Source organism: Streptomyces sp. FIT100, from assembly GCF_024584805.1.
Classification (GTDB): Bacteria; Actinomycetota; Actinomycetes; order Streptomycetales; family Streptomycetaceae; genus Streptomyces.
In genome coordinates, this window is record NZ_CP075715.1 from 7,901,557 (window position 1) to 7,959,227 (window position 57,671).

A 57,671-nucleotide genomic window follows, 5' to 3' on the forward strand; every position below is an offset into this window, starting at 1 on the left:
GACGGCGGGCACGTAGCGGTAAGGCAACGGTGAGCATGGCCGTATCCGTTCTGCTGCGAAGAGGGGGGCGGCGCTGCAGGGCCGGCGCTGCGGAGCCGGCGTGAGCGAGCGGAGCACTGATGCTCTTGAGGAGCTCCTGAAAGCGGTCGACGACCGGTGCGTCTGCCGGCCGGGGGGAGCCGCTGTCGGGACGGGGCCGGAGTGTGTCCACCGGGGGCAGCTCCCGGCCGGCTGCGTGACCGCCGGCTGCGTGACCGCCGACGACGTGACCGCCGACGACGTGTCGGCCGGCCGAGTCGGGCGCAGGACGGCATGCGCCGGCGGTTGCCGGGCGCGGTCCGCAGACGAGGCGCCGGCGCCTGTGCCTGTGCCGTCTGTAGGGGCCCTCGTTCGAACCCAAGGGGGGGCTCGCTGGGGGTCAGGCTGCGGCCTGGTGGGTGGTGCAGGGGGTGGGGCGGTGGGTGCGGGGGCGGTGGGTGCGTGTGGGGCGCCGGTTCTTGCTGAGTTGGTGGCGGGCGAAGTGGGTTGCGGTGGGGGTGGGGGTGGGGGTGGTGGGGGCTGCGGTGGAGCCGGGTACGGGCGCGGGCGCGGGTGCCGGTGCAGGGGCGGGTGTGGGGGTGGTGGCGGAGTCGGGGGTGGTGGCGCTGAAGAGTTCTTCGGTGAGGACGCCGAGTGCGGTGGCGATGCGCCAGGCGGTTTCCGGGCGGGCTCCGCGGCGTCCGTGTGCGAGGAGGGAGATGAAGGCTTGGGATACGTGGGCGATGTCGGCGAGTTTGCGTTGGGAGAGGGACTGGAGACTGAGGAGTTCGGTGAAGCGTCGGCTGTCACGGATGCGCATTGAGCTTCCTCCCTGATCGGGTGGGCCCGGAATGGGGATGCGGGTCCAACATCGGTTCGGGAGAAGCGGAACACAGTAATCGTGGGGGTTTCAAATGGTGCCGACTGGTGTCTTTGCTGCGGTTATGGCAAGTGGTGTGGTGCGGGTGTGCAGGGGTTCGCTGGTTCCTGGGTGATTACCGAATAACGCGTGGCCAGCGGGGGTTGGTGTTATCGCTGGGCAGTGGGCTGTTAGAGCGCACCCCGACCAGCCACCCAGAACACAAAGTTATCGAGACCTCCCGTACCAGTAATAGAGCCGTGACAGGCGACTCCAGCACGCCCGCGAGACAGGGCAGCACATGCGGCGCGAGCCCTTCGCGCCACCAAGAACTCATGGCCTGACGACAGGAGTTGGCGAGCGCGCGGAGTGTTGTCGGGCGGAGCCGGCCGACAGCAGCCACGGCGCAGCAAAGGACGTGAGAACGGAGCGGACTGGAGGCTTTCGCGGCGCGCCGGCACGGAAACGAAACAGGCGAGTGCCCGCTCACCCTGACCAGTCCACCCCCGCTGCGGGGTGGACTTTGTGCTCCACTCAGCTGAGAGGGACTTGTCACCCCCGCTGAACACGAACAGGTTGGTTCTGCGGAAAGCGCGCTTGACCCCTCCGCCCTTTTCGCAGGGGCCTGCACAGCACCAGGCAGAAGCCCCCGTCTCGCACCGGCAGACCAGATGTCATGCCGGTCCATCACCCCACCCGCCAGGTTCCCTGAAATACCGGAAGGAACAGGTCTGTGATCTCTCGTAAGGTCTTGTTAGCGGCCGGAGCTTCTGCCGCCGCACTCGCGCTGTCGCTTGCGGCCGCTTTTCCGGCCACCGCCGGCGGCGGCGGTCTGCAGGACACCGTCCGCGGCCAGGTCGTCTCCGCCTCGCCGCTCAACATCCGCACCGTCCCCTCCACCGACTCACAGCCCCAAGGCGCATCGCTGCGGCCCGGCGCGAGCGTCATCATCGACTGCAAGGTCCGCGCTCAGGTCATCGGCGGAAACCAGATCTGGTACCGGCTGCGCCTCCAGAAGGGGGGGTGGGCGGCCGCCCGCTACATCCGCAACTCCGCTCCGGTTCCCTTCTGCTGGACGCCGCCCGCCACCACGCTGAGGCTGGTGCCCAGCGTCGGCTGAGCCACCGGTGCTTGGTGCGCGTCCCGTCATTGAGGTGCGCACCAAGCACCGACAGACGCCGGTCCGCAGCGAGCCAGGGCACATGCCATGCCGGCGACGCTGACGCCGGCGGTGATCCAGGCCCCGAAGGGCTGCTGCGGGCCCTTCGGGCACCACTCGCTGACGAGCCCGGATTTCACCGGCGTACCGCTCAACGGCGTTGATGTGCGATGCGGGTTGTCGGTCACTTCCCGCCCGCGGTTCGTGGCCTCGGGCCGGGTGTCGGCACAGGGCCGCTTGCCGGCAGTCATCATCAGAGCCGGCGACAAGTTGCAGGTGACTCTCGATCCCCTTGACCCCACCCAAGGTGCAACTCGTCGTTTCTGTTCTCGTTTCCCCACGGCCGCCGGCCGGATCGAGCAGCACCCTGATCGTGGCGAATGCCGCGGCTTACCTGGAAGGGGGGATGAGTACCCGGTTGCGGCGGGGCAGGCAGCGATCCTGGAATACCAAGTCCTGGCTACCCCCAGCCCATTTCCCAATGGGACAGGGAAGCTGAAGCTCGAACTAGGCCCGTCAAACAAGACCGAGAAGACGAACAACGAGAAGAAGACCCTCCTTGAGGAATCGGCGAGAAAGGGCTGCTTCCCGGAACGAGGCGCATGCCCATGTCGAGAGGGAAGGGTGCCCTACGGGTTGATGCCCGACCGCAACCTGGCGGTCAGGCTCGCCGGTCCTGTGCGCTCAGCTTCGTCGCCCAGGGCCGGTTCGGCGAGGCTCTGTTGCCGTAGCGAGTGTTGATGGGGAGGGGCGACGCTGCGCTGGAGCGGAGAAGAGGACGAGCTTCGGGGCTGCGGCGTGTTCTGCGCCCCGGACGCGTGAGCGTGCCGTCCTGCCGTAGCCGACGACGGTGTTTGCGCTGTTCCGTTTCTCCACGGCCCAGGGGCCTCGGCGGATGTCTCGCCGCAGGCCGGGACCGGCAAAGGGGGGTCACCGGCGAAGACGGTGCGTACCGCCCGGGCCCGGTTCTTCGAGGGCCTGGTCGGTGGAGTGCTGGGGGCCGCCGCGAGTGGATCCGCTGCACGTTCTGCTCCGCCTCGGCCGTGCCCACCCGCAAGGTGGTGGAGTACGTGACCATCGGGTCGTACGGCCGGGCGGTCAGTTCCCGGTGGATCGGGCGTGTCAGTGAGACTCCGAGGCCCGGCCGACCGGGCGGGGCGGGGCCGGCGTTCGGCCGGTACAGACGGATGCTGGCGATGTTCTTCAGCCGGGGCAGTGACCCCGAAGTTGCCCGATGGGCCAGTCGATCACGGCGCCGTTCCCCCCACTCCGCACCTGGCGTGATGGTGGTCCTTCCCGGCGTGGTCGGTCACCGACAGGACAAGCCTCCCGGCCAGGAGCCGGGCGTCGGGAACACCCTGAACGGCAGCGGGTCGCCAACTCCTTTGGAAAGATGCCTGGTTCACGGCATCGCCGACCGGGGCGTGCTGGACGCAGAGCTGTGGTCCGCTGGCAGCTGCCGGGGAACCCGTACGTGCCGCCCGCATGCCGTGGATGACGGTGGCCTTCATCAGGTCACCGCCCGTACCCCCCTCGGGTCCGCGGCGACCAGCGGTTCCGGATGCCGCTGCCCGGGCCCCGCGGAGACGGAGCCGGAGCCGGAGCCGATCGGCCCCTGAGGCCGCCGGCGCGGCGGAGGCGGCATGGGCTTGCCTTGGTCCCGAGCGCCTCCGGCCGACGTCGCCCACGAGTCGGTACACGATCGCCGGCCGGCAGCACACTCCACCGCCGGCCGGTTTCGACGGGATCACGCCCGAGCTCTGTGGCCTTCGCTGCGGTCTACCTGCTCATGCACCTCACTCACGTCGACCGCTGACGGCGTGGGCGGGCCATGGCTGACCACCTTCAGCGAGAACGCGATGGCCGTGGCCGAAGCCGCGAAGACGCTTCGAGCGGCGAACGCGGGGATGGCATCGCAGCGCAGGCAGTAGCCGCTGGGTGTGGGCGTCAGGCCGCGGCCTGGTGGGTGGTGCAGGGGGTGGAGTGGTGTGTGCGATGGCGGTGGGTGCGTGTGGTTCGGCGGTTCTTGCTGAGTTGGTGGCGGGCGAAGTGGATTGCGGTGGGCGTGGGCGTGGGTGTGGGGGTTGGTGTGGGTGCGGGAGTTGGTGTGGGTGTGGTGGCAGGAGTGGTGGCGAAGAGTTCTTCGGTGAGGACGCCGAGTGCGGTGGCGATGCGCCAGGCGGTTTCCGGGCGGGCTCCGCGGCGCCCGTGTGCGAGGAGGGAGATGAAGGCCTGGGATACGTGGGCGATGTCGGCGAGTTTGCGTTGGGAGAGGGACTGGAGACTGAGGAGTTCGGTGAAGCGTCGGCTGTCACGGATGTGCATGGCCTTCCTCCCTGGGGTCGGGCCGGCCCGGTGGGGGTTGCGGGTCCAAGATCGGTTCGGGAGAAGCGGAACACAGTAATCGTGGGGGTTTCAAATGGTGCCGGCTGGTGTCTTTGCTGCGGTTATGGCAGGTGGTGTGGTGTGGGGGTGTGGGAGTGCGCTGGTTCCGGGGTGATTACCGAGTGAGGTGTGACCGGCGGGGGTTGGTGTTATTGCTGGGCAGTGGGCTGTTAGAGCGCACCTCGACCAGCCGCCGGGAAGGCAGAGTTATCGCAGGTACCCGCACGTGTAATGGAGCCGGCCAAACCTCCATGAGGAATGAACTGGCATACGTGCATTGACAGCTGACACACACCAGGGTTGACAGTCCGGGCATCCCTGCCGGAGCCGGCCCCGCCTTGTCGCCTGCGGTACGGCTCCGCCCGCTGCGGTGGCCGGCAGTCTCTGCCCGCCACGCGCGGGCCGGTCCCGGCGCGCCTTTGCCCGGCCGGTGACCGCCGGCCCCTGCCCGGGACTGGACCTGGCTGATGCGCGACGAGCACGTGGGCGGTGCGAAGCGGCCGGCCGGGTACGGCTAGGGCGTGTTGCGAAAGTCCCGTCTGCGCGGCGGCGTCTGGCACGCACGCTCGCGGCGTTGTCGGTCGTCGGCGCAGCCCGCTGCGCTCTCCTTCCTCCGCCTTGCGATCGCACGCACCAGACGCCGCCGCGCCCGCCCTACGGGCGGACGACGCTACTTTCGCAACACGCCCTAGCCCTTGCGCTCCGGCCCCGCCTCGGGGGCGTCGTCCCGCTGCTGCCCTGTGTTGATGGCGCCGAGGTAGGTGGCGAGCGCGCCCATGGCCGCGCCCGACAGTGCTGAGAGCACGCCGGCGAACTGCTGCGACACCGGGTGCGGGGAGAGAGCGACAGCGATCAGGGAGACGCAGAGCGCTATGGACACGCCGACAGCGATCACCAGCGCGATCACTCCGGGCCAGGACCACTTCGGCCCGTTCTCGGTGGACATCTCCTCACACACTCCTTTGTGCGGCACGTTCACGTGCCGGCGCCCAGCGGCTGACGCCGGCGCACACGGCCTGGTGATCGATCTTCTTACGGGGTGTCAGCAGGATCCGGCCCGCGTGCGCCGGGTCGGCCGGTGGTGTCTGCGGCGTCTGCGGCTGTGCGGGAACGCCGCTGCCGGGCGGAAGAGTGCGGAGCGGCGGGCCCCGCGCCGATGCGCGAGACCGGCGGGGGAGCTGTGCCTCCGCCGGCGCCTGTGACCTGGTGCGCGGAAGGCAACTCTCGCCAGAAAATGTGGCATAAGCCTATCGGACCGTCAAGAAGTGTTTATCGGCTGATATCGGGTCTTGACCGCTTGATGGGTGTGTGTCACTTTTCATAGAGAGAGTGGATTCTTGTGCCTGCTGGACCGGGGGTCTGCCGGATCGGGGGCCGTGCCGGTGGGTGTGGTGTGTCCGTGGCGGCAGGGTGTGCGGGGGAGCGTTCGTCGGAGTGGGTTGCGCCGGGCGGTGGTTGGCCGGTCGCGGCTTGTAGTTCGCCCATGACGTACGGCGGCCGACCGCAGGTGGTGTGAGCGCCGGAGGGGTTGCTGCGGGCAGGAGGCAGGGCATCGCCCTGTCTCCTGCCCGGGGCGGTGCCTGGGGGCGCGTCCTGTCCTGGCAAGCCCTGGCCTTCCGCTCCGGCCCCGCTCCGGCCCCGCTCCGGGACTGCGGCGGGACTGCGCCGGGCCGTGCCGGACCGTGCCGGGACCGGAGTCATCGCCTCCAGCAAGAGCAGACCGAGGGCACGCGCGGCACGCCGGTGGAGCCGGCACAGCGGATCCGGCGCCGGCCTCACACCCGCAGACAACCGCCTGCCGGCCGTTCACCGGCCGTTGCTCACGGGATCCGCCCGGTCAACGGCCCGGCCTGTCTGACTGCCCAGCGGTGGATTCCCAGGTCGGGCGGTACGTGTCGTGGCCGTAGCCGCGGTCCGCGGGCAGGGTGTCGGGCCTGCTTCCAGGCGTCTGGCCAGGCCGGGAACCCAGGAGGGCTTGGCGAGTGCAGGTATCGGCTTGAGTGGTGCAGCTAACGGTTGCCGCCGGTCGGCGACACACCGCGTGCGGCCGGTCCGGCCCTGCTCAACGCCTGCCGGTCCGGGTGCCCGCAGTCGTACCGCGGCCGTCCCGTGCCTGTCCCGCAGCCGTCCCGTGCCTGTCCCGCGGCCGTCCCGTGCCTGTCCCGCGGCCGGCTCCGGCCCTGGCTGGGGCAGTAACGAGCTTGTCGGTGAGTGCAGTTCGTCCGGGGCGATCCATGGAGAGGGCTCCCTCGTCCCCATGAGCGGCCCGAGGGGCGTCCAGGCCGGCGGTCACGCCGGTAACGGTTTCTGTCAGGACCTCTGGCAAGGGAAGGGTCTGCACCGTGAGGTGAACGGGCCGTTCCCGCAACCTAGTGGAGCAGTCATGACTCGCGAATCGGTATCACTTGCGCAAGTGCGGCCCGGTCAGGTCAACAACAGTGTCCGTGTACTGCAGCGTGCTTTGGCGAAAGAGGTGGCATCGGTGTTCCCCGAGGCGATGCTGACGTCGCCGGAGTTCGGAACGTATGGGCCGGTGACGAAGGAAGCCGTGGCCCAGGTGCAGCGCAACCTGGGGTATCACGGCGGCGATGCGGACGGTGTCATCGGTGCTGCGACGCTGCGCTACCTGGCAGGCAAGTACGGCTTCGACGCCGTCGCGGAGAGCGAACATCACACGGTGGCGCCCACTCCCGGCAGACTGTCGCTCTCCCAGGTGCTCTACCACGACCCTCACGACAAGTCAGGGGAAGCGGCGATGCGGGCCTACGCCCAGCGGGCCTGCGAGTTGACCGGGATGGATCCCCGCTTCGGAGTGCCGGCCCTGGTCACGATCGCCAAGCGGGAGTCCTCGTACAACGATCCGCGCTGGCGGGTGAACACCACCGATGTGAACGCTCACGGGCCCCGGGTGGCCGACGGGCACCCGCAGAACTGCTCGCGCGGTGTCACCCAGTGCATTCCGTCCACGTTCGCCGCCTATCACCAGGCGGGCACCGCGCTCACGCCGTACGACGTGGTGGCGTGCATGTGCGCGACGATCAATTACGTCCGCGCCCGCTACGGCGTCGACCACTCCGGGTCGAACTTCGCCGCCCGTGTCCAGCAGGCCGATCCGCACCGCTCACCTCGCGGCTACTGAAACGGGCCCTGACCCGGTACTGCCCCCGGTGCCCCCGGGTCCGCTCGCCCGGCTCTGTTGCGGGCGAGCGGACGGTGAAGGCCCCTTCCGCGGTCCCCCTTCCGCGGGAGGGGTCCTCACTGTCATTCACCCGGGCATGCCCGCGGGGCGGGAACGGCACATGCTCGCGGGGCGGGAACGGCACATGCTCGCGGGGCGGGAACGGCATACAGCCGGAAACCGGCGCCGGTCGGGCGGCGTTCCGGGACAGCCCCCGCCCCGCCAAGCCCCGCACCGCCGCACCGTGGCCGCGCGAAGGGCCGCGGCCCGGGACGGCGCATGTACGCAGCACGCAGCAGCACAAGAAGAAGGAGGAAGTCATGGGCACAGCATGGATACCCGGGGCCGAGCGTCTGGGGAACGGCACGATCGGCGGCCCGATGGACCACCCCGACCGTCCGGCACGTGTGGTGTGGCACACCACGGAGAGCGGAGCCGGGCCTTCGGCATTCCACACCGTCGGGAACTACCTGATCTCCGTCCACAGCGAGCCGCAGATCCTCTACGACCCGACAACGGACCGCATCGGCCAGTACGGACCTCTGACGCAGAGCGCCCGGGCGCTGAAGAACTGCGGCACGGTGCGCAACAACCGGGTCGGGGCGGCGTGTATCCAGATCGAGGTTCTCGCACACGCCTCCCAGCCGTTCACCGCCTACTGGCGGCCGGGCCCCAACTTCCGTGCGCTCATGGCCGCCATCCGTTCCTTCGGCATCCCCGACGCCTTCCCGATGGGAACCCCGGCACGGTCGGTGGCCGGATGCCGGCGTGAAGCGTCCGTGTGGCTGACGCGGGGCGGGCACTACGGCCACTGCAACGTTCCCGGAAACGACCACTGGGACCCGGGCGGCATCGACACCGGCAAGCTGTTCGCCGCCGCCCCCGGCACGCCCCCGCCAGGGCACACCTCCACCACCGGCGGACTCGCACCGGGCACAGCGGGCTGCATACCCTTCCCCGGAACCGCGTTCTTCCAGGCCGGTGCCCACTCCCCGATAGTGACGGCCATGGGCCGAAAGCTCGTTGCCGAAGGATGCTCCGCCTACACCGACGGCCCCGGGCCGCAATGGGGCGAGGGGGACCGGCGAAGCTACGCGCTCTGGCAGCGCAAGCGGGGCTACAGCGGATCCGACGCCGACGGTATCCCGGGGCGGACGACCTGGGAGGCCCTCAAAGTCCCCAAGGACTGGGCGTGATACCGGCGCCGGCGCACCGCGCCCCGGGGGCTATGACACGCCCGGTTGGGGGATAACCGGTGCGCAGAGCCGGCTGTTGCCGGCTCCCTCCGTCGGCCCAGGGTGTCGCCATAACAGCTTCAGAGCTCTGCGCGCGGCCGGGCCAAAGCGGCGCCGGGTGGGGGGATGCCGCGGTGGTGCCGGAGCGGGAGAACGCCATAACCGTCAACGCCCGGCAACTTGCCGATCTGTTGCGGTGGTCACGATAACCGTGATGATCTTCCGATAAGCGCATAGCAGCGTCTCAGTCGAGGGGAGAGCCATGCAGCTCCGCGACACAGAGCGTTTCACCGAATTGCTGTATCTCAAAGGCCTGTCCCAGCGGAAACTGGCCGAACAGGCCCATGTTTCCCAGGCATTCATATCGATGCTGGCCCGCGGTCGGCGCGGGGCCCGGCCGGAGACCGCGTGGCGTATAGCCTCCGCGCTGGGCGTGTGCAGCCATGAGCTGTTCACCGTCGAGCCCGCCCGGCTGACGCGCCTGGCACGCACGGCCACCGACACGGCCGCTCTGTGCAAGGCAGCGCCATCGCCGCCATCGTCGCCATCGTCGCCATCGCCGCCATCGCCGCCATCGTCACCGCCGTCGTCGTCGCCGCTGTCGCCGCCATCGCCGCCATCGTCACCGCCGTCGCCGCCGTCGCCGTCGCCGTCGCCGCCATCGTCGTCACCGCCGTTGCCGTCGTCGCCGTTGCGGCCCACAGCCGCCTGAAGGACCGCTTCGCTCACGCACCCTTGGTGCCCCACCCCCGCACCCCCCTTTTTCCCGGGGGTCGGCGCCGGGCCGGCACAGCCCCCGTGAGGCGGAGCACCTGCCCGGTCCTCGCCACACCCACCGCCGCAGTTCCCTGCCCGGGGTGCGAAACCCCAAGCCCCGCCGGCTTCCGGGGCAAGCCGGGCCGCGTCCGCTGCGGCAACGCCCCGAACGAAAGGACATCCGCGCCCATGCCCGGCCATCCCCGCGCCATCACCGCCCGCGACAGACGCGGCAGCTTCGGCCCCACCGGCTCCCACCCCTGCGGTGCCCTGCGCCAGACGCTGCGCGCAGCCCTGCGCGCCGGGGACGACGCGCTCCGTGCCGGCCGCGAGCCGCGGCCCTCCGCCCGCGTCCGCCTCGGGCTCGCCCCAGGGCGGCGTGGTGCGGCGGCCGGCCCCACCGAAGAGACCTGGAGACGCCTGTGGAACTGAGCCTGACGCCCGCCACCGGCCACAGCAGACCCCGTCAGCTTTCCTTGTGGGACCGCCACTGGCGGCAGCACGGGGCCTGCGCCGGCAGCGACACGAACCTGTTCTTCGCCGACAACCGCTCCTGCGGGCAGGAGGAAGCCCTGGAAATCTGCGCATCCTGCCCGGTCCGGACCGAATGCCTCGCCTACGCCCTGGACGAGCGCTTCCCGTACGGCATCTTCGGCGGCACCACCCCGGCCTGGCGCCGGGACCTGCTGCACCGCCGGCCCCACGTCACCTCCTGGCGCGGCCTGCTGTTGCGAGCACGAGCCGAGCACATGAACCGGCCGCACCGCACCACCACCCCCGTCACCCGGACCCACCGGACCCAGTCGGCAGCACACGGCACCCACAACTGACCGCCCCAGCCCGCCCCACGCCCCCCACCCCCTTCCGTACAGGCATGCCCCTGGCACCGCCGCCGGCCGCCGGCACCCCGCCGGCGGCCCCAGCCCAGAGCGAGTGGCGAAATCCGGTAAACGCAGCGGACTTAAAATCCGCCACCCCCCAGGGTTTGTGGGTTCGAATCCCACCTCGCTCACCGGCCCTCCAGATCCGCCTCACCGCATCCCGGACCTTCGGCTCCGGCTCCGCGGCACACGGCGCGCCCATCCACCGTGCCCTCAGCCCCATACGGTCAAAGCCACGACCAGGAACACGCGTGAACGCCTACCTCAACCTCGCCGTCAAACAAGCCGCACGGTCCCGGTGCCGTTACCGCGTCGGCGCTGTCCTGGCCAAAGGAGGCCGCATCCTCGCCCACTCCTCCAACCGCTACCGCAACGCCCCCAGCACCGACTTCCACCACGCGACCTTCCACGCCGAGGAAGTACTCCTGCGCCGTACGCGCTCGGCCCGCGGCGCCGTGGTCTACGTGGCCCGTGTCCGCAGGAACGGCGCCCCGGCGCTCGCCCGCCCCTGCCCGCGCTGCCAGCGGGCCCTGGCCGCCGACGGCGTCGTCCGCGCCCTCTACACCACGCCCACGGGGCCGGGCAGCCTGCGCCTTGGCTGACGGAACGTGACCTCCCGTGGCCGGCCGGGAATCCCGGAGCACCCTTCCCGGACCGCAGGCACGGGGCCCGCAGGCACGGGGCCCGCAGGCAGAGGGCCCGCAGGCACGGGGCCCGCAGGCAGAGGGCCCGCAGGCACGGGGCGCCGAGCCCTGACACCACACCACCCCCGGGGACAGCGGCCCCCATTGCCAGAGGCGTTAGCTCAGCCGGTCAGAGCAGGGGACTCATAATCCTCCGGTCGCGGGTTCGAGTCCCGCACGCCTCACCGCGCGCCCCACCCCACCCCACCGCGCCCCGCCTCGCTGCACCGCACCGCGCCTCACCGCGCCCCCAGTTTCACTGGGCCCGCACGCGCTGGGCGGCCCAGTCTCGCCCCACGCCCGGCCGACAGCCGAAACGCGAGAGGAACACCTTCATGCCCGCACCGCCCCCGAGAACCGCCGCACCCCGCATGACCCACCGCCGCAGCGGCCGCAGCGGACTCCACCTCCCCGTCCTCTCCCTCAGCCTGGCAGGCCGCAACAAGCCGCTGTCCGCACCCAGCGCACTGATCCACCACGCGGTCAACGAGGGCATCACCCACTTCGACTTCACGCTACGCCGCGGTCAGATATCCGCGACGGCCGACGGCACCACCGGCCACGCCCTGGCAACGGTGCGTGCGCGGCGCAGCGACGTGACCGTCTCCACCCGTATCGGCCTGGGAACCGGCCCCGGCCCCCTGGCCGGATTCGGCTCCCGCGGGCATCTGCTCTCCCAGCTCAACACCCTGCTCCGGTACACCGGACTCGACCACGTCGACATCCTCTACGCGCACCGCTACGACCACACCTGCCCGCTCGAGGAGACCATGGGCGCCCTGGCGAGCGCGGTCCATCAGGGAAAGGCCCTCTATGTGGGCCTGTCGGGGTTCGGGCCGTCTGTGCTGGCGCGAGCGGCCGTACTCCTGAACCGGCTGGGCACCCCCGCCGTGCTCTACCAGGCCTCGTACTCCCTGCTCGACCGGTGGCTCGAAAACCAGGTGCTGGATGTTCTCGAACTCCACGGCATCGGCTGCGTCGCCGGCTCCCCGCTGGCGGGCGCCGCCCTGACCGGCCGCGGACACGCGCTGGCCGCTCCTCCCGGGGTGCTGTCCGCTCTCGCGCGCATCGCCGCCGAACGCGGCCAGAACCTGGCCCAGCTCGCCCTCAGCTGGAGCCTGCACAACCCGCGCATCACCTCCGCCCTCCTGTCCACCTCCCAGTTCGACCACCTCGCACAGGCCCGGGAGGCCGCCGGCCGCCTGGACTTCACCGCCGACGAACTCGCCGGTATCAACGCCTGCTGCCCGCCGGCCTGAGCCGCCGCAGCAAAGGGGCCGACGCTAGGGCGTGTTGCGAAAGTCCCGTCTGCGCGGCGGCGTCTGGCACGCACGCTCGCGGCGTTGTCGGTCGTCGGCGCAGCCCGCTGCGCTCTCCTTCCTCCGCCTTGCGATCGCACGCACCAGACACCGCCGCGCCCGCCCTACGGGCGGACGACGCTACTTTCGCAACACGCCCTAGCCCCCTCGGCACGCCAGCCCCCTCTCGGCACCCCGGCACCCCGGCACCTCGTGGCCCCGTGGCCCGCGTGGTCCGCCGTTTCACCGGCCGTGCGTGCCGTATCCGCCCGTTCACGCTCCGCCCCAGCGGCCGCCAGGAGCAACTCATGCAACCTACGTGCCTCATATGCGCCACCGACACCACGCAACCGGAAGAACCATGCCCGGTATGTCAGGTCTGTTCCTACAGGCTGCGCTGGGCCCTGGACAAACTGCCCCACCTCTACGTCCAGTTGCATACCGAACTGCCCCACGGCACACCCCGCCGGAGAATCGAGTCGGCCACCCGCCACACCCCATGGCGCAGCCGGGACATTCCCGTCCCTTTGCGGATCTCCCTGCTCGCCCACGCCGACCACTGCGTCGCGGCGGTCCGCTGCTGGTCGGCCCATGCTCTGCCCGGCGCACTGCCCCCCGAGCCCGTGCGCCCCGGCCGCCTGCTCCAGCAGCTGTGCCTGGCACTGTCCGACGACCTGCCGGCGGCCGTGCGAACCGCCGCCGACGCCACCCGCGCCCGCAAGGTCTGGCGGGCCTACACCCACGCCTGCCAGCTCCTGGACCGCGAGGAACCGCCCCGGCGACTGCCCGAGCCGTGCCCCGTATGCGACCTGAAAGCCCTCATGCGTCGAGCCGACGGCGACATCTTCTGCCGCTCCTGCAACAGCTACTGGCCCGCCACCGGATGAACCCGGACCCGCCCCCGCCTCAGCGTCAAGGACACACCATGCCCCCACAGTTCTCCCGGCGCGGCACCCAGGCCGATCCCGCGCTCGCGGACCCCTCCCGCAGGCTGCTGACCACCGCCGAGGCCGCCGAGGTCGCCCAAGTGAGCCCCGCATGCATCCGCCAATGGGTCCGCCGGGGCTACCTGCGGCCCGTAGCCCGCTACGGCAAACGCAACCTCTACCGGGAGGACCATGTGCTGCGCGCGGAACGGGACCGCCGCAACCCCGGCGCCCCATCACCCGGCACCGGCACCCCGCAACCCCGCAACCCCGGCGCCCCGTCACCCGGCACCGGCACTTCGTCATCCGGCACCGGCGCCGCGCGACACGCGACGAGCCCCGATTGGCCCACGGCCGAGCGATAACCTCACGGACACCCAGGCGAGTTCACACAGCCGTCGGCCCGCACGAGGGCCGCGCATTCCCCGGCGTCCTTGTTCCTGTTATCCCTGGTCCGCATCGATTACCGGCCCCGCCGCCGGTGCTCGGGCTGCCTTGCGACGCCACCACCGCTGTGTTCAGATCACCCGCAGTGACGAGCCGTCACCACTGCCGGAGCAGCAGTTTGCGGCCGTCACAGGGAACCGGCTCCGTTCGCCGCCGGCGTGCCCGCCCACACCCCGCCCACACCCGATCACCCCCTTTCCCCTGCGCCTGCGCCTACGCCCACGCGCACGCGCAGCGGACAGGGCCATGGGCGCCCCCGACGGGCACCGCGCAGAAAGACCGAAGAGAAAGGCAGCGATGACCACCCTCGACAGGACGGAGCAGATCGCCATGCGGGGTCTGCTCACCACCATCAGCGACACCCTGGGCACCCCCCTGGCACCCGAATGGGAGCACGCCTACCAGACCGTTCCCAGGCACCGGTTCCTGCCCACCCGGCTGTGGACCGGGAACGCCCTGGCCGAGTGCGCGCGCAGCACCGACCCGGAGACCTGGCTGCGCCACGCCTATACGGACATCCCTCTCGTCACCCGGCTCAACGACGGCTATGACGGGGCCGTCGGTGATCTGCGGCCTTCCTGTTCCGTCCCCGAACCCTCCCTCGTCTTCCGGATGCTGGACATGCTGGATGTGCGAGACGGCCACGACGTCCTGCACATCGGGACCGGGACCGGATGGATCACCGGCCTTCTCGCCCACCGCCTGGGCGGGGATCACGTCACCACGGTGGAAGCGGACCCGGCGCTGCACGTCCAGGCCGGTATCAAGCTCAAGGCGGCCCGGCTGGAGCCCGTCCTGATCGAGGGGGACGGGGCGGCCGGGCACGCGGCCGGGGCGCCCTACGACCGTGTCCTGGCCGAGTGTTCCGTCCGCGCGGTGCCGCGCGCGTGGCTGGAGCAGACCAGGCCCGGGGGAGTGATCCTCACCCCGTGGTCCTCACCCTGGTACGGCTTCGGCCTGCTGCGGCTGACCGCGCACAGCGACGGCAGCGCCTCCGGGCCCTTCTCACCCCATGGCGCCTGCACGCTCATGAGCGGCCAGCAGGGCACGGAACTGAGTATCCACCGGGACGTGGTGCGCCCCGAGCAGCTGGCGCACCTCTCCGAGACCAAGTTGTCCCCGTGGGCGGTCACGGGCGATGACCGCGCCGCGAAGTTCGCGATGGGTCTGCTGCTGAGGGACCTCTGGTGGGCCTGGCACTCGAACTCGACCATGGACGGGGTCGCGTTCCAGCTGTGGATCGCGACCACTGACGCCGCCTCCTGGGCGGCCATCGACGTGGCGGAGCGGGCCGCTGACCGCTTCACCGTGCGCCAGCACGGGCCGCGGCGGCTGGTGAACGAGCTGGAAGGCGCCTACGCGTGGTGGCAGGGTGTCGGCAGCCCTGGGCCCGAACAGTTCGGCATGACGGTCACCGCCGACGGCCGTCACATCCCCTGGCTCGACTCCCCGGACAACATCCTCCCCGCCCGCCGCTGACACGCCGCGGTCCCGGCCGTCCGCATCCCCTTCCGGACGGCCGGGACCCGCGGTCGCCGCTGCGCCCTGCGCGACAGCGCAGGCCCCCCCTTCACGCGGAAGCAGGTATTCATCGCCGGCGGAGCCGGCCCAGCCGCGGCTCAGCGCCTCGCGCGCCCCGTGCGGCGCCCGGGCGGGATCAGCGCCGGCAGTACGTCCCGCCGCTGCCAGATGCCGGCGACGGCCTTGGTTCCTTCGGACAGGCCGCCGCCGGACAGGCCGCCGCGGCCGCGGTCCCGCAGAACGGCCCGGACAGGAGCCGCACGGTCAACTCGGTACGCAGGGCGTTGCGTTGCCCGTGCGGCTGACGCCAGCCCTCCCCGTGCCCCGGTCACCTCGCAGCCGCGGTCCGCCAAGGTCCCGGGCGCAGGACAGGTGACAGCCCCCGCGAGGCCGGCGCCGAAGACCAGGACGAGGACGAAGACCAGGACGAGGGCCCAGGACCAGGACCAAGACCAGGACCAGGGCCAAGACCAAGACCAGGACTGGGGGCGGAGCAAGGGGCCGGCCGGGAGTTCGTGCTTCACGCGTCGCCGTCCAGGAGCAGGCAGTGCTCGGGCCGCCAGCCCAGCTCGACGCTCTCCCCGCCGCTCCAGCGTTTCTCGCGGCGGGACCGGTCGGCGTTCTGCTCCAGCACCGACAGCTCCACTCCCGGCGCCACTTCGACCAGGTAGGTGGTGCTCGCCCCGCCGTAGACGCTCTCCCGCACGGTGCCGCGTACGCGCACCATGCCCGGCTCGAAGTCGCCGAGCCGGATCTTCTCCGGGCGCACGGACGCGCTCACCCGCGCCCCTTCGCCAAGGCCCGGCCGTCCGGGCACGGGAAAGGACAGGCCGCCGGGCAGGGTGAGCCTGCCACCGGCGTAGCGGCCCGCCATCACATTGGAGACGCCGATGAAGCCGGCCACGAACGCGTCGGCGGGCCGTTCGTAGATGTCCTCGGGCGTGCCGGTCTGCGCGAGTGTCCCCGCCCGCAGCACCGCGAGCCGGTCGGACAGAGCCAGCGCCTCGTCCTGGTCGTGGGTGACGAAGACGAACGTGCAGCCGACCTCCCGCTGGATCTCTTTGAGCTCCAGGCGCATCCGTTGGCGCAGTTGCAGGTCCAGCGCCGAGAGCGGCTCGTCCAGCAGCAGCACCGAGGGCCGGTTGACCAGGGCCCGAGCCAGCGCCACCCGCTGCTTCTGACCGCCGGAGAGGGTATGCGGCCGGGCCCTGGCCTCGCCCAGGAGCCCGACCAGTTCCAGCATCCGCCCGACCCGCTGGATGATCTCCTTGCGCGGGGCACCACGCCGCTTCAGGCCGAAGGCGACGTTGCCGAAGACGTCGAGGTGCTCGAAGAGGGCGTAGGACTGGAAGACGGTGTTGACGTCGCGCCGGTGCGGCGGCAGGAAGGTGACGTCGTTCGCGCCGATGCGGATGCGTCCGCTGGTCGGGGCGTCGAATCCGGCGATCATCCGCAGCGTGGAGGTCTTCCCGCAGCCGGACGGCCCCAGCAGCGAGAAGAACTCGCCGTCGCCGACGGTGAGATCGAGCCGCCGCACGGCGGTGCGCGAGCCGAACGTCTTGCTCACGCCGTCGAGGTGTACGCCGGACATCATTCTCCCGAGAGCAGGTCGAGCCCCGTGCCGCGGCGGCCGAACAGGCGGGGCAGGGCCAGGGCGAGGGCGATGAGGACGGCGGAGCCCGCCAGCATCACCGTGCCGACGGCGTTGATGGAGGGGCGGATACCGAACCGCATCGCCGAGTAGATGCGCACCGGCAGGGGCTGGTCATCGGTCCCGCTGGTGAAGGCGGCCAGCACGAAGTCGTCGAAGACCAGCGCGAAGACCAGGATCGCGGCGGCCAGCACGACGGGCGCCAGCGCGGGGAGGGTCACCAGGCGCAGCGCCTGCCACCTCGTGGCGCCGAGGTCCATCGCCGCCTCCTCCACCTCGGGGTTGAGAGCGGCCAGGCGGGCCCGCAGGATCACCGCCACGTAGGAGACGGAGAAGGTGATCTCGGCGAGTATCAGGGTGAGCAGCGACGGAGTGATGCCGAGCCCCTTGAACAGCAGCAGCGACGCGACACCGGTGACGATCTCGGGGGTGAGGAGCGGAATCAGCGTCACGAAACCGGCGAAGGCCCCGAACCGGCCGCGCACCCTGCTCGCCCCGACCGCCATCGCCGTGCCGAGCACCACCGAGCCGGCCATCGCGACGGCGGCGACCTGCACACTGGTGGCCACCGACCCGGTCAGCGCACCGTCCGAGAAGAACTCCCGATACCAGCGCAGGGAGAAACCGGAGAAGGCCGACAGCGACTTCCCAGCGTTGAAGGAGAAGAGCACGACGGCCGCGATCGGCGCGTACAGCACGAGAAAGAACACGCCGAGCACGACGAACGGCAGCCGGCTCTTCACGAGACCCCTCTTCACGAGACCTCTCTTCGCACACCCTGGCGCACATAGCCGACGGTGCACAGCACCAGCACGGCCATGAGCAGCACCGTCAGCGCCGCACCCAGCGGCCAGTCCTGCCCGGCGAAGAACTTCTCCTGGACGAGGTTGCCGATCATGAGCTGCTCCGGGCCCCCGAGGAACTGCGCACTGACGAAGTCCCCGGTCGCGGGCAGGAACGTCAGCACCGCCCCCGCGTACACACCGTGCCGAGTGGCCGGCACGGTGACGGTGACAAACGTCGCAAGCCGGCTGCCGTACAGGTCGCGCCCGGCCTCGATCACCGCGGGATCGAGCCGCTCCAGCGCGGCGTACACCGGAAGGATCATGAAGACGACGAACCCGTAGGCCAGACCGCCGACCACCGCGGCCGCGGTGGACACCATCCGCTCCGGGCCGAACGGCAGCCAGCCCACCACCCGCATCACCGGGCCCTCATCGGCCAGCAGCGCGCTCCACCCGTACATGCGCACCAGGTAATTGGCGAAGAACGGCACCACGACGGCGGCGATGAGCACGTTCTTGAAGCGGCCGCCGTACCGGGCGATGCTGTACGCGACGGGGTAGGCGACCACGGCGCACAGGGCGGTGGCCGCCCCCGCGTACAGCAGCGACCGCACCAGCACGCGCGCGTAGACCGGTTCCATGAGCGTCCGGTAGCTGGAAGGGTCCACGGCGAAGACCGGGTTGCCCAGCGGGTCGGTGGTGCCGAACGACAGCGCGAGGACCAGCAGGATCGCCCCCAGGAAGAACACGCCGAGCCAGGCGAGGGCGGGCAGGGCCAGCGCGGCCCACAGCCGGGAGTGCCGCCGCATCACGCCGCCTTGACGGTGGTCCACACAGCGTCCCGCAGACGCGTCTGGGCCAGGGGCAGATTGCGGTACTGGTGCCCGAAGGCCAGCTCCGCGGGGCTGATCCGCAGCTGCGGGAAACCGGCGGAGATCTCCCTGAAGGCCCCCTCGGTGGCCCGGTGGGGCTGCGGGTAGCCGATGTAGCGCAGATTCCGCACCGCGTTGTCCGGGCGCAGCATGTAGTCGATGAACAGCAGCGCGGTGCCCGGGTGCCGGGCACCGCGGGGTATGGCGAAGCAGTCGGAGTTGACCGGAACACCTTCCCGGCAGGTCTGGAACCCGAACCGGCCCGCATCCCCGCTCGCGCGCACCGCCACCAGGAAATCGCCGCTCCACATCTGATGGAGCCACGCGTTGCCGTTCAGCATGTTGGTGTGGTCGTCGGAGGAGAAGCCGCGCAGCCGCGGGCGCAGCGTGCGCGCCTTGGCGCAGACCCGCTCCAGGCGCACCGGATCGGTCTCGTTCAGATCGAAGCCGAGCAGCAGCGCCACCGCCCCGAGGACCTCGTCCCGGTCATCGAGCAGATAGGTACGGCCCCCGGCGCCTTCGTGCCACAGGTCGTTCCAGGAGCCGGACAGCTCGCCCAGCTTGTCCTTACGCCAGCCGATTCCCGTCATATACATCTGGTACGGGACGCTGTGCGCCGACCCGGGGTCGTACCAGGGATCGTGGAACTCCTCGTAGATGTGCCCCCAGCCGGTGAACCGCTCCAGCGGCAGCGGGTGCAGCTCACCGGCGGCGGCCAGCCGCTGCACCCAGCGGGCGGTGGGAAAGACGACGTCGTAGCGGTTCCCGGCGGTGATCTTGGCGATCATCGCCTCCATCGAGTCGAAGTTGGCCTCCAGGACCTCCACCCCGTACTCCTTGGCGAAGCCCTTCAGCAGGGCGGGGTCGATGTAGTCGGCCCAGTTGAAGTAGTGCAGGTCGCCGTCCGGCTCCGGGCGGATGACCGGGCGCTCGGCACCGGCTCCGGCTGGGGCGCGGTGCGGCAGGAAGGCGCAGCCGGCGCCAGCCGCTGCGAGGCTTCCTGCGGTGCCGGCGCGCAGCAGCGCCCGGCGGGTCACAGTGGACATGGAACGCGGAACTCCTCAGAGAGGTCTGGCCGGTTGGTCGCCCTTGAGACCGAGCCGGTCGCGGAGCACGTTCCAGATGTCGGTGCGGGCGGCCTCGAAGGTCACGGCGGGGTCCTCGATGACGAGCCGCTCCGCGTAGCCCTCGGTGAGCGCGAGGACCAGGTCGGCGGTCCGGTCGGGATCGGCGGCGGTGAACTCCCCGGTCGCGGTGCCCTCGCGGATCAACTCGGCGATCCACTCCCGCAGCTGGCGGAACAGCTCGACGGTCAGGAGCCGGGAGTCCTCGTCGTGCGAGGCCCGCGACAGCAGCTCCCGCCACAGTCGGAAGAACCGGTCCAGCTCCGCGGAGGTGGGCAGCTGGACGTCGATGTAGCGGGCGAGGCGCCAGGTGGCGGGCGGTGCGCCGGGCGGCGGGTCGGCGACGTAGTCGGCCTCTGCCACGTGCTCGAAGCAGTGGAGCATCGCCGCGTGGAAGAGCTTCTCCCGGTTGTCGAAGTGGTAGTGCAGCAGCCCCGTGGAGACCCCCGCGTGTTCGGCGACCATCCGCATCCGCACCTTCTCCAGGCCGACGTCGGCGATGACCTCGCCGGCTGCGACCAGGATGTTCTGCCGAGTCCCGCTCATGTCCGACGGTGCCCCTCATGTTCGGATGCGTCTGATTGAACAGCCAGTCAGACTTGTCATCGCGCCTGCGGATGTCAAGAGGATGGTGAGAAACCGTGGAGCAACGGAGATGGCCCTGCGGCCTGCGCGAGGTGGTGCCGAGCCGTCGGCCGCCATCGCCCTGGGGTCTCTGGACAGCCCCGCCTGGAGCGGTACCGACACGGCTACTCGGTCATCCAGGTGTCCTGGTGGAGTTCGAGTTCGCCGTCGAGTTCGAGGACGAGGACACCGGGGGAGGCGGGCGGCTTGATACGGATGACGCGGGGGATGTTCCAGTCCGGCAGACCGCCGACCACGTGGTACGGCACCTCCGCTCCCGTGCTCAGGACGGATACGCGCCGGACCGCGTTGCGCAGTCCCCGCAGTTCGATGAGATGCCACGGGGCGCGCGTGCAGAACAGGAACAGGGTGCGCCGGTCCTGCGACAGCGTGGACGGGCCCTCGAAGTACCCGTAGGGCAGTCCGGTGGTCGCATAGACGGCGTCGCGGTTGCGGCGGATCCACCGGCCCAGACCCGTAAGACGGTCCGCATGCCCGGGCAGGATCGTTCCGTCTTCCCGCGGACTGGTCTTGAGTAGAAGGTTCCCGCCGCCGGAGACAGTCTCCGCGAACACATGGATGAGCTCACCCACGGACTGCTGCCCGGCAGGGGAGGTGTGGCCCTGTGCATCATCGAGCGGATAGCACAGCTCCCACGGCCCGTCGGAGGGGATCACCGGTATCCCCAGCTCCGGTGCGTCATGGACCCCGTCACCGCCCGAACCCCCGATGACAACCGTCTCCGGGCCAAGGACAGGAACCAGGCCCGGCAACTCCTCCGCCCTCCACCGCTCGTGGCCGTGCCCCCCGGCGCCATCGAACCACAGCAGATCCGGGCGGTAGTTCCCCACCAGTTCCCGGACCTGTCTTCGGCGGGCACCCGCATCCGCCGGCGGGCCCAGCCGGGCAGGGCCGACCGCCGCAGCAGAGCGCTGACCCCGGTCGAGGTACGAGAAATACACCCCGACGCGAAGCCCGCGCCGACGCAGCGCCCGGGCGAACGGGCGGATGAGATCCCTGCCCGCCGGGGTGGCCCTGACGACCGACAGCTCCGTGGTCGCGGTGTCCCACAGAGCCACCCCGTCATGCTGCCTCGCCGTCAGCACCGCGTACTTGGCGCCGGCCCGGGCGAACAACTCCGCCCAGGCATCGGCGTTGTAGCGCGCGGCGGTGAACCCGCCCAACTGCTCCATGTACTCCTGGTACGCGATCTCACCGGACACCGAGGACCGGGACAGAGCGACCCCCCGGACCGAGGAGATCCCCCAGTGGACGAAGATGCCGAGTCTGGCCTCGGCGAACCACGACTGCGTGGTCATAACCTCTGTTCCTTGCGTTCCAGGCGGCGAGAGGACGCACAAGACGCACGCGTACGCCTGCGGGTGAGGAAGGGGGGAGCATCCGGTGGCGGTGGAGTCCGGGAAACGCTCCAGGCGGAATGGGACAGCTACCGGCCAGGTGCGCTCCTGCGGGCAACACAGCCGTCTGACAGGTGCCGCACGAGCCGGCCGGAGCTGAGACCGATGACTGAACACAGCGGCCGGCCCCGGGTTCGGGGCGCCGTGGCCTGTGCGCTCACCGGCCTGACGGTGCGCCACTGGCCAGGACCGGCGCTGCGCCCGAGGCAGCTGGCGAGGGCGTCAGCGCCGCCGGTTCGCCGATCGCCGCCGTGCACCACCGGGTAAAGCCGCCCTGCGAGCCGCGGCTTCGCTGCCGGCCCGGCGCCGGCCGAAACGCCGATCCCACCGCTCGACAGAACCGAATCGTTTCAGCGAACAGGCCCGCCACCCGGCGCACATGGCCCCGCATCCACCGACCGCCCCGCCCTCGGCCTCACGGCCACGAAACGCGCCGTGGAACGGGACCAGAACCCCGGACCCGTACGGCTTCACGCCCTGGACGTCACCGCCGACGGCGACGTCCGCGCCCCATAAGCCCTCGAAGACATCGCGCCGCTCCCGGACCAGGACGGTGGAGCCGGTGCACGCGGCGACCGGGAGCATCCGGCTCTCGCCGAAGAGCGCGCGGTCACGCTCCAACTCGGCCCGGCTCAGGGGAGCCTGGCCTCCGGCACGGCGAGCCGCGGCCGGGGCGGACTTCGAAGACGTGGGCACGCTGGACCCCTGATTCGACTTTGACTGACCATTCAATCAGGCCCGTGCACGCTAAGGGCTTTCCGCGGCGGCCGCAAGCCCCGTGCGCTCCACCGCGCCCCCGGCTGGGCCACAATGTGCCGATGACCACGCACACAGCCGCCGCAGCAGACGACGGCGCGTACGCGGCCGACACCCCGCAGCGGCGGATTCTGGCCGCCGCGGCCGCTGTGCTGATCGAGCGCGGGTTCCCCGACACACGGGTGGCCGACGTCGCCAAACACGCCGGGGTGAGCGCCGGCCTGGTCATGTACTACTTCACGTCCCGCGACCAACTGCTCACCAAAGCACGGCGGTTCGCCGAGGACGTCTTCTACGACGACGCCCGCCGCCGCCTCGACGCCCTCGGCCACCCCGGCCGCCGCCTGGCCGAGCTGATCCACCTGGCCTTCGCGCCCGAGAACGGACTGCCCGTGCCGAGCTCCTGGCTTCTCTGGTTCGACCTGTGGCAACAGGCCATCCGCCACCCGCAGTTGCGCGCCGAACGCGAGGAACTCGACCGCCGCTGGCGGGACACCATCGCCGACATCGTCCGCGAAGGGCAGGCCGCCGGGTACTTCCGGCCGGTCGACGCCGACGAATTCGCCGTCATGCTCTCCGCGATGTCCGACGGCCTCGCCGTCGGACTGACCCTCAAGGACACCGGCATCGGCCACGAACGAGCCACGGCACTGTGCATGCGACTGTGCGCGCACGAACTGGGCGCCGGCTGGCTCGGCGAAGCCTGAGCATCGACGCGGATCGGGTACCTGGCGATGCAGTCGTCGGGGCCCCCGACGCAGTCCCGGCACGCAGGACCCGGGGCTCACCGAACTGGACATAGCCATTCCGGCCCCGGACCGGGAAGGGGCGGTCCTTGCGTCCGGCGGCCGGTCGGCGGACGCGGATCTCGGTGCCGTCGATGATGCCGGTCCTCCCGGTCGCGCCGAGATGTCCGCCGACTTCGGCCAGGGTCCGCTGTCGCACGCCAGGGGCTGATGGCGCACCCCCGCCCGGCGAGCAGGGGCCGCACTTCGCCGATGGCTCCGGTGATGGTCGGGCGGTCGACGCCGAACCAGCAGGGCCAGCAACGTCATGAGCGGCCCCGTGACGGAGATGGACCAGGGGCGGCCAGCAGCCGGCCGACGAACACCAGCCGGCACTTTGTGCACCGGCGCCCACGGCCCGCCTCCGCTGCCGAAGGGCGAGCCTGGCCTGGTGGTGCTCGTGCCACAACGGGCCTACCTCGGCGACAGGTTCAGCGATCACATCGACCATCAGGCCCGTGATCCGCCGGTTGCTGATGATCGCTGTACGAGTCGCGTTCCCCACCACACGACCATGATCAACGATGAAGAGCTCGACGCCTCACCGCCAACCATGCACATCCCTTGACGGTTTTACAGTTCCTCCTCGGGGCTGAGGCATAGGTAACCGGTTTGAGCGTAGGCCGCAGCAGTGGGGGCTTCGTCAGTGGGCTGTGGGGGGGCGAGGGGGTGGCGGGTCCAGCTGGCGTCGGGGTGAGGTTGGGCCCATTGCCACGTATCGGTTTCGGCGGTGAGGGCTGGTACGGGCATGAGAATGGGGCTCGAGTCCTCGGTGGAGAAGGGCGTGGGAGTGAGGAGAGGGCCGAGAGGGAGTGCGGGCCGGATGCTGGAGAGGGCGCGGTCAATGGTTTCGGGCGGCAGGGTGAGGGAGGCGACGGGGAGGATGTCGGTGGTGGCGTGGACGCTGTTATGAGGGCAGGTGAGAAGAGTGACGTATGTGTCTTTCCTTTGACTGTCGGGTTGTGTTGAGTCCTGCAGGGTGAGGGTGATGTCGTCCGGTGTGGCTTGTTGCGTGTAGTTGGTGGGGTCGCTTCCGGACGCGGCGGGGTGTGGGGTGTGGAGTTTGGTGAAGTCGCGGGTCATGTCGTCGGTGGTGAGGTAGTAGCCGATAAGCCCGTCGGTGTAGAGGCTGCTGTCTCCCAGGAGAACGGGCCAGGGCGTGGTGTCAGGGACGGAGTCGTTTGCGAGGCCGCTGAGCGTGGGGGAAGGCAGAGGAGGGCCGTCGAGCTCGAGGCGCAGGCGTGCGGTGGCCAGGGCGCAGGGGCGGCCGATGAGGAGGGCCAGGGTATTGCCGGCGGCTCCGTGGAGGGACGGGGGGGCGATGTGGGTGAGGTTCTGCTGGAGGGCAGAGAGGAGGGCAGGGAGGGCGCCGGTACCGTCCCCCACCGGGTCCTTGAGAAGAGGCACGAGAAAGTCGTACAGGACGGGGTGATGTTGCTTGAATCCGGTGTCCTGCGGGTTGGTGTAACGGGAGCCAGGTAGAGGACGTGCGGTAGCGGGACCGTTACCGATGCAGTGCAGGTCGAAAAGGGGCTCGCCTTGGGGGGTGTAGCACAAGATGGCGTCACGCTGTCCGAGGCGTGTCGCCATGAGCCATCCATGGACGGGGTTGGCATCGGCCGGATCGGGGAGGTCCGGGACCGGGATGAGCTGCGAGGAACCGGTGGTGGGGCTGAGGTAGTCGAAGTTCAGGCGTGCGCCCTGGTGGAGACGAGGACGAAGGTCGATGAGCGCGGTGGCGGCGATGTCGTCATGCTCGTCGTTGTCGAGGTGCGTGTAGCTGCGGGTGTCGATTGTGCCCGAGTGCTCGACGAAGAGCGGGGGAGCGACCAGCACGAGGTCTTCGGAGAGGTCCAGGAAACGTCCGTAGCTGTCATGAATGGTGAGACTGGTGAGGCGCATCTGGGCAGAACGTGTGGCAGGAAAGGAGTCGTCGCCACGGGCATGGAGATCGTCGTCGTAAGTGGCCGAGTTCTCGATGCTGGCGAGGGGGAGATGAGGCACCCGGGCACAGAGGACTTTGGGGTCGGGAGTGGCGAACCAGTGCTCGGGCAGTGTGGTCGGAGTCTTGGGGATGTAGGTGAGGTCGTCTGGCTGGTCGGGAGGGAGGTTCGCGCTGCGAACCGGGAGGAAGATGTCAGGTTTTCTGCCTGCTAAGGCCTCGTTGACGCCGCACAAGGTTGCGGAAAGCAGATCCCAGCTGTTGTTGGCGATGTCCTGATTGAGGCCGTCGTATGCATCTTTGGCCTCTGGTTCCTGCGTGAGCTCTGCAGCGTGCTTGAGCCGGTAGCGGGTGTGCCCCTCGAGGATCGGCAGGATGTAGGAGTACCCTCTCGCGATTGTCCGCACCTGATCTTGCTCTATTTTTCTTTCAGCGGCGCTTGAGCTGTAGCTCTTGTGGAAGTATTCGGTGAGCCTGTACGGCCGGTAAGGATTTTCTATCGGGTTCTCGTGAGTGAGGACGTATTGCTCGGTGGGGGATTTTCCATCACCCTCTATCGTATTTGGATACAAGTCGGCCTGCCATTCCAGATGAGCCGGCCTCCAGGGCTGACGCCACCAGCGTACATAAGGGTCATGAGGCGCCACCTTGTTGAAGGACTCATTTTTTCCGCTTCCTCTCCCTTCCATTTTATTGATGTCTTTGTTTCCGATGCCGCTGATGACAGCCTTGATCAGATCGTTGAATTCAGTCAGCAGGGTAGGGAGCGCCGCCTCGGCGGGAGTAGAGAGGAGGCTGTGGTCCGTGAGGGAGGCCGGAAGGGAGATGGCGGTGGAGGTCGGCGTGCCGCTGAGGGCGCGTACGGGCAGCAGCCCCGCGAGATATCCGTCGGCTTGCGCCGACCGCTTCCGGTCTTGCGCGTTGGCCACCGTGATTACAGGATTGCCGACTTGCCGGAAAGGAGGCAGGGGGGTGGGCGTCAGGATTCGCTGAGGCGGATCTACCCCTTCCAACTTCCGTCGGAGACTGGTGGCCTTGAGGCTGATTTCTTTCCCTATGAGAGCACGTCGGCCGGCAGCATCCTTGAGGCGGGCGCTGATTTTCTTAATGGCGGCCGTGTCAACTTCGTCGGGAGCTTGGGGGAATTCTTCCCCCAATCCGAAGTAGCTGGGGCTGGATATCCACCAAGCCCCTTTGAGACGGGCGACGAGGTCATTCACCTGCCGGTCTGCCCTGTCGTATCTGTCCTGCGCCCTGTTGAGTGAGGTCAGTTCCTGGATTTCCCCTGCGGTGAGCTGGGCAATGGGCTTCTTGGCGTCGGGAGCAGGGGCGAGGAGCCAACGCTGGCCACCGGGGGCGGAAGTGAAGGTTGAATCGTGGCGAGAATACTCGAATGCGTAGAGAGGGTCTGTTTCTTCGGTATGGTCAGGGAGGCTGGGCCTTGTGGGGGGACTCAGGAGGTTAGACAGAAACGCCTCAAAGAGCAGTGTTTCCTCAGGGGGAATGGACGTATCCTGGAGTAGAACGTTGCACGATTCGATCGGGGACTGGCCTACTGCTATGGAGATTCCCTGTGCTGCGGGTTGGCCGTCGAGCCCGAACTGTTGAGGTGAGGTGAGGTTAGGCGGGGTGTATTGGCTGGGAACCAGATCTTCTTTCCATGGGACACCCAGGACGGTGCCGGCGTACACGGTTCCGGTGATGGAGAGAGCGTCCAGATTGGTATTGTCCGGAACCGACCAGCCAAATTGTTTTAGAACCTCGGATACATTTGCGGTATTCTGGTTTACAGGGTCGGCTCCGCGGTGAGAGTACCAGCCGATGACCAGGTAATTGATGGTGATCTCACGCTTGCTCTCGTCGCGCTCGTCCCGGGGGGAGCTGTCATGGAAAGAAAGCGTGTTCTGGTTGTGTGGCTGGCAAAAAGTGTAGCCGGGAAGACCCGTACTGTTGGCAGTCAGAAACTGCGGGTTGTCCACTCCTGACCAGTCGTGCGGCTCCTCGCTGACTTCTTCTTCATCCAGAGGGAAGACGGCTCCGTAGGCGATATTGTCGGGGTATGTGCCAGTTACCGCGTCCTCGTCGGTATTTCTCACCGGAAGAGGTGTCCCTGCTGCCTCGTCGTCTGAGTCATCCGCGGGTGTATCGCTGCGGATCAGCCAGAACTTCCAAGACGGCTCGGAGCCCGTATTGTTCGTGGGGATGCTGTGACGGACGACCAGCCATCGGTTCGGGAGTAAGGGGAACACGCCCGGGTCGGGCGCGGAGAGGTTAGGCTGGGCCATGTCGTGGTCGCTGCTTGCCGCGGTGTACACATGGCCGGGCCGACCGGTGCGCAGAGCGGTCGGGGCATCCCAATGGAGAAAAATGCCTTTGGGCTCGTCCGAGCTCGCCTCGCCGGGTTCAGCCGGACCGTGATTGAGAAGTGCGGAGAAATCAGGGCGTTTTTTTCGCACCTCCTCGACAGTTTTGTCGTTGACGAGCAGAGCCTCGGCGATAATGGGAACGATAAGCGGGCTCATGTTTACATACCCTTCTTTATGCTTTTCCCTGGTCGTGTGTTACGGAGATATTTTCACCTTCAGCTTTTACACGTGAGGGTGGGAGGCTGCGGCGACGTGGCTCATCGGTGTGGGCAAGCCGCGTCTCCTCCACCTCAAGCTGCTGGTCGCCCTGTGCAAGCCGCTTTGACGGCCCGGATCACGGGCCTTGTTCAGGCTGCCCCCGGCCCTCATCTGGTCAGCGCACCGAGGTTGGAAAAGTCCATGGTGAGGGTGGTGGGTGGGTTGAGCATTTGGAAGGCGAAAGTGGCTGGGGTGACCTTGGGTTCTTTCGGCATGTCCTTGATGAGATTGGTAATGTTGACGGTTTCGGGGTGTCGACCGTCTGTTGGTGAAGTGAGGTAGTTGGTGATTGTTAGTTTGCTGCCACTCGCCGTGCCGTAGATGTCTCGTAGAGTCTTTCCCCATCGACTTCCATCGCAGCCGAATTCGAGGGCGTGTGGTGGCTCTCTGAGCGTGAGGCTTTTGGGAGTTTCGTTGAAGATGAGGAGGACTGTTTCCGGGCCGAGCTGCCGGTGGGTGATGAGTTTGGCGCTTCCTCCGACCGTGAAGATACCGAGGCCGTTTGCATCGTGGGTGTCGTAGACGTTGAGGGGCCAGCTGCGGATGATGCGGGAACGGATGAGCACGCCACAGGCGGGTGCGGGGTCGACGGACGTGAAGATGACTTCTTTGACGGTAGGGGTAAGGGCGTGGTCCAGGGCGGTGTGGGCGCCGATGGTGAGCATGCCGTCGGCGAAGGCACTGAGCCAGTGCTGGTCGATGGAGAAAAAGCGGATGCTATCGGGGGGGAGTACTGCTTCGGCGTGGGGGAGTAGATACCAGGTGGGTACGAGGGCCAGCATGGCTGTGGGATTCCACTCCCATTCCGATGCCCCGGTCTCTTCTGTTGCATACGCCTCGTGCCAGGCCTGGGTTTTGCTGTTGGGAGTGGTGGCGGAGGAGAACTGGCGTCGGAGTGCTGTGGCGAGCGTGCCTGGGACGTGTTCCTGGCTGAGGACGCTGAAAGCATGGTCGTGCAGGGCCCGGCGGTGGGGCGCTGGCCTGGGAGGCATGGTCCCTGCCGCGAGGTGGGGTGTTCTCCCTTCGCGCAGGACGTTGGTGATGTCATCTCCCAGGCCTCGCCTCATGTACGTGTCGAAGGCTGCGCGCAGGGAGGCCGGTTCCGTCATCTGAGTGAGTGTCTCGGTAGTGAGATCTGCCTCGTAGAGTTGGCCGGCGGCGGGGGAAAGAGTGGCTGCGGCGAAGGTCATCAAGGTCTTGACGCCTGCGTGTCTGAGGATGAAGAGCTGGTCGCACAGGTCACGGTGAGAGAGGACGAGTTGGGCTCCGATGGTCCAGGCGGAGGCCAGGCTGATATCGAACATGCCGTCGGCGGAGCTGTAGATGAGTGCTTCGTCGGCGCAGCTGAAGGGCCGGTGGGCGGAGGGCGGGGCCGGCGGGGGTGGCCATGGTCCCAGGGCTCCGCGGTACCAGGAGACCGTCTTTTCCCCTGTGGCCACGATGTGGGAGATGGGGACGTAGCCGGCGTTCAGCCGCTGGGTCACTTCCTTGGCGGCTTGCTGTTGTGCGCTCGTGCTTCCGGAGGGCAACGCGGAAGAGGGAGCGAACCGGAGGCGGTTGAGGCTGTGCAGGCTGTCCTCGGCCATGTTCTCCAGTGCCTCGGTGAAGCTTTCGTCGTCGACGATCGAGGTGAATGACCAGGACCACAGCGACAGCAGGCGCACCGTGCGGCCTTTGGATGCGAGGTCCGTCTCCGTGAGGTGGTCCTCGTGGCCCAGGAGCGATACAAGGTGGGCGGTGTAGCGGCAGGGGCTGTCCGGCAGGTTCGCCCCGCCGGGCAGAGTACGGGGGAATCGATTGGCGATGACCTCGCTGCAGGCTGGCCAATGCGGTGTCATGCCTCCTTCATTGAGGGGGGTTGGCTCTTGCCGGCGAACGTGGGCGAGGTAGGGCAGCGTGCTTTGGGGGTCGGCAGGCAGGAGCCGCCGGAAGGCCTGGACGCTGAGGTCGATGGTGGTGCATGTGGCTTGTTCGGGTGGGGTGCCGGCACCCTTGTCGGGCAGGAGCACGCCGTCCGGAGGGGAGGCCGGGGCGATCAGCTCACGTGCCTGGCCGGTCTGGATGTCCGTTGGACTGCTCTCGCCTTCCGCGAGCACGAGCAGGGCCAGGGCGGGCACCTCCGTCCACTTCGGGTCCGCGATGGTGCGGGTCCATGGCAGATAGGGGTCCCGTAGCGAGATGTAGGGCAGGAGATGGCCGCATGGTGTCGAGGAGTCGGGCGCTGGAGAGCAGGCTTGGACATCCTCGGGGGTCAGGCTGTATCGCAGGGCTCCGACGGTGAATTGCTGTTTGCCGGATTGAAAGTTCCATTCGAATGAAGGCGAGCCGGTGTTCTTGACGGTCTGCTCGACGTTGATGGAATAGGTGCCGGTCTCCATAGGCGGTAACCAGGCATCGTAGACTTCGAAGCCACCGCCTGACGAGTCGGGTTCTGTGGTCATGACCTTCCTTCCAGAAGCAGGGGCACGGCGTCCATAAAGGCGGACGGGTCGTGCCTGAAGGTGCTCAAGTCGCCGATCGGATCGGGATCGCTCGGGTCGGGATCGAATCCAGGAATGTCGGCCTTGGAGAGCAGCAGGTCCAGTGCGCTCGCCCGGACCGAGTCCGTGGCATCCAGACCGGTCTTCAATGCCTGCATCGTGCCCGAAGGCAGCCGTGTGCCGTCCTGCAGGCACGAGAAGTTCTTCGACGCCGTCTCGTTCGCGAACTTGATAGAAGTACTCACTCTTGACCATGCCTCCGCCGAGATGAGGATCGGAGGCGTGCGGCGGGGGGAAGGAGGTTTGAGGACGATGCCACTGACATAGCCCTCGACCAGCTCAGCCTTGTCTGCTTTGGGCCACTGCCACAGGGCGCTGGGAACCCCCTTGTTGTCCGGCTTTGCGACCCATACGTCGGACGGAGCGGTCTCTTCATTCGCGGCAGCCCATTGCACCTCCACGGCGGCGGATTGGGACCCTTCCTGCTGGACCGTGATCGTCATGGCGGATGTTGCCTCGGCGGTCTGCAGGGGGCGGATGCACAGGTTCTCCTTCTGCGGTGCCTGAGCCGTCTCCGGATCGACGCCATTGACGCTGATGCTGGTCAGCGGAACAGCAGTGGAGACCGACAACGCCATCGACTCCAGGGTGAACGCCCACGCGGGCGCGAGGGAGGGCTGGGAGTCGGGCTGGGCTGAAGGCAGCAGTCCCTGCACCGGCACGACGCTGAGGACCTTCTCGTTCTTCTCGTCGGCCTGGGTATAGGTCTGGGCACCCGGCGGCTTGCCGCCGGGAAGCAGCCGTTCCCGGAACTCGGCTGGGGTCAGCGGGGCAGGGGCCTTCAGGCCGGCCCCGAAGTCCACGTCGACCGAGTACCCCAGGATGTCCACGTGTGCATGCCCACCCACGGGCGGGCCCCATATCCGTCCACTCACGCCAACGTGCCCGCTGAAAATCCAAACGGATGCGTGCACACTCGCACCCCAGTCGACGTCGAAATGCAGCGGATCCCACTCGATGAGTGCATCTGCATAGGCGTTGCAGTCGATGTTGAGAGGCCCAAGTTTGGCGTGGAGGCTCGCGTCGAACCCTGCCATGAAGGCGTGCGGGGTCAGCGCGGCATAGCATTTGCCCCAGATGTGAATGTTATTGGCGACGTGCCAGTCGAATCCCAGGCGCTTGGGAACGGGGTAGTGGGAGGGGACAGAGAAACGCGGGTGGTAGCCGCCCACACTGACCACGAAATCCCCGGAGTGACCACTCCCACCGAACCACACGCGCACCGCCGCCCCGCCGGACAGCGTGCAGTTCCGGTCCACGACGAATGACCCGTCCGCGATCTGTGCGTCGATCTCCAGGACATCCTTGCTGCTGCGGTATTCCCCGCGTACGTCCACTGTCAGTTTGGCCCAGGGCGAGGCGGGGGCCTTGGGGAACTGCGCAGAAGCCTGCCCGTAAAGGCCCACGACCAGCTCGCGTCCCAACTGCAGAATCGCCACTGCGTTGACGTCCACCAGTTCATAGACCAGTGCCTCGAGCCCCGCCGCCAGCCAGATCGTACCCGGCTGGGGCGAAACCCAGGGGTCCGGGGACTGCAGTAGTTTGTCCAGCTGCCCCAGTGGCTCCGTGTCCGAAGCGCCCTCGTGGAGCATCTTGACGAACGGGAATTGCGAGACCTCATCGATCTTGGGGGTCCGTACCCGTGTGTGGTAACCGAACCCAGCCGCCAGCTTCTCCAGCCGGAACATGGGCGGCCCAACCGACTTCTTCGACAAATCCAGAATCCCGAAGATGAAAAGCGACGGATCGCCTGCCGTCTTTTTCCCGTAATACCCGAGGGCCGTTACACCGATCGCGGGCGTGGCAATGACGGCCGCACCGCCCACTGCAAGATCGTAGCCAGGCTTGTGCAGATTGAGAAACTCTCCGGCAATCGTCAGCGGAGGGTGGTTGAACTCCAGGCTCAGCCCGTCCAGATGGAACTTCGGATGCGCTGGATCCTTCAGCGGAACCTCCGCTCCCAGGCCTTTGGTGCCCAGCCGAATCCCTCCCGCCCCCACACTCGCATCCGCTAGCAGCAGCAAACTCCCCGACTTGTACCCCGCCCCCAATCGGCTCAGGTGCACCGAGCTCAGCGACCGATCGACGTCCCACCACTTCGTGGCTGCCTCATCCGAGGCTTCCGATGTGTCACCCGCGGCATAATACGAACCCAAGGTCTCTGGCAGAGCAGCCGCCGCGTTGCTGTGAAATGGCACATACAGCAGTCTGCTGGTGTCGCCGGCCGCCAAGTCCACCAGCAGAAATCCCCCCTGACCCAACTGTTCCGGCACCTTTATCTCACCCGCCAGATCCTGGATCTTCTGGATCTGCTTCGGATCAGTGACAGGGGAAGAGCTGTAACCGAGCTCGAGACTATTGAGCCCAATACCTTGCCCTGACGGAATGATCGAGTCCACCAGAGGTAGATGCAGCTGTATGTCTTTTAGGTCCAAACTACCCAGTAAAACCCACGTCCGGCCGGCGTTAGTCACCTGAGGATCACTCACAATGCCCTCCTTATGTAGAGGAATCTAGAACCGTAAAACCCGCGATGGGAAATCCATGATGCTACCTCGGGTCAAACAAGATGCGGATCTGTCAGGCTGCCCTTTGCAGGGCTCGCACGTTCACGGAGCCGGTCAGCGCGACGGATATGACCCGGATCAGCGGTGTAAGCCCTACCGAAGGGGCGTCCCATAACTGCCGGTCATGGGTGGGATGATCTCGCTGTGGCTGGTGCGATCATGCTGTCGGAGCCGTCCTTGACAGCCCTTCTCACCGGGTTTGAGCCCGCGCCGGTTCGGCAGACTGACCCCCTGCGCTGTGGCGTGCCGGGGTGCGGACCCGGGACGCAAGGACCGTGGGACCTGGGACCGGATCCTGCTGGTCGCCGCGCACAGGCGCACGAACGTCCCCCTGCGCCAACCGGCCCCGCTGTTCGCGGTGTCCAAGCCCGCGCCGCAGACCCCGCGACACACCATCGCCGAGCAGTCGGAGAACTACCGGTACTCCACCAGCCACCAGGTCGCGATCGACGCCGGCACTCGCTTGCTCGTCGTGGTCGGGCGGCCGGTCGCCGGCAATCGCAACGACGGCAAGGCATGGGATGAATCCAGTGCGAAAGAGGCCGTCGCCCACACCACGGTCATCGCGGACAGCGGCTACCGGGGCGCCGGCCGGGTCATCCTGCACACCCCCGAAACCTCATCCCCACCGGGTGACGAATCAGCGAGCAGGCCAGCAAGCACGCCCGTGGTCATTCGCGGGACAGCCCCTACCCACCGCGACCTCCTCGGGTGGTAAGTACTTCCCGTCACCACCATCGGTGTTGGGGCTGAGCTGTGAGGTCTGCCAGGACCGTGATCTCCAGCTGCCGGCAGGCAGTGACGACCACGCGGCTGCGGGCGGGGCTGATGTTCACGGTCCCGCCGGGGCGCGCTGGTGAGTGGACGGGCGTTGGGCCTTGCCGGGGCGGTCGCTCGTGGCGTGGCCTGTCTGGCCGAACTCATCGACGGTGCGGCTGTGAGAGTGTGCCTCGGCCTGGCGAAGGCGCAGAGCCCAGGCGAGGGCGGGCGATGAGGGCGACGAGCGGGATCACACTGCGCACGTCGGGTGGGCGCATCCTCGCTGACGACCAAAACCGAAGCACCCGTATCCCCTATCAACAGCCTACGTAAAAGAGCTCACTCAGGCTGGGGCCTCCCCTGATACGGGCTGGCGCCATCACTCGATCGGAGGCAAGGCAAGAGGAATATCAATCATCCGGGTTGGTCTGGAGTTCCCCGTTTGCGAAGATTCCGTCCTTGGTCAGAAAAAGATTCTTGAAACCAAGGCGGGTTCTCAGCAGTACGAGTTCTGTCCCCTCTTCCCAAGACAGCGGTTGACCTTTGACCGTGATCTTACTGTCCGACACGTCGATGTCCCCGTCTTTCAGCTCAAATCGGTCACCTGAGATCACGCCCAGCGGGTTGGCTTTCCCTGGTTCCGACACCGAAGCTTTCTCAAATCCGCCGAATATCCAGGGGTTGGTGAAATCCTTATTGCATTCGAAGTAGTAACTAACCCCGGCATATCTGGTTCCGTATATGCTTTTCAGGGGTACTTTACTTACCTTTGTTGAACCATCCTGGGGTGAAACTTTAGCGGCGTATACACGGCTCGCTCCAGGTACGCCGACAGAAAGTACCACGTCGTCGTTTCTAGGGATCTCGATTTCCACATTCGTCATGGACCCGTCTCCCCTTACGGCCCCGTTGTCGTCAAAAACCTCACCTTCCGATTCCGATTTCATATGCCACTCATAGGCGACTTTGCTCAAGTCGCACTTCGTAGGCATTTTTGATTTGATGGGGAGGAACTGCGGCAGGGAAAGCTCACGGATGTCTTCGTCCACCGTCGCCGTTTCCCTTATGTAGTCAACGTCCGAGGGCGAGCCGCCGAGGAATACCATACTGGCTCTTCTCTTGCTCGACAGCCACACCGCCCTTCCGACGACGCAAGAGAGATGGTCGTACCAGCGGAAATTGGTCTGCACTGCACAATAGTCATTGAACCGACCCCTATAATCCGAGGAGATCCGGATCAAATTCGCCTCATGAAGCTCTTTGGTCACATATTCCCGAGGTTCGGTTTTAATTTCGTCGAACACCCCACCGTCGAAGTAGAAGGGGAGTTCTTTTGCCATGGAGAACTTGTCGTAGGGCGGGGTGTTACTGGGAGGCATGGTGGTGGGTTCAGGGCCGGTCCAGGTGATGGTGGCCTTGGCGAGCTTTGTCCAGTCATCGACGGTGACCAATGAGGAGGACGTGATGGTGATGGTGCTTCCCTTGGGGGTGAAGATGGTGAAGGGGGTGTTCGTGCTTCCTTTATGGAAGGTCAGGCCTTGCCCATTGTTCGGAGTCACGATCTTTATGGTGTTGGGGGTGGGGCTGCCGCCGATTGTGGGAGGGAAGACGCCGAGGAGGCGTCTGTAGGTGGTGAGGTTGATTGTGTAGTAGCCGTCTGCCTCGGCGGTGAGGGTCAGGGGCTCGTTGAGCCAGTATTCTTGGGTGTGGACGATGTTTTCGGTGACGGTGAGATTGTGGGTGACGGTGAGATTGCTGAACTGGTAGTCGGCGCCCGCTACTTCGAGTGACAGCGACTTTCCCTCTGCGCTTGTGGCGTTCAGGTTGAATGTGGTGTCCTCGGTGAGGGTGAGGGCGTTGGGAATTCCGTTTTCGGGATAGGAACGCTGGGTGGAGGGGAGCTCCTTTGTCCCTAATGGTCCACCTGACAGGGTGAGGCGGCTTTCCGTGATATCGGTGGCATTCCAGTCGAGATGGATCGGGTGGTTCTTGACGTATTTTGTCTGAGTGGTGGCCATCTGGCCGGTTGCCGTGAAGCTCTTGATCCGTGGTTTGCCATCGCTCTGCTGCTTTTCGACAGTCACGGACTGGTGTGTGCCGTCACTGAGTTTTGCCGTAATGGTGGCGGTTCCCGGGGCGTCGTTCATGTTGACGTCTGAGAGGGTGAGGAGCAGGCGGTCTGTTTTGTGCCCGTCGCGAGCTTTGAGTGTGACCTCATACGCATTGGACTTGATGTTACTGGTTGCTTTCCACCAGGGGCTGTTGTCCACGGGATTGTTGTCGCTGCCAACCGTAAACTCGATATACCCACAGTCTTTCGCGCTGACCAGATCAGTCGCGGTGGATCCTACGGGCAGAGAGACGATCACCTCGTTGACGGAGCGGTTGCGGAGGGCGAAATCGAAGTTGAGAGTGACCTTTTTCGTCGTGGCAGTGATATCGCCTTTAGGAGGCAGTGAGGAGACCCAGAACCATTTGTCATCGTTTGGCGTGGTGTTCATGAGCTGTTTCCAACCTTCGTTCTCACAGGAGAGGGAGCGGCCATGGAGGACACTCGATATGCGCCGGCTGAGCGATCTGTCTGCACGTACCGAGTCGACTTGGAACTGGCAAGAGGATCATGCGTGGAACTCTGAACCGTCCCCGACAGATGAGGCTGTACGGGCAGGAAGCGAATGCCTGGTGGAGTTCGGTGCGGGTGGCGTCCCCACCGGACAGCGATGCTTTGAACTGATGGAGCAGAGCGAAGATCTGCCCGACTCAACGATTCAGCGGCGGTGCCGGCCGGCGATGTGGAATGACACGTCTGCCGCAGATCAGACGGAACCGGGGCAGGGCCCAGCCGCGGCCTGTCGACCGAACGAACGCACACCGGGTTCACTCACACCTTCCTCTGTCGAAGAGAATGAAGAGGTGTTCGCCGGGTGTGCGCAGCCAGGCACGGCCCCGGTCGCCCAGGGTCGTGATCTCTCCGTCGGCGGGTACAGGCTATGGCCGTTCGGTGAGGGGCGTTGTCTCCCCGCCGCGCGATGGCCTGACAGTCGCCGCGCGCATGCCGATCCGGGATCTACTGATAGGTAACTGTGCCGGTAACCGTGACATTATCGAACGTGCGGTCCCCGTTGCTGATCAAGACGGTGTAGGGCACGGCCTCGCGGTCCGTTTTGGTGGCTGCGATAAGGAGGAAAGTAGTGGTTTCCTGGATTCCCGCAACAGTGATCTTGCTGGGATAGTCGGCTGGTTTCACTGTTTCGAGAGAATAGTCGAACATGGAGCCGGATGCGCCTATGAGTGAAAGTTTCGTCAGGGCTGTATTGTTGGCGAGTTTCCACTCAAGGGTGAAAGTGTCCTGCGTTTCCGCCTCGACGATTTTGCCAGTATTTTTCGTGGCATAGAAATCTGTAATGATTTTGTTGGCCATGAGGGATTCCTTGCGATTCCTGAGCAGGGAAAGACTGAAAGAATGGGGGCTGTGAGCAGGTCGCGGCGATTGCTCTCACCCTCGGGTGCCGGACCGGCCGTGGGTCCGTGGTGGGCTGCAACTGGTCCGGCATCTGCATCAACGGTTCTAGCGGTGCGGAGGCGGGGGGAGTCTCGGGTCACTGACTGAGGCGGTGAGGGAGGCTTTGAGGGTGGCTTTTCCCTTCCAGTTGTTCCAGGCATCATTGGGCGTGATGGTGACCTCGGTGTTGGGGGGCAGGCGCAGGCCGACCGGTGTGGTCTTGGCAGGGTTGGCGTACAACGGATACTGGGTGTTTCCGACTGAGATTGTTAATCCGGCATCCCCTCCCGTCGGGTCGTATCCGTCAATGGAACTGAAACCGACGAGGATGTGACGGTCGCCCTTTTCTGCTTTCTGGATGATGGTTTGAGTTCGTGTAGGCGTGTTGGTGTCCAATTTGCAGACGACGGGAGGCGTGTAGTCAGGTTTGTTGAGGTTGAGGGTTCCGTTCACCGTGACGTCATGGAACTTGACCGACTGGTTGGCTACGTCGATGACGGTTTCCATAACGTGGGACAAGCCATCCTCGGCGAAGGCCTCGAGAGCGTAAGCCGCCCTTTTTTCAAGAATCATCGTATCCTGGTTCTTAGCGCGTGCAGCTGGCGTTGGAGTAGTGTCATCTCCGGGTTTGTAGAGCGCGTACTCCTTGACATTGTCCGCAGACCAGACGAGCCTTCCACGCTGTCCGGCCTGAACCTGGGTGCGTTCGCTGCTGAAGTTGCCGAAGGAGAATCCCGCACCCATTTTTTGCACCGTCAGGCAAGTGTCAATACTGTACGTCAGTACATTTTTATTGCTCACCATTCTGTTCGTGAACTCGACTACGGCGAGCTCGGCGTATCCCGCGGTGCGGCTGATATTTACGCCAACTAGATCGATCTGGAGTGTGTCCCCGGGCTTCAGCGCTACCGTTTTTCCGGTTTTCACCGTAATCCCGATGATAGGCTTGAACTCCTTATTCTTGAGTTGGCCGTCGCGATCGTCCTCGGTGTAGGAGTTTTGGAGTTGGAAGTTGGTGCTGGGTAGAGTGGAACTTTTGTATACTGCAGTTTCGCAGAGAGACTTCTCGCCTGTGCCTACTAGCGCGTAGAGGGCGACGCGGACCACGGACACGGCGGCCGCCGTGCCATTTGTTATTTTGAGTCGGATATTGTTGGGCTTGCCCGCATAAATGGGCTGGGGATTGCCACCCTCTTTTTCCGGGATTCCTTGCAGGGAGTACGTCAGGAGCTTGGGCTCTACGGGTGGCCCCTTGGGCGCATTTGTGGCAGGCGCCACCGCCTGAGTGCCGGTGGACAGGAATGTTTTGTGCGGATCATTCGACAGCGGGACCTGTATGTGCCCTTCCCCGCTGTTCGGGAAGAGGTTGGCTGCGGCGTCGTGCTGCACGATGAAGGTGCCGGTACGGTCTGCCTGGCTGTCGGGAGGGCTGTAGACGTCAATACCCTTGAGGTCCACCTGGGCTAACTCGCCGGGAGCGAGCGTCCCCGTCGACTGGATATGGAAATAGGCGACAGGCTGGTTCTGAGTTCCTACGGTATTGGTGTCGTTTCCCTGTGTGACCGTGAATTCCTGTTGTGATCCCACCCCGGAGGTGACCTCACAGGTGAGACCGGCAGGAAACGTTCTTGAACCTGTTACAGGCTCTCTGGAGGCGTCGGGATTCATAATCAGTGGGAAAGCCTCGTTTCCCGGGTACGGTGTGGGGTCATACCCGTCAGGAAAGGTACCTTGATCACTCATATCAATCTCCACGTAGAGAGCTTCTTCGATAAAGCCGGATAGTCGCGTACGGATGATTCGGCGAGGGTGCGCAACGGTACAAAATCCGACCTGGGAAAGTTAAGACGATCCCAGTTTGCTTTTCAAGTAGCCTGAACAGTGAACGTGATTTCGCAGGGCTCGTAACCAGGGATCGTGGCTTTGAGAACATGATTTCCCACAGGCCAGCCGTTCGTCTCGGCATGCTTGAAACGCTGGTCCCATGAATTTTTGGCCACCGAGAATTCCCTCGGCTGCCCGTTGCAGGTGTCTTCAATTTGCACAGACGTTGCATTCGAATTTCCCGGTATGCTCCCCTCGAGTGTGAAGTACTGTCCGTGAATTGTGGCACCATTCTGCGGAGTCTGGATTTCAAGTCCACGTGGCCCCGTCACCGTGAAGGATATACTGTTCTCCTGATAGGGATTATTGGCAGTTGCGAAGATCTTGTGCTTCCCGATTTCCCATTCTTTGCTGGGGTAAGTCCAGGTGGTTATAGAACCCGTTGTGGTGGTATTTACGATAATCGGCTGCGAAGGCTTACCGTCTACGATGTCCGTGATGGTGACCGATTTGGTGCCGCTGAACGCCCCGCCATCCAGTGATACCTTCTCCGGTTCGAGCGACACTCCCTCCTGTGGGTGCGTGAACCGGAGTGGGTTGTCCCTGGCGGTCTCCATGATGAACGTGACCGTCGCCGGGTGCTCGGATTTCTGATTGCCGGCCTGGGCGAAAGCTGTAATGGAGTGTTCAATTCCAGTGTCGCTATATTTCCATCCCGGATCGAGGCGCCAGGTATAAGAATCGCTGTTGCTGGCGGGTTCGAGGACAGCGTCTATTTCTCCCGTGGACTGCTGAGGGTCGATGATGAAAACTCGGTCGCACGGGCTGTTGACATCCCCTTGGAGCTGGGGAAGATTGTACGGAGTATAGTGACCGGTTTGCAGCACACTCGGATCCGGATGTGAAATGGTGATCGCGCCAGGCGGCAGCTCTCGGACCTCGAATGTGCGCTGAACAGGATCTGATGATTTTTCCGGGTTCTTGGCCCTTGCGGTAATGGTGTAACGTCGATTCGCTACCCACCCGCCTTCGGGCGGGTCTGCGGTCCAGGTGCCGTACACCGGATCGTCTTTTCGGACGGTCAGTGAACTTCCGCCTTGTACTACGATTTCGATGTTCTTGACGATTCCTCCATAACCGCCCGTAAGCCGACTCTTTGGGCTGAGCGTCATGTCGTCCTTCCAGGGAACGTTCACTGTGATCGAAGGTTCCGCGGAACTTCCCGTGAATTTCCTGCCGGAGGCGGCCGACTCTTTGTTGTCCAATTTTGCAATCGCGGTCACCGTGTAATTCGTGCCCACGACCCAGCCATCCTCGGCCCAGCCATCACCAACTTTGGGCGTATAGTGCCAGCGCATCCTCGTAGGATCCTGCTTGACAGGCTCCACCGTGGCGTCGACGGTAACCGTCTTCGGTTGACCTTTTCCGTCGTCGGCCGTGATGGTAAGTCGGACGTTGTCGCCAGGCAGCGAATTCGGGGAGAAATAGCCTTCCACCGGTGTATCACTGTTCAGCGTGTCTACGTGATCCGGTGGTGTTGTGAAAATAGGGGTTCCAGGTGCGCCCACAGTGCGATAGGCGAGCCCGATGTAGCTATCGAGTTTCCGCGGCTCATTGCTGACATTCTGGATCAGTACCTGCATGTTCCCTTTCTTGCCCGGCGCAAGCGGAACAAGTGGGTCGGCCTTGAATCGCATGGCCCAGTTCTTATTGTGATAGCGCATGGGGGTGTTATCTGGCATCTGGAATCGTGCCTTTCATGTGTAAATTGACTGAGGGATGCTGTGGCTGGACTCACCGATTTCCAACCGCATAAGCCAGCACGGAAAGCAGGGAAACAGTCGAGAAGGTGTCCGCTGTAACCGTCGGGTGACTGAAGAAGCAACAGGCCCGCAGACCTCTGTTGTGGTGGCCGCCGCGGTAGGTGCGGTCCGTAAGGACGAGGATCTGCCGGGGCAGGCAGGCTTGGATCACACCGTGAGCCGGGCCGGCTGTCAGATCGTGGGTGCGTCTGGGCGGGGCTCTCGAATACTGGATCGCGGCGCCGTCCAGTTTGAGGAACTTGTTGGGTCGTGGCCCTGGAGTGCATCCAGGAGATTGGGCGCCTGCTCAGGCGCCAGGTCCACGGTCTCGCTCATGTACCGGCCGGCCGTCGCCGTGGGCACCGCGAATCCTGCGCCGACCTGGGCGAGTTTTTGTTCTTGCGTAGATGCACCAGTGCCAGCAGGGCTCGCTGGAAGCAGCCGAGCATGCGCCAGTGGGAGCTCAGCTCACGCCTTCGAGCACAGATGGGCCACGAGACGTGCTCCACCACCTCGTGGGGGGCTTCGAGCATGGCAGGATGCGGGACCAACAGGGCGTCTGTGTGGGCGAGTTGGTGAGTAGGATCACCAACGAAGGGATCAGGATCCCTGCTGGGCCGCAGATGTATCAGGGCTGCCGCAGCAGTGCCTACTCGACTTCCAGGGCTGTGGCACATTACGCCACAGCCCTGGTACACCTGTTTTACGCGATGGTGATGCGTACGTTCTGCCATGCATCGAGTACGGCTTGGACTTCTTCTCCGTCGCCGTAGAGAGTTCGCGCTGTGGCTGCCGTCAGCTGTGCGAAGTCGGTGAAGCCGGCACCGGGGGCCAGCGCACTGCTGGTGAGGGTGGTGTACCAGATCATTCCGGCGCGTTCCCAGGCGTGGCCGCCGAGGGTCGTGGCCAGATGGTAGAAGGCATGGTTGGGGATACCGGAGTTGATGTGCACGCCGCCGTTGTCACGGGAGGTCTGCACATAGTCGTCCATGACGGCGGGTTGGGGGTCCTTGCCGAGCTGCGGGTCGTCGTAGGCGGTGCCCGGGGCGGCCAGGGAGCGCAGGCCTTTGCCGGCCACCGCTGGGGTGAACAGGCCCGAGCCGATCAGCCAGTCGGCCTGGTCTGCGGTCTGCCCGAGAGCGTACTGCTTGACCAGGGAGCCGAAGACGTCCGAGACGGACTCGTTGAGAGCCCCCGGCTGGCCGAAGTACTTCAGATTCGCCGTGTACTGGGTCACCCCGTGGGCCAGTTCGTGGCCGACGATGTCCAGTGGGATGGTGAAGTCGCGGAAGTGACCGCCGTCGCCGTCTCCGAAGACCATCTGCTCGCCGTCCCAGAAGGCGTTGTTGTACTTCTCGCCGTAGCGGACAGTCGCGTTCAGCGGCAGCCCGGCGCCATCGATGGAGCGGCGGCCGTAGACCTTGGAGTACAGGTCGAAGGTGGCGGTGAGCCCGGCGTGAGCACGTACGGCAGTGTCGTCCGCCAGGACTCCAGCCGTCCCGATGTGTATCTCCACCCCTGGGGCTCTCCTCTGGTGCGCCGCATCGTAGACCGTGCAGCGTGGAGTGCCGGAGACCTCGCTGGCCGGCATGGCCGTCGGCCCGCACACGGTGGCGATCTGACGCCGGGTGCGGTGTACGGCATCGTGCTCGAGAGTGCGCCGCGCTCGCGCGGTGACCACGGGATCCTCGCTCTCGAGGAGTCGCTCGAGTATGTGGGGAGGAATAACTGCACAGACAGGAGCAACGGGGTGCATGACAGCGTTCATGGATCACATGGCCTTTCCCATGCCGACGATTGCCTTCCGGCCGGCTCTGGCTTGCAGTTGGGCATCGGTCGCCGCTGCACCTGCTGGAAGCTGTGTCAGGTCTCCGCCTGGACGAGGCCCTTCGGGAACGGTGGGCTGCAGACATACCGCTCGTGCAGGTGAAGGCATGAGCGGATCTGATTGCAAGCGATCTGTCGGATGTCCGCCAGGAGCTGCTGGAACCCACGTCTGACAGCCTGGCGCGATCGCCCAGGGCAATGGCCTGGACGTTGAACGCCGTCCTCGGCGCGACCTGCGGTTCGGATCATGGATCCCTGCATACCGACCGGACCGGAATCCCGTGGCGTCGCCTCCCGCACGACGCCGCCCCAGGGAGCCCGCCCACGGGGCCGTGGTCCAGCCGGCCCCTCCCAACCTCGGTTTGAGGAGCTGAGGTGGGAGGAGTTGAGGTGGAGAGCGGGGCTTGTCCGCCGGGCGCGGATGCGGGTGGGAGACGTCGACGGCACGCTGATGGGCGCCGGTTACTCCCGGCAGCCGCGGTAGGGGCATCCTCAGCGTGCCGTCGTCGCTTGGCAGTCCTTGCCGGCCCGGCAGCGCACACCGGCTGAGGCCAGAAGCCGATGATTGCCGTGGTGCGGGCCGCGCGGATGCCGTGGTGAGGGCCGGCGGCGCGGGCGAGGCCCAAGACGTTCGTGATCCCCGACGGACGCTGCTGCCCATCGGCCGTATTGCTGCCGACCGCCCGTACTGCTCCGGAAAACAGAAGAAGCACAGCTCGCGGCCAGGTCCGGCGTCGGAATCGCTATCACGAGTTTCACCACCCCCGCCCGCAGCGCGCGGTCGGCCAATCTGGATAGGGCCTGCTCTCTGATCTCTGAGGAGACCTCAGCGAGCTTCTTGAGAGCGGGCTGATGAGGTGACGGCGGGGCGTGACAGATGAGGCTCCTCGGGTGTTGAGCGAGGTATTCGGCGTCTCAGCCTTCAGCCAAGTGGGCACGTGGCCTGCCACACGCGCTGCTCGAGCAGGCCACCCGTGCTGCTTGTCACCTGTGAGGGAGATCGCCGCAGGATTCCGGATCGAGAAGCGACCGCCCCTGCCTATGCACACCGCGTGGTTTCGCTCCTCGCGGCCGAGGCCCCCTCGCCCTTGCCCGCGCCCTGCGCCGTCAAGCCGAGCCGGAGTACGTTCTGGTCGGACGGGGACGAGAGGCGAACTGCTTTCGTACTCGCCCGCGCCGCCGGCCCGACGGTGGATACCGCCGCTGCCCGCATCCACTGGACCATCACCGCGTGTGAACGCTTGAGGATCCCGGCCCTGGCGGACAAAGCGCAGGAAGGGGCAGCGGGACCTGCCGCATGCCGTCCACACAGCAGTGCGGCAGCGAGCTGAGCCCCCCGCCAGACCGCCGCCGATCCGTCCGGAACCCCCAGGGGGTCTCGCCACGCCATCCGGAGTCTTCTATGCCCTCCGGCAGGGCGCATCCTCTTTGGGGGAGCAATTTCGCGGGGGACATGACCTGCTGTGCCAAGACCCCGGAGTGAAAGTTTCACCCCCGAGTCATCGGCTGGTACAACCCCGTGGATGTACGGAGTTGGCACCGTGAATCTAATGTCTTGATTTAATGTGACATGCTGGCTTCTTTGTGTCAAGCGAGGCATGAGCGGGCGACTGTCCAAGTCCGCTGCACGTAACAGGAGTTCACCTCGCTCATCGAACGGCATGCGGGCTGGTGGAGGGCGCTGGGGACGTGGCGTTGCGGCGCCTGTCTGATGAGGGCTCAACCCTCCGGCGGGGACATGCGGAGACGTGTGGGACGTGCAGTACCGCACTCCAGCAGTTCGGCGCGCAGCCCATTACCTGGCTGGAGGACACCCAACTGAGCCGGCTCGCCGTACATGTGGACCGGACGGCGGAGAAGGCCACGGGTTCCGTCTTCCTGCACGGTGCCGCCGGCTTCGGGCCGCTTCGGGTCGGCCTGGTGGTGCCGTCGCCCTGGACACCACCGCCAAAGTGCGGGCCACGATCACCGTCGGCCTGGCAACCGCTGCCGGTGACCGGACGATGGTCTTCAGCCTGGTGGCCGACGGCAGTAAATTCAAGGGAACCTGGGTGGCAGAGCCACCGATTGGGCCTCGCGATCTCGGCCAGATCCTGTCCGCTGGATCCCTCCCGGCCGGACTGGACGAGGTGCTGTCTTTGATGCCTTTCCGCATCCAGTCGGTCACGCTCACTGTCGACCCGGCCGGCGGGGCAAAAAGCCTGGTGGCCAGAACGGAAGGCAACAGCTCGTTCGCTGCCGTACTCGTCTGATTTCGCGTCAGGTTCACGTAAACGGTAAGAAACTGGTGATCGTATGCCTATCATGAAGATCTATCTCGGCGCAGTCCCCAAGGTCAAGTCGCAGGACAAGAATATCAGTGTGGACCGAGGGAAGAAGGAGCTCGCGGATAATGGCTTCCTGTGGACCAAGGTAAAGGAGGCTTTCGCTAGATCAGGGGATGAGACGGCAATCCTTTCGGTAGGAGCGCTCCGGAGTGCCCAGGTCAACGCGATGCTCGCCGCTATGGGTAACCGACAGAAGTGCAGGAACCTTGCCTTCTGCGCCGTCGGCAGCACCAACCCGACCTCTGACTACGACATCACTGTCGACGGGCAGTCCGACATGGAGGCCATGAGGGAATTCAACCAGGACTTCGTGGTCTGGATCAAACAACTCGCCACGGATATGAAGAAGACCGCATACCCTTATGAGTCGGGAATGGTATTCGACATCAATCTCTATGTGGCCGGCTATCTCCCAGTCGCGGAGAATGTCAGGGGCAAGGCCGTGCAGTTCGCCTCTCTGCTGCAGAAGTTCAGCGGATCCGAGCAGAACGCGGCAAAGTCGGCCCGAATAGCCAAGGCGGGTCAGAATTTATCAAAAGCCGTGGCGGCCGAGAGAGGCGAAGGGAAAATCCTGTGGGAGGGGGTGACGGAGGAGGACTTCGAGAAGAACCTGGAACCGGATGTGCTGAAACTCGGCGAGGAGCGGCAGGACATCTACACACTCACCAAACTGCGAAAATACTGCACCGCTCAAGAATGGGTGGAATTCAAGGAGGAACTACATAAGGTAGTGAGTGGAAGTGAGGACTGGAGCGTCACGGAACGCCGCCTGAAATTCGCCGAAAAAATCGTAGCCGAGTATGTGGCGGAAACACTGAAGCGCTGCAACTCGGCCCCGTCACCCGGCCCGACGCGGTCCTGTGCCGTACCAACGTCGGCGCCATGGCCCAGGTCATGGAGCTGCTGTCCGGCGGACACCGGGTCGCGCTGGCCGGGGGAGGAGACAGCCTGCGCGCTCTGGCCCTGGCAGCCCGCGACCTCAAAGAAGGACGCCGCACCACCCACCCCGAACTGGTGCTGTTCACCACCTGGGGCGATCTGCAGGACTACGCCGCCTACGACCCCGCCGGCCGCGATCTGCAACCCCTGCTCGACCTGGTCGACACCCACGGCGCGGACGCCATCCTGGCCGCGGTGACCCATCTCGCGCCCGAAGGCCAGGCCGAGGTAACCGTCTCCACCGCGCACAAGGCCAAAGGCCGGGAATGGGCACAGGTGAAGATTGCCGACGACTTCGCCCCACCCTCCGACGGGCCGCCGGACGACACGGAGCAGGGAACCGTCCGCCGGATCGACGGCAAGGAGGCCTGCTTGGCCTACGTAGCCGTCACCCGTACCCGGCACCGCCTCGACATCGGCGGCCTGTCCTGGATCAACGAGCATCCGCAAGGAACATCGGCCGGTCCTCAGCCACCGCGGTGATGCCCAGGGCGGGTTCCGGGCATTTGGAGCGTCCGCTGGGAAGGTGGAGGGGGAGCAGCGGTACGGATCGCAAGGGGCGGGCGGCTGCCCCTGTAGGCGACGGCGCAGGCGAGAAGCCCTCAACGGCCGCCCGCTGTCCACAGACGGCCCCCGGCAGGCTTCTTGAGCTATGGATATCAGCTCGCCGGGCATCGCCCGGAACAACAAGAAGACGCCGCGCTGCGAACGCCACGACGCCCTCCTCCGGCCGGAGGAGCGGACGGAGTTCGCGGCCCGGTTCGCGGCCGGCCACCGGGCGCAGATGGCGTTCCTCCTGGCCAACTACGCTGGCAACGCCTCCGTGGTCGCGGCGGTCTTGGGCACTGGAGTGCGTACGGTGCGCCGCCACTGCCGAGGGCGGCCGCCACCGCCCGGGCTCCGGCTGCGCCGGGCCCTGCGCCGCCGTGTCGTGGACCTCGTGTGCCCCCGGTGCTTGTCCGATCGTGCGGTGGAAGAGGCGCGCCAGGCCAATCGGGAAGCCCGGCGCGCGGCCCGACGGATTCCAGCGTGATCGGGGCGGCCTGAATCGCTGACACCCGCGTGCCCGAGAACCTTCAGCTCCCTCAGAACACTGAAAGCTTTCCTGCATTAATGATAGTGAAAAGCTGACTTGGATGCGAAAGTTGCATGGCCCAGGTAAGATGGCGGCATGGGATTGCGCTTGGAGGAGTCGCTGCGGCTGACGGTGGCCACGTTGATGCAGGTAACGGGTGAATCGCAGCGGTCGGTCGCGGGGGTGCTGGGACTGACGCAGACGCAGGTGTCGCGCAGGCAGTCGGGCGCCATCTCCTGGAGCCTGCGCGACGTCGACGTCCTGGCCGAGCATTACGGCATCGGCGCGCTGGACCTACTGGCGGGTCCGACCAGAGCATGCGAGGCTCTGCCCGCTGACAGGCGCCGTTCCGTCCGGACCGAAGCGAGGGGGACGGGCCGGTGAGCGACTTCGACGCGATCGACTCGCTGCTTGACGCCGTAGGCCCGGAGGCCGAACTACCGCCCTGCCACGTGCGCCGCGAGCTGCGAGAGCGGGCTCGGTTGTCCAAGGCGCAGGTGGCACGCGCGCTCGGCGTGAGCCCGTCTACCCTCAGCGGATGGGAAAGCGGCCGGGACCCGGCCGGCGAGATCCGTAGCAAATACGCCTACCTGCTGGACGGACTGAACGCCAAGCTCGCCACCGGGTCCGAGATCGAGGCGGCGCCGGCTGCGGAGCAGCCTGTCACGTCAGGCACGGCCGCGACTGTCACCCCCTTGTCTTCGCCCGACCTCGGCCAGGACGAAGACGGGTACGACGTAGACCTGCTCGTCGTACCCGAGCCGTGTGTGCTGTGCGGCCTTCCGGCCGGACAACGCGTGGCGGGGTTCGCTCAGCACCTGGCCCCGGCCGACTGCCGGCCCACCGCCGCCAAAGCCCCCGCTGCCCCGCCAGCCGAACAGCCCACCGCGCACACCCCGAAAGCGCCGCTGCGCACGACACGTCCGGCGCGTGCGACGGAGCGTTCCAAGGGCCCGGCCCGCCACGCGCTCCAGGAGCCGTCCGGCCCGGTCGACCTGATCCGCGAGGCCGTGCAGGGCGCGCTCGCCGAGCACCGGGGCGACGTCGATGCAGCCACGGCGGCGCTGTTGAAGCGGGCCATCCCGGACGCGATGCGACTGCTGGACGAGACCCGCAAGGGTGCCCGCTACGACCTGATCGCGCATCCCTGGATCCCCGACATCCTCAAGAAGCAGACCGCGCGCGGCGCCGACCAGATCTGGGAAGCCCGTCCCAAGTGGACCCGTCACGAACTCCCGCCCGGCCGACACGAGGTGACCGCGCTCGACATCAACGGCGCCTACCTCTCAGCCCTCAAGACGCACCTCCCCCTGGGCCAGCTCGAGCACTCCACCGGCCTGGCCCACGACCGCCGCCGCTCCGGAGTCCACCTGATCACCCCGCCCGAGTGGGAGCACGAGGCGGTGCTGCCCAACCCGATCGGCCAGAGGGACGAGCCCGGTCCCCTGTGGGTCACCGAGCCGACGCTCCGCCTCCTGCTGCGCCTGTCCGGCCCCAAGCACCAGCTGTGCGCGCCTCCTCAGATCCACGAGTCGTACACCTCCGGGGCCACGGAGAACCTGCTGGAGAAGTTCCGCATCGCGTTGAAGGACGCCCGCGACACGGCGGTCGAGCAGGGCGATACGGTGACGCTTCAGTACGTGAAGGCGATGTACTCGAAGTTCGTCTCCACGATGGGGGAGTCGAACTACAACCGGGAGCTCTACCGTCCGGATTGGATGCACCTCATCCGCAGCCAGGCCTTCGCCAACCTCTGGCTCAAGGCACTCAAGGCCCATGACGAGGGCCTGGCCGTCGTCCGGGCGATGGGCACCGACGAACTCCACGTCATCGGTGACTGGCGCCGTGTCTTCGCCGAAGGCCGCGGTGTTACCGAGGTCAAGGTCAAGGACACGTACACCGCCGGAAGCGACGCCGCTGAGCACGCGGGCGAGGGGGAGCAGTGCCGGAGAAGAACATCGACTTCGGAAGGTTCGGCGCCCGGGGCATCAAGGGCAGCGACGCCGTTGCGCGCAAGCTCGACGAACTCGCGGGCGGCATCGCCACGCCCGTGACCGCCAAGCGCGGCTGGATGGCGCGCCTGCACTACCTGACGAAGTCGACCCAGACCCTGAAGGCCGCGCAGGATGCCGGACTCACCGTGACCCATCGGACGCTGAAGGCCTGGTTGGAGGGCAAACGTCGCCCCTCCAAGACCAACCTGGAACGCATCGACCAGGCATACCGGACGGTGCGCCGTCACAACGTCGCCCGCCACCTCCTCAGGCGCCTCAACCGCGACGGACGTGGCACCCGGGTGGAGATCCACCCGCTCAACCAGTCCCAGGTGCCGCAGCCGCTGCAGCGTGTGGTGGAGTACCGGACGATGAACGTGCGCCGCTGGGACCGCATCGTCGGCTCCTGGGCGGCCGGCGACCGTCAGAGCCTCGACGCCGCGTGGCAGGACACGATCGTCGACCTCGGCTCGCAGTGGGGCCAGTACGAGTACGTCACCAACGTCGGCTTCGCCGCATAGAGCCCTGCGCCGGACGGTGGTCTTCGGCGCCTGCTGGGATGGCGTACGGTGGGGGATACCGACGCGGGGTGGAGCAGCTCGGTAGCTCGCTGGGCTCATAACCCAGAGGTCGCAGGTTCAAATCCTGTCCCCGCTACTGCCGAGGAGGCCCGGATCTACACGATCCGGGCCTCCTCGCGTTCCCGGCACGAGCCCACGTCTGACTCCTGCCCGGCAGGAGGCCCGGCCGCCCTTGCTGCCTGCCCGAGGTGATCGATCTCCGGCCGTTCTCGCTGGACGCTCTGCGGCGAACAGTCGTCGGTGACGGTGCGCGGATCGCAGTGTGTGACCTTCCGCGCTTGATGGCGCCGTTTTAGCGGCGCTTTGTGGCGTCCTTCACCTGGGTCGGTCCTGCTTGAGTGAGGGCTGGGTACGTACACGCACAACGCCGTCGCGCCCCGGGCTTCCGGGCGGTGCGACGGCGTTGCGGCTGGTCGGGGTGTTGATCTACATGATGCCGATGACGAGGTTCTCGCGGGCGGCTTCGACGACCTCTTTGGTGACGGTGGTCATCTGGTTGATTTCCAGGATGCGTTCGATCTGGTCGACGAGGCGTGTGGTGAGGCGGAAGTTGCTGTTGGTGATGCGGGTGATGGCGGCGATGGCTTCGGTGGTGGCGTAGTCGTCGCTGTTGCCCAGGTTCAGGTGGGGCCAGTGGCGGGCGAGGACGAAGGCCTGTTCGTCGACGGACAGGGGTTTGTAGTGGTGGACGAAGCCGACGCGGGAGTAGAGCTGGGGGTAGCGGGCGAGGCGCTTTTCGATGCCGGGCATGCCGATGAGGATCAGTCCGATGCCGGTGCGGTCGTGGTGGTCGCGGAGCTGTTCGAGTGCGGCGGTTTGAGGCGGTCGGCCTCGTCGACGATGAGGAGCTCGGCGTGCTCTGCGGTGCGGGGCGGGCCGGTGGAGACGGTGGACAGGGTGGGGTCGCTGGTGGTTCGGCCGGTCTGCAGCATGAGTTCGACGGTCCAGCCGAGCCGGTCGCACAGGTAGGAGATCTCTTTGTCGAGGTTGCTGGGGGTGCTGTGGACTTTGGGGGTGTACAGGACGGCGCGGGCCGCGAGGACGTCGCCGATGCCGGTGTCTCCGGCCTGGGAGCCGGTGGCGCGGGTTCCGGCGAGGTGGGGTGCGAGCTGGTCCCATTTGGCGTAGGCGCGGGCGGATTCGGTCTTGCCGACGCCGGGGGGCGCCGAAGCACAGGCCGACGTAGCGTTTGCGGCGTACCGCGTCGGCGAACTCCAGGAACCTGCGGTTGTTCCTTGGTGTGCGTGATCGGGACGATGCCGGGGGGACTGCGAGCGGCCCGGGGCCCGGGGCTCGGGGCGGCGGGCGGGCGGTCGCTTGTGGCGTGCTGTTGGCCGTCGTCACCGGTCGCCTCCGGTTCGGCGGGAGCGTTCTTCGCGGTCGGCTCTTCGGGGGTGGCCGCCAACTCGTCGGGCCGGACCGGGCTTTCGTCTGGATGGCTCACGCGGGTGTGTCTGTCCAGGAGCCGGCGGGCTCACTCGTTGACATAGCGTTTGAGCCTTGAGGAGTGAACCTGGGCCGTTTCGGTTTCGGTGGGCTCGGTGGGTACATCCTGCCCGCGGGCGGCCCGCTGGGCCGGTGCGGTCGCGGTCGGCCACGGGGCGGGCAGGGGGCTCGCTGTGGACGGCCAGGAGCTTGTCGACGACGGCCGTGCGGCTTTTGAGTGTGCCGCGCAGCTGCTTGCGGCGGGCGTTGCGGGCGGCGGTGATCTCTTTGAGGCTCACGGCGTCGGTGGCGAGGTCGGGGCAGATCGCGCGGCACAGGAACTTCTCGCCGTCCAGGGTGCGCAGGTAGACGCGGATTTCGGTGATGTCGCGGGGGTCGTAGCGGATGGTGGTCTGCTCGCCGACGTAGTCGGCCAGGACGGGGTCGATGAAGCGCAGGGACTCGAAGCGGATGCCGTCGGTGTGGATCTTGCGGGGTTTCGCGACGGTCGTCAGGAGCAGGTCGAGCTGTTCGAGGCTCTCGGGCATGCGGGGGATGAACGCGTCGGCTTCCCAACGCTCTTGGGGTGGCTGGCGGGTCTCTGCGTGGGGGCGCTGGTTGTAGACCTCGCGGATGAACCGGCCGATCGCCGCGTCGAGTTCCGGCAGGGTCAGTTTTGCCTGCCCGGCCCGGTCGGGGGTGCCGCGGGGTGCGTGGCCGGGCAGGTGGGGCAGGCACATGTGGGTGACGGTGCCGATCAGGCGCTCGATCTTGCCGTGGCCGTGGGGCTGTCCCTTCTTCGCGAACACCGGGCGTACCCGCAGGTCTGCCATGACCTGTTCGAGGTGGGTGGAGGTGAAGTCGGCGCCGTGGTCGAGGTGGAAGACGGTCGGGATGCCGCAGACGTGCCAGTCCGGCTCACTCTTGCGCCAGATCGCATGCCGAAACGCGAGCGCCGTGGACAGCGCCGAGAGGGCTTCCAGGCTGACGGCGTAGCCGGCGACCGCGCGGGAGTGGTCGTCCTCGATCACGGTCAGCCACGGGCGGGCGGGTTTCCCGGAGGCGTCGAGGACCCACAGGTCCAGCTGGGTGTGATCGGCCTGCCAGATCTCGTTGGGCGCTTTCGCCTCGCGCCGGTACACCAGGTCGTAGACCTCCCGGTAGCGCTTGGCCCCCTCGTGCGCGAGGACCATGAGGGCCGGGTCCAGGACGGAGACGATCTCGTGCACGGTCCGGTATCCGGGGGCCGGCCAGCCTTGCTGGGCCGCGACGCTGACGGCCTGGCGGTGGATCACCGCGATGGCCGGCCTCGGCTCTTTGAGCGCTAGGGCGTGTTGCGAAAGTCCCGTCTGCGCGGCGGCGTCTGGCACGCACGCTCGCGGCGTTGTCGGTCGTCGGCGCAGCCCGCTGCGCTCTCCTTCCTCCGCCTTGCGATCGCACGCACCAGACGCCGCCGCGCCCGCCCTACGGGCGGACGACGCTACTTTCGCAACACGCCCTAGGCCCTCGATGAACGCGACCAGCTCGGCGGGGTGCTTGCGCCGCCCCTTGTCCCGGCGCACCGGGCGGGCCAGAGCGGCAAGGCCGCCCTGTCGGTAGGCGGCGAGCCAGCGCTGCAGCGTCCGGTACGGCACGCCCGCACGGGTCGCGGCCGCCTTCAAGGTGACCTGGTCGTGCAGATGCGGGACCAGGGCCCGGTACCGCTCCAGCGCCTCCCGCTCGGCCTCGGGCGACGCTGAGTCGGCACTCGTTGGCGCGGATGGCGGATCGGGAACGGCGTCAGCGGGTACGGCGCTCATCCCCCTCATGCTGCCCACATGGGCGGTGGCTATGGCGGCGCCCCGGTGGGGCGGTATGTGCGCAGGGCCGGGATGGGCATGTTCGTGGGCTGGACTGTGACGACGACGCGGTTGTCGTCAAGGGGGCTGCGAGGACTTGGTACGGGTCCGCCGGAACCGCCTGCCGGTACGGCAGGGTGCCGGGCCGACGGAGCAGTCCGACGATCAGCCAGGAGAGGGTGAGCACCACCGAGACCGTGGCGCCGTGCACCGCGATCATCCGGCTCGTACGGCTGGGCCCGCAGGACGAGTGCGTCATGGCTGATGCCGCATTGCCCGCCGCGCTGCTGTGGGCACCTCGCCGGGGCACCGGCTCTGCTGGAGACCGGGAAACAGGCCGGGCATGAGCGCTTCACAAAAGCACAAGCGTTCAACGCGTTCACGCAGTTCGGTGCACCGGCCGGTACCCCGGCGCATGAGGGGCTGATTTGCTGGGTGAGGCTGGGGCTTTCCGTTTCCGCAGTGTCATACGGACGTACGACGAGTGAGCCCAGCTGCGTGCCGCGGGCTGGGCCGACTAGATCCTCTCCCCACTGCATACGGAGCAAGTCATGAACACATCTACGGCAGTGCTGTTCCCCGGCCAGGGCGCCTATCGCCCTGGTGCTCTTCACGCGGTGCATGCGAGCTTCCCGGCTGCCGCCGCGGTTCTCGAAGAAGTCTCCGCAGCAGCGGACGGAAAACTGGACCGTCTGCTCGGCGAGGGCCCCGGTCCGGCCCTGGACGAACTGGTGGATCTGGAGCCGGGGCTGCTGCAACTGGCCATCTTCGCCACATCCGTGGGCCTGTGGGCGGCGCACCAGGAGAGCCTGCCCGACGGCGCCGTGCTGATGGGGCACAGCCTTGGGGAGATCGCGGCGCTGACGTGCGCAGGCGGCTTCTCCGTTACGGATGGCACACGCATCGTCCTGGCCCGCAACCGCGCTCTGGAGAGCCTGGAGGGGCGCCGTGGAGGAATGGCCGCGATCGGTCTGGACGCGGAACGTGCGGCGGCGCTGCTGCGTCTGGCGGATGAGCCGTCATTGACGGTGGCCTGCGTCAACACCCCGGACCAGAGTGTGGTCGCGGGAGCTGCCGCGGCTCTGGCGCACCTGGCGGGGCTGGCAGAGAAACTTGGTGTGCCGTATACGCGGCTGAAATCGCCGTTCGCTTTCCACAGCCCGCTGATGGCACGGGCGGTGCAGTCCTACCGCGAGAACATCGTCGGCATCCGGCAGCGCCCGCTGCTGCGCAAGGTGTACTCGCCGCTGCTGGGGCGGCACGTGATGGACAGCGACGATCTGCTGACGGTCCTCACCCGGCAGTTCCTGGAGCCGGTTCAGCTGCTGTCTGCCGTGCAGGACCTGTTCGCCCGAGGAGCCCGGACCTTCCTGGAGTGCGGGGCGGGGGAGGCCACCGTGGGCCTGGTGCGGCGGTCCGTCGCAGGCGTCCAGACCCATGGTTGGGACATCCCGGCGCCGGCCGGCAAACTTGCATCCACCACCGAGGCGCCCGCGGTGGCCGAGGCCACGGGAGCCGCATCTGCGGTGCACGCGCCGCGAGAGCCTGCAGCGGCCAAGGGTCCGGTATCGGTCACCGCGGTTCAGGAAAGCGTGGAGGAGATCACAGCGACGCTGCGGGTCCTGTATGCCGAGGTACTGGGCTATCCGCCGGAGGTGTTCGAGGAGGGGGCCGATCTGGAAGCCGAGTTGGGCATTGATTCCCTCAAGCAGACCCAGCTGCTAGTCCAGGTCGCCGACCGGTTCCGACTTGCCCAGGCGCAGGACATGCGCACCGTGAACTTCCCGACATTGGAGAAGATCGCCGAGGAAGTGCGGCGGCGCCAGGCCGGGCGGGAGGACGCGTAATGAGCCGGTGGCCGGAACTCCAGGGACGGACGGTACTGATCACCGGCGGCGGGCGGGGGGTGGGCAAGGCTCTCAGCCGTGCGTTCGCCCAGGCCGGGGCAACCGTGTTCGTCAACTACTTCCATTCCAGGGACGAGGCGCAAGCCACCGTCGATGAGCTCCGCCACGCAGGGGCCCAGGTCCATCTGGTGCGCGGATCGGTCACCAAACCGATTCACGTCGGGAAGGTTCTCGACGAGGTCCAAGACCGTGCCGGAGCCCTCGATGTCCTGGTAAACAACGCCGCCTTCGGCCGCCTGCGGCCCACTGCCGAGCTGTCCGAGCGGGACTGGCGCCGCACCTGGGAGGTGTGTGTCCAGGCCAGTGTGGACGTCTCGCTTCAGGCGGCCGGGTACTTCAGGTCCGACGGGGATGCGGCGATCGTCAACATGTCGTCGATCGGCGCCGGCATGGTGATGGGCAATTACGCGACCGTCGGGATCAGCAAGGCTGCCGTGGAGGCTGCCACCCGGTATCTCGCGGTCGAGCTCGCCCCCAAGGGCATCCGGGTCAACTGTGCCTCCTGCGGAATCATCGAGAGCCCTGTGCTCGAGCTCTTCCCCGATCACGAGGAACTGCGCCAGGTGGTGACATCCGCGACCCCGCTGGGCCGCATCCCCTCTCCACAGGAGTACGCCGACCTGGTGCTGTTCCTGGCCTCCGAACGATCGAGCTGGATCACCGGCCAGACTGTGCTGGCCGACGGCGGCCTGTCCCTGGGCGCGACGCTGCTCGCTCCGCCCGCCTACCAGCACCCCAAGCCCCTGCCCCGCACCAGCGGCCGGGCCTCCCTGCCGTCTGTCGTCGGCATCAAGGCACCATGCGAGCCGATCGCCTCACCTTTGGACGCAGGGGAAGGCATCGCCATCGTCGGCATCGGCGCGGTGGCCCCGGACGCGAAGGACACCGAGGCCCTGTGGGAACTGCTCACCTGCGGGGACCCCGTCTTCAAACCGCCCGGACAGCGCTGGCAACAGGACGGCTACTACTCGCCCAACCCCGACGCCCCCGACAAGTCCTACACACCGGTACTCGGTTTCACCAGCACCGACGTCCACGACTCCACCCGTGAGGAGGACTACACGACACGCTGGCTGCGGGAGGCGCTCACCGAGGCGTGGAAGACCACCACATCCAGCCCAGAGGACAAGGTGGGCCTGTACGTCGGCGCCACTGCGGACGGCAGCCAGCACCTGGAGGAGTCGTTTCTGGCCGCCGCAGTACAAGCGCACTGGGAGGGTCGGCCTGGGGCGGATTCGCTGACCCGCAGCCTCCTGCACCATCTGCCGCACGTACTGGAACACCCCGAGCAGGGGTTGCCGCACGCCAGCGCCTGGGCCGCCGCGGCATCTGTTCTGCCGCAGTCCACCGAGACCCTCACGGTGGATACGGCCTGCAGTTCCTCTCTCTACGCCATCGACATCGGCATGCGCCGACTGAGGGCCGGAACCTGTGACATCGCCGTGTGCGGCGGCATGTTCGCCGTCACACCCAGCACAAACACTCTCTTCGCCAAACTGAAGGGCTTCAGCCCCACCGGTGCGGTCCGCTCCTTCGACGCCACGGCCGACGGCACGCTCTTCTCCGACGGCGCTGGGGTCGTTGTCCTCAAGACATTGGAAAAGGCGCGGCAGGACGGCGACGACATCCTCGGGGTCCTCACCGGAACGGGTACCTCGAGCGATGGCCGGGGCAAGGCCATCTACGCGCCCAACGGCCGGGGCCAGATCATGGCCGTCCAGCGTGCCTACCAGTCCGGTCCCGCACCGGCAGACGTGCAGTGGATCATTGCCCACGGCACGGGCACCGCGGCCGGGGACGCTGTCGAGACCGACACCATCAGTGCAGCGTTCAGCTCGAATACCATGGCTCTCACCTCGAACAAGTCCCTGATCGGGCACACCGGCTGGGCAGCCGGCGTCCTCTCGGTGATCCACGCGGTCCTGGCCCTGCGTCACGATCAGATCCCCGGCCAACGGCCCTACCCCCGGCCCGCGGAAGGTGTCATCCCTGCCTCGTTCACCATCCCCCGGGCCGCCCTGCCGTGGAACGGTTCCGCCGACACGCCCCGTGTTGCCGCGGTCAATTCCTTCGGCTTCGGCGGAACGAACGCCCACACGGTCATTTCGGAACACCACCCCCGTCAGGTGCCTCACCCGCGCAAGACTCTGAACGATCCGGTTGTCATCGTGGGCTGGCACGCGACGCTGCCCGGCAACCCCTCCCCCGGCGCCATCAAAGGGTGGCTGTCCGGCGACAGCCTGAACCCGCCTCCGGCGCACTTCAGCAGGATCCCCCCTGTTCCATTGCGGATGCTCAGGCTGCCTCCGGCTGTGCACCAGGCCCTGGACCCGGCGCAGCGCCTGGCGCTGCTCGCGGTCGATGGACTGTTCGACCGGCTCGGCGAGTTCTGGCAGCAGTACAAGGACACCGCTGGGGTCTTCTGCGGCCACACCGGACTGACCACCCACGCCTGCCACTACACGCTCCGCACCGCTCTGGACGACCTCGACAACAGCGTTGTCACTCCGCTGGAGCCCGGCCTGCCAGCCGTGCGGACCACCTTCGAAGACCTCGCCGCGCAGGCGCGGCACGCAGTGGGGCCTGCGACGGAGGACTCCTACCCGGGCGGGATGCCTAACCTCCTTCCCGCCCGCGTGGCGGCCGCACTCGACTTCCATGGCCTGGTCCTGGCCACGGACACCGGCACCGCCTCGGGACTCGACGCCCTTGCGCTGGCCCGCGACTACCTGAGCACAGGAAGTCTCGACTTCGCCCTCGCCCTGGCCGTCAACGGCAACGTGCTCCCGGCTTGGCAGCAGATGGCCGGCGCCGCCATCGGGCGGCGGGACAAGCAA

The 57,671-nt window shown here is 66.8% G+C and carries 40 protein-coding genes, 3 tRNA genes and 3 pseudogenes (1 of these 46 running past the window's edge); 26 read left to right on the forward strand and 20 right to left on the reverse strand.

Annotated elements, in window-relative coordinates; all coding sequences use genetic code 11:
• Nucleotides 1-418 precede the first annotated feature (418 nt).
• On the reverse strand, nt 419-838 hold the full coding sequence (locus KK483_RS35000; RefSeq protein ID WP_262009233.1) for a helix-turn-helix domain-containing protein: 420 nt from the start codon (nt 836-838) through the stop codon (nt 419-421).
• Nucleotides 839-1,628: 790 nt separating this feature from the next.
• On the opposite strand from KK483_RS35000, the gene KK483_RS35005 reads away from it, so the two are divergent.
• Nucleotides 1,629-1,997, forward strand: a complete 369-nt coding sequence (locus tag KK483_RS35005) for an SH3 domain-containing protein (RefSeq protein WP_262009234.1) — start codon at nt 1,629-1,631, stop codon at nt 1,995-1,997.
• A gap of 1,986 nt (nt 1,998-3,983) precedes the next feature.
• Here KK483_RS35005 and KK483_RS35010 read toward each other — a convergent pair.
• Both KK483_RS35010 and KK483_RS35015 read right to left on the reverse strand, forming a co-directional pair.
• Nucleotides 3,984-4,361, reverse strand: a complete 378-nt coding sequence (locus KK483_RS35010; RefSeq protein ID WP_262009235.1) for a helix-turn-helix domain-containing protein — start codon at nt 4,359-4,361, stop codon at nt 3,984-3,986.
• Between the two features lie 748 nt (nt 4,362-5,109).
• The gene (locus tag KK483_RS35015; protein WP_262009236.1) at nt 5,110-5,367 is read right to left on the reverse strand and encodes a hypothetical protein; all 258 of its coding nucleotides are present in this window, start codon (nt 5,365-5,367) and stop codon (nt 5,110-5,112) included.
• A 1,437-nt stretch (nt 5,368-6,804) separates the two neighbouring features.
• Between KK483_RS35015 and KK483_RS35020 the strand changes: the two genes are divergently transcribed.
• The 12 genes from KK483_RS35020 (at nt 6,805) to KK483_RS35075 (ending at nt 15,304) form a co-directional block, all read left to right on the forward strand.
• The gene (locus KK483_RS35020; protein WP_262009820.1) at nt 6,805-7,560 is read left to right on the forward strand and encodes a peptidoglycan-binding protein; all 756 of its coding nucleotides are present in this window, start codon (nt 6,805-6,807) and stop codon (nt 7,558-7,560) included.
• A 359-nt stretch (nt 7,561-7,919) separates the two neighbouring features.
• Nucleotides 7,920-8,795 carry a peptidoglycan-binding protein gene (locus KK483_RS35025; protein ID WP_262009237.1) on the forward strand — a complete coding sequence of 292 codons (876 nt, stop codon included), beginning with the start codon at nt 7,920-7,922 and terminating at the stop codon, nt 8,793-8,795.
• Nucleotides 8,796-9,096: 301 nt separating this feature from the next.
• Nucleotides 9,097-9,546, forward strand: a complete 450-nt coding sequence (locus KK483_RS35625; protein WP_399015878.1) for a helix-turn-helix domain-containing protein — start codon at nt 9,097-9,099, stop codon at nt 9,544-9,546.
• Between the two features lie 233 nt (nt 9,547-9,779).
• Nucleotides 9,780-10,022, forward strand: a complete 243-nt coding sequence (locus tag KK483_RS35035) for a hypothetical protein (RefSeq protein ID WP_262009240.1) — start codon at nt 9,780-9,782, stop codon at nt 10,020-10,022.
• Entirely contained in the window at nt 10,013-10,420 is a 408-nt protein-coding gene (locus KK483_RS35040) for a WhiB family transcriptional regulator (protein WP_262009241.1), read from the forward strand. The genes KK483_RS35035 and KK483_RS35040 overlap by 10 nt, the downstream gene beginning before the upstream one ends.
• 97 nt (nt 10,421-10,517) lie before the next feature.
• Nucleotides 10,518-10,602: transfer RNA gene (locus KK483_RS35045), tRNA-Leu, on the forward strand.
• A 120-nt stretch (nt 10,603-10,722) separates the two neighbouring features.
• Entirely contained in the window at nt 10,723-11,073 is a 351-nt protein-coding gene (locus KK483_RS35050) for a hypothetical protein (RefSeq protein ID WP_262009242.1), read from the forward strand.
• Between the two features lie 192 nt (nt 11,074-11,265).
• A tRNA-Ile gene (locus KK483_RS35055) sits at nt 11,266-11,339 on the forward strand.
• Nucleotides 11,340-11,489: 150 nt separating this feature from the next.
• Nucleotides 11,490-12,413 carry an aldo/keto reductase gene (locus tag KK483_RS35060; RefSeq protein WP_262009243.1) on the forward strand — a complete coding sequence of 308 codons (924 nt, stop codon included), beginning with the start codon at nt 11,490-11,492 and terminating at the stop codon, nt 12,411-12,413.
• Between the two features lie 566 nt (nt 12,414-12,979).
• Nucleotides 12,980-13,339, forward strand: coding sequence for a hypothetical protein (locus tag KK483_RS35065; protein ID WP_262009244.1), 360 nt, complete (start codon nt 12,980-12,982; stop codon nt 13,337-13,339).
• 38 nt (nt 13,340-13,377) lie between these two features.
• Nucleotides 13,378-13,743, forward strand: coding sequence for a helix-turn-helix domain-containing protein (locus KK483_RS35070; RefSeq protein WP_262009245.1), 366 nt, complete (start codon nt 13,378-13,380; stop codon nt 13,741-13,743).
• Between the two features lie 379 nt (nt 13,744-14,122).
• The gene (locus KK483_RS35075) at nt 14,123-15,304 is read left to right on the forward strand and encodes a methyltransferase (RefSeq protein WP_262009246.1); all 1,182 of its coding nucleotides are present in this window, start codon (nt 14,123-14,125) and stop codon (nt 15,302-15,304) included.
• A 562-nt stretch (nt 15,305-15,866) separates the two neighbouring features.
• Here KK483_RS35075 and KK483_RS35080 read toward each other — a convergent pair.
• From KK483_RS35080 to KK483_RS35105, 6 genes are all read right to left on the reverse strand, one after another.
• On the reverse strand, nt 15,867-16,940 hold the full coding sequence (locus tag KK483_RS35080) for an ABC transporter ATP-binding protein (RefSeq protein WP_399015885.1): 1,074 nt from the start codon (nt 16,938-16,940) through the stop codon (nt 15,867-15,869).
• On the reverse strand, nt 16,937-17,755 hold the full coding sequence (locus KK483_RS35085; RefSeq protein ID WP_262009249.1) for an ABC transporter permease: 819 nt from the start codon (nt 17,753-17,755) through the stop codon (nt 16,937-16,939). The genes KK483_RS35080 and KK483_RS35085 overlap by 4 nt, the downstream gene beginning before the upstream one ends.
• Nucleotides 17,752-18,591, reverse strand: a complete 840-nt coding sequence (locus KK483_RS35090) for an ABC transporter permease (protein ID WP_262009250.1) — start codon at nt 18,589-18,591, stop codon at nt 17,752-17,754. Before KK483_RS35090 ends, KK483_RS35085 begins: the two co-directional genes overlap by 4 nt.
• Entirely contained in the window at nt 18,591-19,700 is a 1,110-nt protein-coding gene (locus KK483_RS35095) for a spermidine/putrescine ABC transporter substrate-binding protein (RefSeq protein ID WP_262009251.1), read from the reverse strand. The genes KK483_RS35090 and KK483_RS35095 overlap by 1 nt, the downstream gene beginning before the upstream one ends.
• Nucleotides 19,701-19,715: 15 nt before the next feature.
• Complete coding sequence (locus KK483_RS35100; RefSeq protein WP_262009252.1) at nt 19,716-20,324, reverse strand: TetR/AcrR family transcriptional regulator; 609 nt, start codon at nt 20,322-20,324, stop codon at nt 19,716-19,718.
• A gap of 203 nt (nt 20,325-20,527) precedes the next feature.
• Nucleotides 20,528-21,721 carry an alpha-L-fucosidase gene (locus KK483_RS35105; RefSeq protein ID WP_262009253.1) on the reverse strand — a complete coding sequence of 398 codons (1,194 nt, stop codon included), beginning with the start codon at nt 21,719-21,721 and terminating at the stop codon, nt 20,528-20,530.
• Nucleotides 21,722-22,638: 917 nt separating this feature from the next.
• Between KK483_RS35105 and KK483_RS35110 the strand changes: the two genes are divergently transcribed.
• Together KK483_RS35110 and KK483_RS35115 are read left to right on the forward strand one after the other, a co-directional pair.
• The gene (locus KK483_RS35110; protein ID WP_262009254.1) at nt 22,639-23,283 is read left to right on the forward strand and encodes a TetR/AcrR family transcriptional regulator; all 645 of its coding nucleotides are present in this window, start codon (nt 22,639-22,641) and stop codon (nt 23,281-23,283) included.
• 358 nt (nt 23,284-23,641) lie between these two features.
• Nucleotides 23,642-23,929 (forward strand): hypothetical protein, encoded by a 288-nt coding sequence (locus tag KK483_RS35115; protein ID WP_262009255.1) that lies wholly within the window; start codon nt 23,642-23,644, stop codon nt 23,927-23,929.
• Nucleotides 23,930-23,934: 5 nt separating this feature from the next.
• On the opposite strand, the gene KK483_RS35120 is transcribed toward KK483_RS35115, so the two are convergent.
• The 3 genes from KK483_RS35120 to KK483_RS35130 form a co-directional block, all read right to left on the reverse strand.
• Nucleotides 23,935-27,825, reverse strand: a complete 3,891-nt coding sequence (locus tag KK483_RS35120) for a hypothetical protein (protein WP_262009256.1) — start codon at nt 27,823-27,825, stop codon at nt 23,935-23,937.
• 209 nt (nt 27,826-28,034) lie between these two features.
• Nucleotides 28,035-30,368: a hypothetical protein gene (locus tag KK483_RS35125; RefSeq protein ID WP_262009257.1), complete on the reverse strand. Its 2,334-nt coding sequence runs from the start codon at nt 30,366-30,368 to the stop codon at nt 28,035-28,037.
• A complete protein-coding gene (locus KK483_RS35130; protein WP_262009258.1) occupies nt 30,365-32,956 on the reverse strand; it encodes a DUF6603 domain-containing protein in 2,592 nt (863 codons plus the stop codon). Before KK483_RS35130 ends, KK483_RS35125 begins: the two co-directional genes overlap by 4 nt.
• Before the next feature lie 222 nt (nt 32,957-33,178).
• Between KK483_RS35130 and KK483_RS35135 the strand changes: the two are divergent.
• Nucleotides 33,179-33,641, forward strand: a pseudogene (locus KK483_RS35135) (transposase); the annotation flags it as partial.
• A gap of 562 nt (nt 33,642-34,203) precedes the next feature.
• Here KK483_RS35135 and KK483_RS35140 read toward each other — a convergent pair.
• From KK483_RS35140 to KK483_RS35160, 5 genes are all read right to left on the reverse strand, one after another.
• The gene (locus tag KK483_RS35140) at nt 34,204-36,294 is read right to left on the reverse strand and encodes a hypothetical protein (RefSeq protein WP_262009259.1); all 2,091 of its coding nucleotides are present in this window, start codon (nt 36,292-36,294) and stop codon (nt 34,204-34,206) included.
• Between the two features lie 566 nt (nt 36,295-36,860).
• Entirely contained in the window at nt 36,861-37,214 is a 354-nt protein-coding gene (locus KK483_RS35145) for a hypothetical protein (RefSeq protein ID WP_262009260.1), read from the reverse strand.
• A gap of 147 nt (nt 37,215-37,361) precedes the next feature.
• Nucleotides 37,362-39,050, reverse strand: coding sequence for a hypothetical protein (locus tag KK483_RS35150; RefSeq protein ID WP_262009261.1), 1,689 nt, complete (start codon nt 39,048-39,050; stop codon nt 37,362-37,364).
• A gap of 110 nt (nt 39,051-39,160) precedes the next feature.
• Nucleotides 39,161-40,816, reverse strand: coding sequence for a hypothetical protein (locus KK483_RS35155; protein ID WP_262009262.1), 1,656 nt, complete (start codon nt 40,814-40,816; stop codon nt 39,161-39,163).
• A gap of 808 nt (nt 40,817-41,624) precedes the next feature.
• Nucleotides 41,625-42,689: a M4 family metallopeptidase gene (locus KK483_RS35160; protein ID WP_262009263.1), complete on the reverse strand. Its 1,065-nt coding sequence runs from the start codon at nt 42,687-42,689 to the stop codon at nt 41,625-41,627.
• A 176-nt stretch (nt 42,690-42,865) separates the two neighbouring features.
• On the opposite strand from KK483_RS35160, the pseudogene KK483_RS35630 reads away from it, so the two are divergent.
• From KK483_RS35630 to KK483_RS35195, 7 genes and pseudogenes are all read left to right on the forward strand, one after another.
• Nucleotides 42,866-43,060 (forward strand): annotated as a pseudogene (locus tag KK483_RS35630) (IS5/IS1182 family transposase); the annotation flags it as partial.
• A 1,640-nt stretch (nt 43,061-44,700) separates the two neighbouring features.
• A complete protein-coding gene (locus KK483_RS35170; protein ID WP_262009264.1) occupies nt 44,701-45,000 on the forward strand; it encodes a hypothetical protein in 300 nt (99 codons plus the stop codon).
• An 870-nt stretch (nt 45,001-45,870) separates the two neighbouring features.
• Nucleotides 45,871-46,497 (forward strand): annotated as a pseudogene (locus KK483_RS35175) (DNA helicase); the annotation flags it as partial.
• A 688-nt stretch (nt 46,498-47,185) separates the two neighbouring features.
• Nucleotides 47,186-47,473 carry a helix-turn-helix domain-containing protein gene (locus KK483_RS35180; protein WP_262009265.1) on the forward strand — a complete coding sequence of 96 codons (288 nt, stop codon included), beginning with the start codon at nt 47,186-47,188 and terminating at the stop codon, nt 47,471-47,473.
• Nucleotides 47,470-49,143, forward strand: coding sequence for a helix-turn-helix transcriptional regulator (locus tag KK483_RS35185; protein ID WP_262009266.1), 1,674 nt, complete (start codon nt 47,470-47,472; stop codon nt 49,141-49,143). Before KK483_RS35180 ends, KK483_RS35185 begins: the two co-directional genes overlap by 4 nt.
• Complete coding sequence (locus tag KK483_RS35190) at nt 49,032-49,604, forward strand: transcriptional regulator (RefSeq protein WP_262009267.1); 573 nt, start codon at nt 49,032-49,034, stop codon at nt 49,602-49,604. The genes KK483_RS35185 and KK483_RS35190 overlap by 112 nt, the downstream gene beginning before the upstream one ends.
• Nucleotides 49,605-49,666: 62 nt before the next feature.
• Nucleotides 49,667-49,740: transfer RNA gene (locus KK483_RS35195), tRNA-Met, on the forward strand.
• Nucleotides 49,741-50,090: 350 nt separating this feature from the next.
• Here the strand turns inward: KK483_RS35195 and KK483_RS35200 are convergent.
• The 3 genes from KK483_RS35200 to KK483_RS35210 form a co-directional block, all read right to left on the reverse strand.
• Nucleotides 50,091-50,414, reverse strand: coding sequence for a hypothetical protein (locus tag KK483_RS35200; RefSeq protein WP_262009268.1), 324 nt, complete (start codon nt 50,412-50,414; stop codon nt 50,091-50,093).
• 11 nt (nt 50,415-50,425) lie between these two features.
• Complete coding sequence (locus tag KK483_RS35635) at nt 50,426-50,596, reverse strand: hypothetical protein (RefSeq protein WP_399015898.1); 171 nt, start codon at nt 50,594-50,596, stop codon at nt 50,426-50,428.
• A gap of 408 nt (nt 50,597-51,004) precedes the next feature.
• Nucleotides 51,005-52,888 carry a Mu transposase C-terminal domain-containing protein gene (locus KK483_RS35210; RefSeq protein WP_262009269.1) on the reverse strand — a complete coding sequence of 628 codons (1,884 nt, stop codon included), beginning with the start codon at nt 52,886-52,888 and terminating at the stop codon, nt 51,005-51,007.
• Between the two features lie 218 nt (nt 52,889-53,106).
• Here KK483_RS35210 and KK483_RS35215 point away from each other — a divergent pair, with 218 nt between their 5' ends.
• From KK483_RS35215 to KK483_RS35225, 3 genes are all read left to right on the forward strand, one after another.
• Nucleotides 53,107-53,274, forward strand: a complete 168-nt coding sequence (locus KK483_RS35215; protein WP_262009270.1) for a hypothetical protein — start codon at nt 53,107-53,109, stop codon at nt 53,272-53,274.
• A 204-nt stretch (nt 53,275-53,478) separates the two neighbouring features.
• Entirely contained in the window at nt 53,479-54,774 is a 1,296-nt protein-coding gene (locus KK483_RS35220) for an acyltransferase domain-containing protein (RefSeq protein WP_262009271.1), read from the forward strand.
• Nucleotides 54,774-57,671 carry the 5' portion of an SDR family oxidoreductase gene (locus tag KK483_RS35225; protein ID WP_262009272.1) on the forward strand. The gene runs 2,736 nt beyond the window's last position, so 2,898 of the gene's 5,634 nt are visible here — the first part of the coding sequence; its start codon is at nt 54,774-54,776; its stop codon lies beyond the right edge, outside the window. Before KK483_RS35220 ends, KK483_RS35225 begins: the two co-directional genes overlap by 1 nt.

Coding starts and splice junctions, on each gene's coding strand:
- KK483_RS35070 (WP_262009245.1), top strand. CDS start 13,378: ATGCCCCCACAGTTCTCCCGGCGCGGCACCCAGGCCGATCCCGCGCTC.
- KK483_RS35180 (WP_262009265.1), top strand. CDS start 47,186: ATGGGATTGCGCTTGGAGGAGTCGCTGCGGCTGACGGTGGCCACGTTG.
- KK483_RS35015 (WP_262009236.1), bottom strand. CDS start 5,367: ATGTCCACCGAGAACGGGCCGAAGTGGTCCTGGCCCGGAGTGATCGCG.
- KK483_RS35210 (WP_262009269.1), bottom strand. CDS start 52,888: ATGAGCGCCGTACCCGCTGACGCCGTTCCCGATCCGCCATCCGCGCCA.
- KK483_RS35140 (WP_262009259.1), bottom strand. CDS start 36,294: ATGAACACCACGCCAAACGATGACAAATGGTTCTGGGTCTCCTCACTG.
- KK483_RS35145 (WP_262009260.1), bottom strand. CDS start 37,214: ATGGCCAACAAAATCATTACAGATTTCTATGCCACGAAAAATACTGGC.
- KK483_RS35060 (WP_262009243.1), top strand. CDS start 11,490: ATGCCCGCACCGCCCCCGAGAACCGCCGCACCCCGCATGACCCACCGC.
- KK483_RS35120 (WP_262009256.1), bottom strand. CDS start 27,825: ATGAGCCCGCTTATCGTTCCCATTATCGCCGAGGCTCTGCTCGTCAAC.
- KK483_RS35125 (WP_262009257.1), bottom strand. CDS start 30,368: ATGACCACAGAACCCGACTCGTCAGGCGGTGGCTTCGAAGTCTACGAT.
- KK483_RS35100 (WP_262009252.1), bottom strand. CDS start 20,324: ATGAGCGGGACTCGGCAGAACATCCTGGTCGCAGCCGGCGAGGTCATC.
- KK483_RS35095 (WP_262009251.1), bottom strand. CDS start 19,700: ATGTCCACTGTGACCCGCCGGGCGCTGCTGCGCGCCGGCACCGCAGGA.
- KK483_RS35000 (WP_262009233.1), bottom strand. CDS start 838: ATGCGCATCCGTGACAGCCGACGCTTCACCGAACTCCTCAGTCTCCAG.
- KK483_RS35220 (WP_262009271.1), top strand. CDS start 53,479: ATGAACACATCTACGGCAGTGCTGTTCCCCGGCCAGGGCGCCTATCGC.
- KK483_RS35080 (WP_399015885.1), bottom strand. CDS start 16,940: ATGATGTCCGGCGTACACCTCGACGGCGTGAGCAAGACGTTCGGCTCG.
- KK483_RS35200 (WP_262009268.1), bottom strand. CDS start 50,414: ATGCCCGGCATCGAAAAGCGCCTCGCCCGCTACCCCCAGCTCTACTCC.
- KK483_RS35110 (WP_262009254.1), top strand. CDS start 22,639: ATGACCACGCACACAGCCGCCGCAGCAGACGACGGCGCGTACGCGGCC.
- KK483_RS35075 (WP_262009246.1), top strand. CDS start 14,123: ATGACCACCCTCGACAGGACGGAGCAGATCGCCATGCGGGGTCTGCTC.
- KK483_RS35020 (WP_262009820.1), top strand. CDS start 6,805: ATGACTCGCGAATCGGTATCACTTGCGCAAGTGCGGCCCGGTCAGGTC.
- KK483_RS35025 (WP_262009237.1), top strand. CDS start 7,920: ATGGGCACAGCATGGATACCCGGGGCCGAGCGTCTGGGGAACGGCACG.
- KK483_RS35090 (WP_262009250.1), bottom strand. CDS start 18,591: ATGCGGCGGCACTCCCGGCTGTGGGCCGCGCTGGCCCTGCCCGCCCTC.
- KK483_RS35625 (WP_399015878.1), top strand. CDS start 9,097: ATGCAGCTCCGCGACACAGAGCGTTTCACCGAATTGCTGTATCTCAAA.
- KK483_RS35010 (WP_262009235.1), bottom strand. CDS start 4,361: ATGCACATCCGTGACAGCCGACGCTTCACCGAACTCCTCAGTCTCCAG.
- KK483_RS35160 (WP_262009263.1), bottom strand. CDS start 42,689: ATGAACGCTGTCATGCACCCCGTTGCTCCTGTCTGTGCAGTTATTCCT.
- KK483_RS35635 (WP_399015898.1), bottom strand. CDS start 50,596: ATGCTGCAGACCGGCCGAACCACCAGCGACCCCACCCTGTCCACCGTC.
- KK483_RS35105 (WP_262009253.1), bottom strand. CDS start 21,721: ATGACCACGCAGTCGTGGTTCGCCGAGGCCAGACTCGGCATCTTCGTC.
- KK483_RS35155 (WP_262009262.1), bottom strand. CDS start 40,816: ATGCGATTCAAGGCCGACCCACTTGTTCCGCTTGCGCCGGGCAAGAAA.
- KK483_RS35035 (WP_262009240.1), top strand. CDS start 9,780: ATGCCCGGCCATCCCCGCGCCATCACCGCCCGCGACAGACGCGGCAGC.